A 57,671-nucleotide genomic window follows, 5' to 3' on the forward strand; every position below is an offset into this window, starting at 1 on the left:
AGTGTACCTTAGTTACCCTTGTGTACTTAGTGGTTAAGCTAGTGTACCTTAGTTACCCTTGTGTACTTAGTGGTTAAGCTAGTGTACCTTAGTTACCCTTGTGTACTTAGTGGTTAAGCTAGTGTACATTTGTTGCCTTTGTGCCCTAAGTCGAGAAAAATTATCACTCATCTTAAAGAATAAGAATACGACGCCCAATAGAAGAAACTACTAAGCGATACCCTATGATCACGCCAAAAATAGCAGCCTATTTTTCTTTTGTGACGTCCATGAGCTCTTCCGGGGGATAGTCTATCATTCCAAGAGCTGCGACGGCCCCGATTATGCCCCTGTTACCTGTCACCTCATAGACCATGACACCGGAGTCTTTCGCTGCGGATAAAGCTTCATCTACCGTGACGATCCCTTTTCTTGCCTTCTTAGTAAATTCCAGAAGTGCCGGGCATGCTTTAAGGCCTATCTTCACCGCCATGGCAGTGTTATCGGACCGGGTCTGGGACTCAAGATACTCATGGGCTGACTGTATCACCGGATCGACCAGGTCATGCATGATCCCCATCTCAATATAGCTTACTGCGTTGCCGGCGGTCTTATACGGGACATCATGGTATAAAAAGCCGACATTATGGGATACCCGGTAAACGCCCTCTATGGAGGACAAAAGGTCCAGCAGTGACAGCGTCAGTGCAAATGTCGCCCCGCCTTCCTCGCTATCGGTATCGTCGATCCCGATAGTGACATGCGTGAGAGCTTCCGTTACAATGACACCCTCCACATAGTCCGGTTTTTCATCATACGTGATATCAAGGACTCCGTCTGCCTGTTCCATCATCTCGGTAAGAGAGTATGCAGGGCCCCCGTATGTGCGTATATACTGGTAGACAAGCCCGTCTTTGACGATTACCTTTTCCAGGCCGAGAGAGATAATGTCGTCAAGATTAACGTCGCTTTCCCCGGCCTTTACTCGCTGCCGGAGTATCATACCATTCTTTCTTACTTTCGGATTGCCTTTTAAGTACATGAACTCGCAAAAAGCTATACAACCCTCGCTTCTGCACTCGTGGAATATCTCAACGAGGTCGTTGTCTACGGTGGTGAATATCCTTTTGCATGCGGATGCCGGCAGGCTGCGCATGCGCCTTCTCGCATACTTGGCGCGCTTTCTTCCGGCCCTTTCCTCGAGTACCTCCACGCATCCCTCATCTACGAACCGGTTTATCCAGTCCTGGACCGTGCTTCGCGGCAAGCCTGTGACAGATACGATGTCCTGGACGTCAAAATAACCCTTATCATGGGTGATCCTATCAATAAGTTTAATGAACTCTTTTCTCTTTTCCAGGACTTTAAGCATGATCCGTCTGACCTACAGAGTAATTAATTAAGTATTGATAATTAATATATTTATTTCCGGGCCGGATAAAGAAATATACTTTCTAGTGGCTGCTCATGAGATTTATACGATAAGATTATAATTCATCTAAAATATTTGCTTATGACAAAAAGGCTCATATTTTATTAGGTATATGTGCATTATATTCTAAAATAATTAAACAGGGATCAGGCATCATGGAATCGGAACCACCTAAGGAAAGCACAGGATCGAAGCTCATATTCATTGCGACGCTGGCAGTATTATTTTTAATAATGGTAGCGTGTGCTTTCGTAATATACGGATACATCACTCAAGGCACGGGAAATGCGACCACAGCGCCGACACTAATCCCGACAGCGACACCGGCCCCGACACCTTCCATAATGCCAACGCCGACCCCTACGCCCACACCGGAGCCTACCACTGATCCCGTACAGCAGTGCCAGGACGATGTAAGGCTGAATAAGGAACTGTCCGTTTATTATAACCCGGGTATCTGGGAGGACTATGTGGTCTATGAGAATAGCCAGAACGGCGTGAACAGGGTATATCTTTTCGATACTAAGACCTCGACTGAAATAAAGATAGCTGAAGGCAACATCATGTCCTATGGCTGTATCGGGAACGGCAAAGTCGTGTTGATCGACCGGGACAATTATAAGATGTTCGTATATGATATTGAGACGAACACTAACTCGACACTGATCCTCGAGGAAAACAAGCCTCGATTCAACCCCGATATTTATGGCAGAAGGATAGCTTTCTGTCAGGACGATGGCGGATATAACGACCATTATGGCCAGTGGATGAGCAAGTTCAGCATTTACATAACGGACTATGTCGACAGCACGACAAGCTGTATCGTCCCGGACATCTCGGAGCCCACTGACATCAGGCTATATGATAATTATGTCGTATGGACGTCATACGATGGCCAGAATAGCGACATCTACATGTTCAACATCCCTAAGGGGAGCATGACCAAAATAACTGACGGGAACGCTAAAAACGATCACCCTAGAATATATGACAATTATGTCATATACCACAGTAATGCCAAAGACGGCCAGCACATATATTCCTATAATATTGACACGGAAGAAACCAGGATGATCTCGTCTGTCGGAAAACAGTACAACGCGGACATATATGGCTCGAAGGTCGTCTATGATGATTCAAGGATAGGCAACTGGAACATTTACATATATGACCTTCGGACAGGACAGGAAAAATGGCTGACATACGAAACCCATGACCAGCTGAACCCCCACATATACGGGAATAAGGTCGTATATCTTGATAACAGGAATGGCGGCTGGGATGTCTATATGATAGATATAGAGTGATGGCCGATGCGGGATATAATAAAGGCGTGGATAAAGGAGTTCAGAGGGCTGTTTCTTTTGTTCGTAACGCTGCCGGTGATCTTAGGCAGCGTCATATCCTTCGTATTTTATCCCGAAGCGTTTAGCCTTTATTACTTTTTAATATCGGTAATAGCGATGCTATCGCTGCATGCAGGTACAGTCATCCTGAACGATTTCTTCGATTTTAAAAGCGGTACGGACGTGATCAATACCGAAAGAACTCCCTATAGCGGAGGAAGCGGGCTTCTTCCGGGTAACGTACTGAAGCCAAAACAGGTCTTCATTGCGGGGCTGTTTTGTTTCATGATATGTACAGTCCTGGGGATCTTTATAGTATTGACAAGAAGCCCAATAGTCATGGTAATAGGAGTCATAGGTGTGGTACTCGGGTTTTTTTATACTGCGCCTCCCTTTAAATTGGCTTATAGAGGTTTTGGCGAGATCGCGAGGCTTATAGCCACCCCTTTGATGGTGCTGGGCGCATTTTTTGTACAGGTGCCCGTAGGTTCCGGATGGGAAGTAATACAATATATGGAAGGTATCGCCGTAGCTACAATAGCCTCACTGCCGCTAGCGTTCCTGAATACAGGCGCCCTGTACATATTTGAGTTCCCGGACTACAATGCGGATATTAAGGTGGGAAAGAAAAACCTCGTCGTAAGGCTCGGAAGGCAAAAGGCATCATATGTATACGTCCTGTTGAACATACTCGCATACCTGTCCCTGACTATCGGTATTTATACAGGGATCCTTCCTTTAATGGCAGGGATAGTCTTCATCCTGATACCGCTTTCTGCCGCATCAATTCTCGGGCTGATGAGATATTTCGATCATGTGAAGCGTCTTGTGCCATACCTGAAGATCGCGAGCGACACGTATGTCATCGCAAGCATATTGATGATAGTAGCGTTTATGGTATGATGTCACGGCCATACCAGAAATTGAAAGAAGTGTCTTATTAAATAAATTTAGCCTGATCAGTATATCATGGCACATGACTGCGATCTTTAATTCTGTACGCAGATTTATTGCAGGTTCATCTTAAAAGCTCAAAGACTTCTTAAAGAGCTCAATGCATTTTTAGAGAAACATAGACATCTTTGAGCCTTTGAGCCTTTGAGCCTTTGAGAAAATATGATAGTATACTGATCAAGTCATAAAACAACGAATAAATAGAAAAGACGACCGGTCACAGCCATCATTTGTCCCTGGTCAGGATGTAATCGCACAGGTCTTCAAGATGTGTTTTATACTTGCTGTCCCTTATCGGCTTTAATGCGTCCCTGGCGGCATTCGCTTTATCCTGTGCCAGTTTCTCGGCCTCTTCTATGGAAGGCTTCAGTGCTTTTAACAACTCTTCCCGGGACATCTTTAGCATATCCTCGCGTTTTAGCCCGTTCTTCATAGCCAGAAGAAGCACCAGGGTCGGGCGGTTCATTTTAAGATCTATCATGATAGGCTTGCCAAGGGTTTCTTTATCGGATGTGAAATCCAGTATGTCATCCTTCATCTGGAACGCGATCCCGATATTATCCCCGTAGCGGTTCAAAGCGTCCACTTCTTTCTTTGTTCCGCCGCCGACAAGAGCCCCTACTTCCGAGGATGCCCTGAACAGAGAAGCGGTCTTTTTCTGGGCTATCTTATAATAATCATCGATGCCATAATCGCGATTTGTAAGTTCCATGGCTTCGCCTTCTGCCAGACGGAGTAAAGAGGTGGAGGCGCATTCTATGATCGCCCTGGTGACCTGAAGGTCGCTTCTTGCGGCCTGCTTTATGGTCAAAGCCAGCATCGCGTCCGCGGCTATCAACGCCATATGGTTTCCCCAGCGGGCATTGATCGTCGCCTTACCGCGCCGGGTTTCGGACGAGTCGATAATATCGTCGAGAATGAGCGAGGTGTTATGAATCATTTCCACTACAAGTGCCGGCACTAATGATTGTGCCAGGGTCCCGCCCACGGATTCGCAGGATAAGGTCAGTATAGTGGACCGCAGCCGCTTACCCCTCTGTGATAGTGCATACTTTACAACTTCGGCAAGCTCAGCAGGCTCGATCACGAACGATAATAGGTCTAGCTCCTTATCTATAAGCGCCGCCCTTGTCGATATCAATTTTTCTAATTCGCCGAACGATTGATTCATACTACCTATCTCTTTTAGAAACATCTACAAGATAAATAGTTTGCTTTTTTATCAACTCTTTTTTGGTTGAAATCTAAAAAGACCATAATGAAAATTAAAATGTAGACATATACATAATAATGGAAAAACCTACCGACCGGATAAGAGTAAGGGTTAAATATTATCAGGGAATGTGCGCCTGACATTTTTAGTCAGGCCTTCATTTTTTAGCCGTCACGATCAGGTCATAAGAATCGGAAGTGCCCATAATATCCATATTGAAATTTTCATAAAACCGCAGTCCTTTAAAGCCTGCTTTTTCCATTAATTCCCGGACCTTACCAGGGCTCACAGGATTATACTCTACGACATCGACATTGAATTCAGGCTTGCCTTTGCGCTCTATGATAGAAAGGATATTGAAAACAACACTATCCTTATGATAATCTATGGCAAATATGAAGACATCGACACATTCCCCGTCTCTTGTATAAAGCGATGGAATAAAGCGCTCTCTGTCGCGATACAATGCGTCAAAGTTCTCCAGATGCAAGATACATAGGCCGCCGGGTTTCAGGACATCATACATGTTCCGGATAGCGCAATAGAGGTTTTCATCCCCGAACTCATGCGGCAGGGAATTACCCATGGATATAACACAATCATATCTCTTTTCGATTACGGAAGAGATCTCCTTAATGTCGAGGTTGTAAATATAACAGCTCATACCATGTTTCCGGAGGTTCTTCGTGGCCATCGCGATCATATCGGGCGACAGGTCAACGCCATCGGTATCATAGCCCATGCTGGAAAGCATTACGAGGTGAAAACCGGTCCCGCAATGGCAGTCAAGGACCGACCTGACATTATTCTCCGATAATATCTTTTTAAAAAAGCCCTCTTCCTTTTTACGACGATTATCCCAGGGCATTAAAAGATCATACCGGTCAGCAATACCTGAATAAAATTCGTGGATCCTGTGCCTGTCCGACATCTTACGATTCCTAGATAGGGATTGTCTGCGCTTATATGACACCCTAAAATAAAGCGAAAATCAGGATATATGATAAAACTTGAAAGCGGGTGAAAGCACCGCCATATGATAAAACCTTATAGAACTATTAGAGATAATAACAGCGCCGAGGAGGAGACTTGAACTCCTAAGGCCTTGCGACCGCTGGTTTTCGAGACCAGTCCCTTACCGTTAGAGTACCTCGGCATCCAGTGAAAATAATATCCGCACGATAATAACGTGTGAAATTATTGGACGAATACTTTCCTCATTTTATCTATCACGACTATTTAAATTTTATGCCCACGCGATTTATATGAAAATATTTTGTTAAGACAATGGAATATTAAAAAAGTGGTTAATAGCTTATAAAAAGACACCAAAATAAGCTTCCAAATGTTTTTAACTCAACAAAGATAAATATCATAATCAGTGATCCATATGTCTGGCAAGTTTAGAAAGCGTGACATAGAAAGAAAGGGTAGCAAAAAGGAACGCGAAAAGGACATGAAACTCGTTGATGAAAACAAGGAGGATCTCGCCCACCCTGAAAAAATTGCCAGGGAGCTTGAAAAAGTCACCCCCGTGGAAGAGATTGAATAATTCTAAAAACATTTACATTTTAGGTGAACATATTGAAAATTCCTGTAAAGATTTATGCAGGTAAAGTAAGCAGCATGGATGTCGAACTTCCGGAAGGTTCCACATATATTGACCTGCTTGATACATTAAAGATAAACCCGGAAACGGTGATCGTTTTCAAGAATGGAACGCCCGTTGCAGTAGATTCAAATGTGACATCGGGCAATGTGGACATTATGAGAGTGGTATCTGGCGGATAGCCGGGTATCACGGCTTTTTTTAGATACTGTCCGGTGTTCACGGTGATTTTCTAGCAAAAACTTACAAAAATAATGGATAACCAGTCATTCATTCATCCCGAAGTCTTATAGTATATCTCAATTGTCTCGACGCTTTCTTTAGAAAAATTTGATACATAGGATCCTTGTCATCGCGTTGAGCCTTCGTTAGTATGGCACGTTATATTCATAACTGATAAGCGTTATAAAAAACTCAGAAAAGCCATGTATGATGTCTATAGTATAAGAGAAGACTTTCCAGTCCTCAGGGAAGTGATCTATCTTGACAGCGCGGCCACGAGCCAGAAGCCGGTCCAGGTAGCAGATGCAGTGAGCGAGTACTTTAAAAGATATTGCGGAAATTACGGCAGAGGAGCTCACAGGCTGTCTAAAATGACCACGGAAAAATATGAGGATGCGCGTGAAGATGTGGCTTCATTCCTCGGCTTGCCGGCAAAAAAATCAATTTTCACAAGAAATGCGACGGAAAGCATAAACATGGTAGCGCTGGGGATGGACTGGAAAAAGGGAGACAACATCATAACGGCTGTTGTGGAACATCACAGTAACCTTCTGCCGTGGATAAGATTGAGAGAGAAAGGCGTTGAAGTCACCATAGTTGATTCCGATGATAAGGGTATCGTGTCTCCGGCAAGCATTGAGGAAGCGATCACAGAAAGGACCAGGCTCATCGCGATCGGGCACGTATCTAACTTTTTTGGCTCGGTACAGGACATCAAATCTATTTCTAAGATAGCGAAAAAACATGGAGTTAAATTCCTGGTAGACGCTGCACAATCGGCAGGTGAAATGCAAATAGACTTTCGGGGTCTTGACATTGATTTTTTATGCCTGCCAGGTCATAAAGGCCTTTTAGGGCCCCAGGGGACCGGCATATTGTATATACGGGAACCTGAGCGGTTATCTCCAGTATATGTAGGCGGCGGCACTATAAAGACTGTGACACTTGACGAGTTTAGTTTTGATGAGATACCGTCGAGGTTTGAATATGGGACTCCTAACATACCGGGAGTCATAGGGCTTGGCAGGGCTGTGAACTACGTAAAGGACATAGGCGTGGAGAGCATCGAATCGCACTTAAAGGCCGTATCTGGATACTGCGTAAAGCGTCTTTCGGAGATCCCGCAGGTAGAGATATATGGCCCGGAGAACAGGGGATCCCTGGTATCTTTCAATGTAAGGAATGTAAACCCCCATGACGCGGCAATGATACTGGACGAGACTAAAAAGATATGTGTCAGGAGCGGACAGCATTGTGCTCAAACGGCTCTTGCCAGATTATGTATCAGTGGTTCCATAAGGGCGTCTTTCGGCTGCTATACGACTATGGAAGAAATAGATGCCCTCGCAGAATCGGTAGAGATGATAGCGAAGGCATTTTCCTGATCATTCCTCGAAAGAGATATTTACTGGTTTAGCGGCTATCTCTGGCGCGACACCATGTTCTATTCCCTCTACTGCCCATAAATATAGTAGAGTGTAATATGAGGTCTTAACGAACTGGTTCAGCGTCGATATCAGTGATATCCCCGTGAAAGCGACCATTATGCCTGCGATCGCGGCGACTAAGAAATTGATCCCTGCCAGCGATAGGAATATGCCGGCCCCGGCCATCAAAGATAGAACAACGCCCGCAAACCCGAACATACCTGTCAATATCCTGATCCCGATCTCCCCGACACCGATAGCCACAAGGTTATTCCCCACAATTTCAATCGACTTCTTTATCGTGTTTTGATATCCGAGGCCGGATATCACGGCAACGGGAACTAAAAGCCTGCTGGCAACGTCCCAGCCTTCTTCGACTATACCGGCAAAAATACCTCCGATAAAGTTAAAACCGGGGTTCCTGCGCTTCATCCTTGAACCTTTGAAAAGTTTGACGATGAATGATAGGATCACTCCGGTCAATGACAATAATGCCAATGTTGATGCTACCGAAGCAGATCTGTTAAAAGCATTTCTCATTGAAGACCGGCCATTTTTCACGTGCTCGTATACCGCATATGAGGATGCCCCCATAAAAAAATAGCTGACCATGTAGCTTATGAACAGTGCCGCAATTATGAAGAACCCGAGTATACTAATGCCCGCTTTGCCCATGACGTTAAAAATGATCACAGGCACTATGAGCAATATGCTTATCCCTGTGCTTACCAGCACAGATAGTAGTGACGGAAGAAGCAGTTTTGGCTCCTCTATGACCATACGGTAACACTCTATCATGTATTTAAACGCCTGGCTAATATGTTCCCAAACCATTTTAACACCTGCTTGACAGCTTAATAATGATATCATGTACATATAACCTTGTAAACGCCGCCATGGCAATATTTACAATTAAATGAGAACAAATATAAAAATATCTATAATCTGATAACAAATAACAAATAACAAGATTTATTTTTAATAAAAACAATTCATAAATGACCTTAAGATTATATAATAATCATAGGCAACCCATGTGAACCATCGATGACGGTGTAACTATGGAGATGAAAGACAAGCCCAAAGAACTAAAAAAATGCCCGCAGCATGGATATTTCCGGGGCCAGGAATGCAGTTGCGGAAACATCGGCACTTTCGTGCTTTCAGGCTATAAAGCGGAAAAGCTGGGTAAGATAATATCGGGAGCGCTCAGGCATTTCCCGGGGGAGTTAGGCCTTAAGATGGATAGTAATGGCTGGGTCGAGCTTGATGAACTGGAAAAGATCATTCAAAACAAGTACAGCTGGGCAAGTATTGACCACATAGACGCGATGTTTTCTACCGATGAAAAAGGAAGATACGAGAGGAAGGGGAATAAAGTAAGGGCGAGATACGGGCATTCGATAAATATAGATCTCGATTACCCTGAAGTAGACTCTGAGATGTTATTTTATGGCACAAGCGAAGAAGAGGCTGACAGGATACTCGAGATAGGCCTTAAACCGGTCAACCAGCATTATGTGCATCTTAGTAAGACTATCGAAGAAGCGGTGAAAGTAGCCTGTATCAGAACAGAGCATCCGGTCATTATTTCATTAGACGCAAAGAAAGCCAGAGAAAATGGAATAAAGATATTAGATGCAGGTCCTGTATGCCTGGCAGGGCCGATACCGCCGGAATACATCAGGATCTGATGCATACCGGGCCATTTTTTTCTACTGTAAACTTTTTTCCGGTGATCTCTTCGATCACCCACATGTTCGTTATTGCATGAGACGTCAGCTCCGACGTGATAATTTTTGAGCTTCCCGTTGCAAGGTGCATATATTGTATAAGCTGGTCCGAAAGATTTGAATCAACGGCAGCTCCCGAACGTATTTCTTTTAATATTTTCTTTGCCGCTTCAGAACCAACTTTTTCTGCAGGAAGTCCCCGCTCGCCCAGTGTGCTGCTACCTAAATAGCCCTTATATAGTGTAATGCTGGAGCCTGTCGACACATCGTTGCGTATATCCAGTTTTATCTCTCCGACACTTATGCCGTTTTGCTCAAGAAACTTAGTTGCGGAATTTGCCTGTCTTTCAGCTACGTGAGAAGGAAGCTTTGATGAACAGGATACGCCATTTACAACATCGCCTTCAGGACAAACGAACTCTGCGCTCTTCAATGTTCCGGGTTCGACGTGTAAGATCATTTTCCCTCCGCCGCGAGGATAAAACCCCCGGCTCACAAGAGACAGATCGGCTACATAATTAAATTTTTTTAATGCTGGTAATAGGACATTTCCCAGGTAATCATATGTGGGAGACCATTTTACGTCGGTACCGCCGATTACCTCAAAAGTGACAGGTGATGAAGCATAATAAGCCATTGCCATTACGCTTTGTAACAGCAAGGAGATGCTTCCGGCAGTTCCAATGTCCACATAATAATAACCGCCTTTTATCTTCCGGGGTATAAATTTGATTTCTGTAGACCCTATGTATAATCCATCAACAGTGGCATCAGTCATTTCCCTGGCAAGTTCGATGGATTTAATGTGCTGTATGGCAAGGCCCGGTTTAGGACGGTTTTTACGAATGTTCTTAATATTTATGCTTTTTTCTAGAATGGACGATAGGGATATTGCAGTCCTCAGTATCTGCCCTCCGCCTTCGCCATAAGAGCCGTCTATTTCAATGATGCCCATAAAAGTAAGAATGTTCCCTATCAAAAAAAATTAACGGTATAATTAACCTGAGAATACTTTGCCTATAGTGTAGACCACATTATTCAACAGGTATAAAAAGTACGTTAATGTCAGGCCTGGAGTGGCGACCATATTAATGTTGAGAGTGCTGACTTCTCCGGAAAGAACGTCGATGGTCCCAGTCTCATTATTATAACCGTCACAGGTTATAAGATAGGAATATGCCCCGCAGGTCTTGTCAGACAGGACCATTGAGCCTTCGCCTGCATACTCTCCGTTAAGATAGACAGATGCTTCGGCAGGAGTGACAATTATGAATAGATTTCCGCTATTTTGCTGCAATGTCCTGTTGATACTTGTTGTGACCTCAGGAGATATCTCCACATCGAAGCCATCATCATAGTATCCTTCTTTCTTAAGCACTATATGATGATCGCCTATACCAAGCTTGTTAAAAATATAGGGAGTTTTTTCTGAGGTATTAGATCCATCAATCCAGATATATGCCCCTTCAGGATCGGAAGTTATCTCAAGGCTGCCGGTATTAACAATGTCAAAATTAATATTGACGCTGGTAGAATGGCTTACGCCCAGAGTATTAGCATAGTAGATACGAAATACGTCCGATGTCTTTACGTATTCTTTTCCGTTTATGTCATAAATGAATCGTATACAGTAGTTATCATAGATACCCATGACGTCTATGCCATAGAATTCATAGAGACCGTTAGCGTCAGAGCTGGTGGACTTAACTTTAAATAAGTTCTTCTTATCATCAACTTTGCAGAGCTCGACATTTACTCCCGGTAACGGCATATTATTTTTTTGACTGGTAGTTCCCTTAACTACATTTACACTGGGAGATGGCTGTTCATGATAGGACACATTCTTTGTAAGCGGACAAAATACTGACACATACTTATCCTGATCGCTCTGAACATTAACATTGATCTTATCTGAAACATATGTTTTACCATTGACGTTTCTTTCTGCCCACAGAGAGTAGTTTCCTACGGGCAGCCAAAATTGCCAGGGCTGCGTAGTACGGCCATCATAAAAGGCATACATCCCGTTATCCATATAAATGGTAGCAGGTACGGAGGAAATCCATGAGCTTTGATCTGAAACTACGCCGTATATCCTGCCCATCCCTGAAGGCGGGTAATTATCAAAGACGAAATTCTGTTCCGCACATCTTAGCGGATACACTACGAACCATAAAGATGAAAGCTGTCCATAGTCTTTTCCATCTTTATCGAACGATACTTTTACCTTATAATTATCATAGCCATAGCTTGATACTATTGGCACTTTATCAAATGAGAACAAGCCACCGTTATCTGTAGATGTCGTGGCTATAAGCTTACTATAATTATCATAACATTCGACATATGCGCCGTTGACAGGATTACCGTTCTTATCGGAAACCTTACCGGAGATAGATCCGTATTGTTCCGCAAGTACGATTGGTGATATTAGGATATTCAGAAAAAGTAAAACTAATATCAATAAAACATTTCTTCGAATGTTTTTTGACATTATTACACCGAAAAAATGAAAAAGGTAAGGGGATTTTAGTCCCCTTAACAAGAACCTCTTTAGTTCTCCTTCCTTGCTATGAGGTATGCAACACCGAGTAAGCCGGCGAGCGCGAACACAGTCTCAAAGCCCGGCGTTGGGGTCGGGGTCGGAGTCGGTGTCGGTGGGACCGGGGTTGCGGTTGCTGTTGCAGTTACGACAGGAGTCGGGGTCGGAGTTACCGGTGCAACGTATACGTAGTCAGGAATAGCTACGTTCGCGGTGTAGGTACCCTTGGTGAGGTTAACCATTGCGAAGTATATGTGGCCATCCTTCTCTGCGGTTACGTTGTAGGTTCCCCAGGGGATCCTCTCGTAGGTGTATGTACCGATTGCTGCAGTCCTACCATCGTTGGAGAGCTGCGGGTTCTCGGGTACCTTGACTATACCGTTGTTTGCGGTGCCGTTCCAGTACCAGAGGGTTACGTTAGCGTTTGGTACACCGTTCCTGTTCTTGTCTGTTACCATACCGGAGATCGTACCCCAGCCGACTACCTTAACCAGGACACTGTCCTCGATGATAGTGTTGTAGGTTATGGTTGCGTTTGCGGTAACGTTAACCTCACCGAGAGTCTCGTTGGAGGTTAAGGGTATGGTTGCCTTGCCGAATGCATCCGAAAGGTTGGTTGTTACCTTCGGTAAGTATGCTACGGTGTCATTGTCCGCTGCGAAGTTGATCTTGACGCCAGGCCTCTTGTACGGTAAGCCGTTCAGGTAGAGCTGTGCGGTGATGGTCGATACGTCGCCACCTACAAGTATGGTCTCCGGGTCAGCGGTGACTCTTATCTCATCCGGCATCGGGACGTGTAAGACTATGAAGCCTGCAGAGGTCCTGGTGGTGTTGAGTGAGTAGTTGTTGGATGCACCATAGATGGTAAGGTTGTCGGTTAACGGTGCTTCAGCGGTCGCGAATGCATATGCGGTGTCCGGGGTCAGGACGATGTTGTCGAAGACGTAGGTTCCAACATATGGCTGCGCGCTGCTGGTGATCGTGGTCATGTTGTATATCTCGGTCGCATTTGCCATGCAAACGTGTAAGGTGACCTCGATTCCGCCGTAGCCAGTGTTGAATGAGTCAACAACTGATCCGAACCAGGAGGATACCAGCGGGCTGAAGTATATCTTTATTGAGTCGTTGATGTCAGCATCCTGTGCGAAGCTTGCCTCTATTATTGAGGAGTTACCGGATGCGTTGCCCCAGCCGAAGTCAACCTTTGCGTAGCCGCCCTTGGTGGTTGCTGTAAGGGTCTTGCTACCGGACGAGGTCGCGGAGTTCTCGTTGCCGAGGAATCCGTATGCGTCGGTTGCGTTTAATACCTCGAAGTTAATGGTGAAGCCATCGCCTACGGGCATGCCGAGTGCATCGGTGACATATGCTGATAAGGTTACGTGGTCAGCATTGTCAGCAAGTACGTGGTTCTTCTCAGCGGTGAGTACGATCTTTGCCGGTAACGGGAAGATGACTACACCGGTGGATGCAGTGCTGTTTGGCTCAACACCGAATGCATTGGACCAGCCCTCACCGAATAATGAGTGGTTTGCATAGACCTTGTATGCGGTCTGGAGACTGCCATCTGCGAATAAGGTGTTGTTTACGCCAGTTATCTGGTAGTAACCGTTCGCGTCTGCAGTGGTGTTGTAGTATTCCTTAGAAACGTTTGCTGCATTTACAATTGCTACATATGCATAACCGAGGCCTACGCTCGAGTTTGCAGTGGTTACTCTACCAACTACTGAGCCGGTGTTCTTGTTGTTCTCCGGCATTAATGGTGCCTTCTCCCAGAACGGGTAAGCGGCAGTAGCTGGGATTATTGCAGCGATCATAGTTATTATCATTAACGCTGCTAATGCTGCCTTAGTTGTATTCTTCATTCATTCAACCTCCCATGGTTGTGTAATATTATAAGCGGATATCACGTCTCGATAAAACGGTCTTGTTTTATCAATCCATACGTCAAATCTTCGACATATGCCGAACTTGACATCGCTACATAGTTAATCCATAGATACGGATTATTGGTCATACATTAGTCATTACATTAATAAAAGTTTTTTGGTCTTTCGCCTAAATTAAATACGATTACTATGCTATCCTGTAATTATTATATAGTATCCATTACCTTATAAAATTTTTTAACATTAGCCCTGATACAGCTAGATATAGCGTTAATATGGATAATTTAAGCGTACCCCAATATAATACGACAATTGACTAATCAAGCATTCAGTTACAACATACATCTAATAAAATTCGTCAATTGACTAATCAAGCGATTTAAAAGAACTTATATTACCGGTAAATATATTTGTCAACAACCTGTTAAGTAACTAAACTTTCATGACCATCGGGGATATAAATGAAATATGCAGTAATTCTTGGAGACGGGATGTCGGATTATCCCATAAAAGAGCTGGGCGATAAGACACCTTTGACGTACGCCAACACGCCGAACATGGATCATCTTGCGGATCATGCACTTCATTATGGGCTCGCACACACGACGTTACAGGACCTTCCCGCGGGAAGCGATGTAGCGAACCTTTCAGTTTTAGGATATGACCCTGAAAAATATTATACGGGAAGGGGCCCGCTGGAAGCAGGAAGCATGGGTGTGAAGCTAAAGCAGGACGACATTGCATTTCGATGTAACCTGATCACAATAGAGAATGAAAATATATCAGACTATAGCGCAGGCCATATCACCTCGGAAGAAGCGGCTGTACTGATGAAATATCTTGATGAGAACCTGGGCGACGAGAGAGTCAGGTTCTACCCGGGAATAAGCTACAGGCATTTACTGGTCATAAATAAATTTACCCCGGATACCCTTTGCACGCCGCCGCATGATGTGCTGGGCCAGCCTGTCGCGGACAACCTCCCTGAAGGAGAAGGTTCGGAAGAGATCATAGAGCTTATTAAAAAATCCCGGAACCTCCTGAAAGACCATCCGGTAAATAAAAAGAGGATAGCTGCCGGTAAGAACCCGGCAAACTCAATCTGGCCATGGGGACAGGGAAAAACACCGTCAATGCCATCGTTCAGAGAGAAGTATAATATTAACGGGTCGGTGATATCGGCAGTTGACTTGATCAAGGGCCTTGGTGTTTTTTCAGGTCTCGAAGTCATAAATGTCCCCGGGGCAACGGGATATCTTGACACTGATTATGAGGCTAAGGCCAGATATGCGCTGGAATCATTAAAAAGCAAAGACTTTGTTTTCATACATGTTGAAGCGGCAGACGAAGCATCACATGAAGGAAAACTAAAGGAAAAGATCATGGCTATCGAAGACCTCGATAAAAAAGTCGTAGGCACAATGCTCGAAGGCATGAAGGCGTTCGGCGAATTTAAACTGATGGTACTTCCGGACCATCCGACGCCGCTCTCGATAAAGACGCATGCGAGGGATCCAGTACCATATGTTATATATTACTCTGGACATAATAATGAAAATAACATATCATATGACGAAATGTCGATGAAGAAAGGCCTCTTGATAAAAGAAGGCTATCGTCTGATGGATCTATTTATAAAGGGCTCGTTGTAGATCGGGAGTAAATGATATTTTATGGACCATGTCAGGGTAAAGGCCTCTGCGACCTCGGCCAATCTGGGTGCAGGTTTCGATGTTTTAGGCATAGCTCTAGAAGATCCTTATGACATTATTGAGGTCAGGCCAGCAAAAGAACTGACCATAAAGGTCGAGGGAAGGGGTGCTGCATCCATACCGCAGGAACCCGAGAAAAACACGGCAGGCGTGGTTGCGCTGGAAATGGGGAAAAATGTCAGCATTAAGATAAAGAGCGGGATACGCCCCGGCAGTGGCCTGGGAAGCAGCGCTGCTCCGGCTGCCGGTACGGCCGTCGCAATAAATGAGCTTTTTTCGATGGGATACACAAAGGAAGAACTCGTGTGGATAGCCGCAAAGGGTGAAAAAGCTGCGGCAGGGTCCATTCATGCGGATAACGTCGCGCCGTGTATTTTGGGCGGTATCACGGTAGTATGCGGCAATTACGTTAATAGCATTGATGTCCCGGAGATGGGCATCGTAGCGATCCTGCCGGACATTATCGTGAGCACAAAGGTCGCCAGAGAGGTACTTCCCAAGACGGTACCGCTCGAAGAGATGATAAATAATATCGGAAAAGCCTCGATGCTAATGCTCGGGGCTGGAAAGAAAGACCCGCATATAATAGGGAGATCGCTTATGGAAACCTTTAATGAAAAATACAGGTCGAGGTTCATAAAAGGTTACTCAGACGTAAAAGACGCTGCTATGGAACTGGGAGCTTATGGCGTAGCGATAAGCGGTTCGGGACCCACTATGATAGCTCTTTCCCCTGTTGAAAAATGTTCGAGTATAGCAGATGCCATGAGGAAAAAGTTTACATTACATGGGGTTGACTCTGAAGCATATATAACCTGTACCGGTAAAGGAGTACAAATTATTTAATATAAAATAAAATAAATATTAATCAAGTGAAATCAATGTCATTAAAAGAATTAGTAATAACAGTTTTCGCAACGCTTCTGGCAATAGCGTTCATAGTCGCCGTGATCGGACTGATAATGGCCTCAGCTTTCGGTAACATATTCGGCGATCAGCCGGACACTACAAATTCACTGGAGCCTTCAGCGACCAAGCCTGCCGTAACAACTGTAAAGCCGACGATAAGCAATACACCGACTCCGACATATGATAGCGGCGGCCCATCGCCGACTTATCCCGCTGACCCGGGAACAACAGTAACACCGACGCCAGTGCCGGACGACGGGCCTAAAATAATTAGCGCAGAACTTGTCGGATATGGCACCGATAGCAGCACATATAACAGAGGTAGCACAGCGAAGGGTTACATTGATGTTAAAAACACGGGTAACACAGCAATAGACGAAGTAAAGATAGACGTGACGGTTTCGAGAAAAATACCGATCATAGGCATAGTCTCGCAAAACTTCGAATATATTGCAGAAGGCCAGAATATACAGCCTGGAGAAACAAAGAGAATTGAATTTGATGTCGATATCCCTGCGGAGTATAAAGGAATTTCGACGGCCGGAGATTACACGATCAATGGCAATGTTTTCATAGGCGATAAGTCGATCGGAACATTCTCTTTACAGATTAAGGTCGTATAACGGCTCATTTTTATTTTTTATTTTAGTATTTACAAAATCCCCGCATAAGCCATATTATAGGGATATTACCCGTATTTATCGGATAATAATTATAAATATGGCTGTTTAAGTTTTATCGGTGATTATTTTGGGAAAGACCGTAGTGATCGCCCCTACGACGCGTAACGAAGGACACGGCAAATTTGTTCTTGAAGTAGATGATGAGGGAATAGTTAAGAAAGGGCATTTTATGAGCCTTGTGCTTGTAAGGGGGTTCGAGCGGTTCCTCGTGGGAAGGGCTATGGAGTTCGCGCCTCTTGCGACCAGTCGCTATTGCGGGCTTTGTCCGCCTACACATGCCACCGCGTCATCTGAGGCCATAGAAAGGTCGCTTGAGATATCCCCTCCGGCCGCAGGACGTCTATTAAGGGAATTATGTAACATTGGAAATCATCTTCACGATCATCCGCTTCAGCAGATACTGGTATTGCCGGATTATGTTAAAGAAACCCAAAAACAGAGGGAGTGCATTATACGGATACAAAGAATGAGAAAAATCGGGCAATACATATGTGAGGTGACAGGAGGGGAAGCCATCCACTCACCGTTTATCAGGATAGGGGGCATGTTAAAAAACATAAACGAGCCTGTGAAACGAAAGCTTCTGGAGCAATTAAAAGAGTTTAAAAAAATCGCCGATGACCAGAATGAATTCATGCGTGAGGCGTACGATAAATCAGATGTGCCAAAAGGGCTGGGGGACCATGACCTTGATATGATGAGCACAGACATCATTTATGGACGGTCAGAGGTTTATGAAAATGAATATCATCCGGGATTTTCCGAGGTCTTGCCAGTTGACTACCACGGTGAAGAGATAGGAGTTGATGCGAGCACTGTCATCCCTTTGATCAACGGAAAAATAATTGAGGTGGGGCCAAGGGCCAGACTAAAAAAATATGGAAAGAAAATACCTGACGAGTACACTAAAAAAGGATGCGTTACGATAAACCGGGCTCGCCTGAAGGAGATAGAGATCAGGATAGAGCGGGGGATCGAGATATTACAACAGCTTGAGACCACAGCCCCCACCATTACGAATCCTGGCGTGACCGGTACAGGGAAGTTAGGCATTGGGGTGAATGAGGCGCCGCGCGGTACGAACGTGCATATGGCAAAAGTCCTGGACGGAAGGATAACATGGTATAAATCAATACCGGCGACGATGTGGAATATACCTGTCATAGGACGCGCGTCGGAAGGATACCACTATAAATGGGCTCAATGGGTCATGAGAGCTTACGACCCGTGCATTTCCTGCGCCACCCACATGGTAGTCATAAATGATGGTAAGATCGTCGACGAGCAGATAGTTAGACCGGGATTTGAAGGTCTATGATGAGGTCGTTAACATGGTAAAGCCAAAATTCGCATATGTGCATCTGGCAGCATGTTCCGGATGCGAGATCTCGTTCATCGATAATTTTGAGCGGCTTTTAGATATGATGGACATGGTAGACTTCGAATACATAACACTGCTGAAAGACGTGCAGGAAATGCCTGCGGTAGACATCGTGTTTATCGACGGAGCCCCCTGCCTGCAATCGGAAGAGAGCGTAAAAATGCTAAAAGAGGCCAGAAGTAAAGCCGGGTTTTTGGTCGCCTGGGGAGGATGCTCCGCGACCTCATGTATCAACAACTTTTCAAGGGGAGGGCAAATGGCACAGCCTCAGCACGAGTCATTTCCCCAGGTGTGTCGCATAGTGAAGGTCGATGCCTTTGTGCCGGGCTCGCCTCCGGGCCCGGAGATGGCGTATAATATAATTAAAGCGTTTGTGGAGGGCGATACAGAGTACCTGAGATATCTCACAACTTACGAAGTCGGCGGGTTTGCGTGCGGATGCGACCTCATGAAGAACATCATAGAAAACGCTCTCTGCATAGGCTGTGGAGCATGTGCGATGTCATGCCCGACAAGGGCGATCACAATGGTGCTCGGAAGGCCGTGCATTAACTGGGAGAGGTGCGTGAAATGCGGGGCATGCTATGCGCAGTGCCCGAGGAGCTTCTTGCCGGTGCCGGTCATGGATCGAATGATGGAGGGGCTATAATGGGATACAGAGGATTTGGCAGGTATAAAGAAGCGCTGGCCGCAAAGACCATGGACCCGAAGATCATGAGCGTCGGACAGGATGGCGGAGTTACTACGGCATTACTGTGCTACTCTATCGATAATGGCATCATCGACGGGGCAGTGCTAACAAGAAAGAGCGGCCCGAAATGGGTGCCGGAGCAGGTTATCGCCACGTCAAAAAAGGAGATCATTGAATGTACGGGAAGCATATATGCCCTGTCACCTAACATGTATAAGCTCAAAGACGCGGTGAGAGAGTACGCCCTTGAAAAAGTGGGCTATGTAGGACTTCCCTGCCAGATAGATGCGCTCAGGAAAATGCAGTTGTATCCGTTCGGGGCCAGAGGCATCGGAGAACGTATAGCTCTTGCCCTTGGCATATTCTGCAGCGAGAATTTCCATATGGAAGGGTTAAGGACGATTATCGAGGGGTATTGTAAAATGCCTATAGAGGATGTAAACAAAATGCATATCACAAAAGGCAAATTCATGGTCGAAGGAAAAAAGCATGCCGAAGTGGGCATGAAAAAAGCATCCAGATATGCCCAGGATGGCGATAGCGTATGCCCGGACCTGGTAGCGGAATATGCAGACATATCCATCGGCTCCATAGGTTCGGAGGAAGGATGGAATACTGTATTTTTAAGGACAAGAAAAGGAATAGACACGTTTTATGGAGCGGTATCGGCAGGATATATTGAAACAGATGACATCAATAAAGCTAAGCCCGGGCTTGAGCTGCTGGAAAAGTTAGCGCTGTCAAAAAAAGCTGCCGCCAAAGAGAACATTGAAAAGAGAAAAGCCATGGGGCTATTCGTTACAAGAGACCAGTATTATTGATCCGGGCTTTAACTTTTCTTCATCAGGTCATCGGCTTTCTCTAAGGCCATCTTTAAAGCCTCATCCACCGTGCGCTGATCTATCTCTTCTCCCCGGTCTGTAACAAGGGTGATGTCGATGGATATCTCATTATTATCAATCGATACGACTATATCCAGGTCATCGATCCTTTTTGCGGGGACGACTGAATTAATATGATCCAGGGCGGCTTTATATACCGCCTCTATGATCTCTTCTTCCTTCATCGGATCATTCGGCCTTGCCGCTTCCCTTGCTCAAAGACTGCTTGATCTGCTCCTGGAGCTGCTGGAACCTGGCCTGAATGCGCTCTTCCTGCCTGGCGAGGGACTTTAACCTGACATCGAGGCTGTCCTTCTTCTCTTCGAGGTCTTTTAAGACGTCTTCCTTCTTTGCCTTGATAAGAAGCTCTCCGGCCGACTTGTACACCGTTGCGTCATCCTCTACCTTGTTCAGCTCCTCGAGAGCGGTCTCTGTCTCACGGAGCAGCATCTCGACCTGGCCTTTTTGCTGTACTAAAGCCTGTGCCTGCTGCTGTACCTGCTGGAGCTGTGCCAGCTGGTTCTGGACCTGCGGTGGTAATTCGTTCATGATATCACTCTTTTAACTTAAACATGTCTTCAGAAATCTTAACCAAACGTAGCCATGTATTGATAGCGGCTCGAAGTGAAATAATATCCTCCGCGGATATAAATAAATTAAGCTGGTCTCCCACTACGTCTAGCTCTATCTTCGATCTTTCCGAGGGGATGGCCTGAAGTTCGGGTTTAAGCGACTCATAAACAAGTTTTGACCGGTCGCCGAACTCGAACTCTATCAATATGCTATGCAAACCTATCCCACTATAGGATCATACTGCCTTTACGCGCTTTATGGTAGTGGGCCTCTCTTTAACGAGAATGCGGTGCCCGCAGTATGGACACCTGACCCCGCCATATTCTTTGTCTATTTCAACTATGTGTTTACAGCTTGAACACTTATAGCTCATTTATTCTCCACCCTCTACGGCCTTCCTAATGGTCCTTGCCATAGTCTTGCCGCTCGGAGTCTGTGGTAAGTAGGTTCCGCCAGTGTAAGTATAGTTGCACTTTATGCAAGTCCATATGCCGGTACCCTCTCTCCATACAGCTATGCGGCCGCATTTCGGGCACTTGTGGGCCTGCTTCATCGATCCTTCTATGTCGGCTACAAGTGACCTGATCTTACGTCCATACCTGCATCCGAACCTGCCTGCACTACGGGTCTTCCTTCCTTTTGCTTTTCCAACTGCCATTTTTATATTCCCTCCAACTTTTCTCTCAGCACGTTAGCTCGTTCTTTAGCCAGGTGCACGATATGATTAACTTCATCCGCCGTTAGCGTACCTACGCCGCTCTTCTGCATGCCCGCGATAGCGCCTTCCTTGTTAGTGATGACCGTTAGCTTTGTCGAGGCAACGTTCTCCTCGTCGAGGCTCGGGTCGAGCATTATGACGCCAGCGACCTCTACAGCTGTGATAGCTACCGGAATGTCATTGAGCGGGAGCTTCGCGTCTTCGCCCATACCGAACTTAAAGTTCGGCACTTTCGTGTTCATGAGCGCCGCTATAGCCCCTAGTGAGGACGCGTCCATTAAGTTACCATCATGGTCCAGGACGTGAACGTCTATAAAGACCATCCAAACTTTCTGACCACTTTCAATACATAACTTATTTAAATCAATTGCGCCTGATTCTCTCACTCCGCGGTCAACTACTCTTGCGAGCTCGATCGCATCCTCCCTGGGAGGACCGCTCTCAAAACTCGGCGACGCTAGCGGAACAAGCTCTAAGTTCGTGATTATGACGCCACTGTCAGGGGTGTCCGGGAACGGCTCGCCGGGCTGCATTTTAACTCCGACGACGACCTGTGATTCTCCGATCTTGACTTTAGCGGAACCCTCCGCCTTGTCGATCACGCCTACCTCGACCGAGATAGTCCTGAACTCGTCGAACTTCCTGCCGTCAGCCCTGTCTCCCTGATTGGCCAGGCTATATATATAATCTCTCTTTATCTCTGCTATGACCTCTTCACTCATTAGCCTCGCCTCCCTGTTCCTGCTGCTCCTGTTCTTTGAATTCCTCTACATCCTCTTTGAATATTTCTTCTTTGACCTCGGCGGTCTCTGCGGCAGGTGCCTCCTGCGCAGGAGGGGAGACCATCTGACCGTACTTCTCGATCAGCGCCTGTTTCTGTAGTTGATGAATATACCTGCATCCTTCCATGGCCATTTCAAGGGCGGTCCTGAACTCGTCCTCGGTGAGGTGGCCGTCCATCTGGCATAATGTTATGTCGCCGGAAGGCGTCATCGCAATGGGAAGGTCTGCCTGACCGTAGTTATCTTCATCCTTATTAAGGTCCAGTACAAGAGTGTCATCCACCTTGCCTACAGCGCACGCGCTGACAAGGCACTTCATCGGAATGCCCGCATCGGCAAGAGCCACGGATGCCGCGTTTATTCCGGCGACCCTGGTACCTGCATCGGCCTGAAGTATCTCCACGAAAATATCGATGGCTGACCTGGGGTACATTTCCTGCAAGATTACGCATTCCAGCGATTCCCTGCTGACCTTGGATATCTCTATGCTTCTGCGGTCGGGTCCCGGTCTCTTCCTTTCTTCGACCGAGAAGGGTGCCATGTTGTACCTGTATCGCACTATTGCGCGAGATGCGTCCTGAAGGTGTCTCGGATGTACTTCCCTTGGACCGTATACAGCAGCGATAACCTTGTTGCCGCCGAACTCTAAGTAGCATGAACCGTCGGCCCTTTTCAGCACGCCGGCTTTGAACTTGATAGGCCGGAGATCCTGTGCTCCTCTTCCGTCCAGCCTTTTACCGTCAATGATCAATTTTTCTGGCTTACTCATTTATTACTCCTCAACGTTTCCAGCTCTTTTGTCAGATATTCTTTTATATTATCCGTTAATCCGGAGGTGTGGGCCTCGCGCTCGATCTTGAAGATCGTACGTATGGCCAGGTCGACCATCTTTTCGTCTCCCCGTAACCAGATCCTTCCGTTCTGTCCTACGAAGATGCTGCAATTCAACTCCTTCTTCAGCATGCTTATCATGGAACCGTTACGGCCTATAACACGGGGTATCTTTGTATGAGATATATCTATGACCCTGCCCTGGCGTAATATCTTAAGATGCTCTTCTCTTAAAGTTAACTCCACTTTCATCGTAGGATCGACATCTTTTACCTTTGCTACGATCAACTCTCCGATATGAAGATATTTGCTCATATTGGATTGGTCTACGCGCTCCGGGTATTCGGATACATGCAATAATCCCTCGTAAGGGGAATTGATGTCGATGATCCAGTTTGAGAACGTCACATCGTCAACTTTTCCAATTACAAGGTCGCCTCTGGCCGGTATATACCTGCCTGAGAGCGGTATGACCTTAATGTTACTTCTCCGGTCGACAAGCCCGTAATTTGCCGAATATACTTTTCCGCCCTCCACATACGTGCCGTGGCTGGCAAGCCGCGGGTCGTCGGATAGAAGGTCGCCCGGTACTACTATCTCTCTTTCAACCATTATCAATTCCTTCCATGATCATTATAGCGGTCATCTAAGCAGCTTGGTCTCGGCTTCGCCTTTGGATAGCTTATTGACCAGGTCATAAAATTCAGGCTGCATTCCTGCCGGCATCTGTATGACGCCTATCCAGGACCCGTCATTTTGCCATTCGTCTCTCACAAGCTTTCCGAACGACTGTAATTCGCCGTATGCCCTTGCCGCATAATTTGCCGGTACTTTGACCGCCACTTTGACCTCTTCGAATCTTATCGGTATTATCGGGCGGATCGCTTTCATTACGAGATTTACGTTTTCCTCGACCGATTTAGTGAGGTCGATATGTACTCCGGCCTCTTCCATGGCGCGCTCTATGCGCATCGGAGGATGCGGCGTCATCGTCTGAGGGTTTATAGCGTTCCTTGATATGAATGTTACTACCTGCCGCCTTTTATCCTCTATCAGGCGGTGGCGCTGCTCCGAGGTAAGGTTGATCTCGCCTTCGAGCACGATCTTGCGGGCTATGTCAAAAACATTTGTAGTCCCGAAAGCCTTGATCAGGTCTTCTTCCGGGACCCTGTCGCCCCTCGACGCGTTCTCAAATACTTCCTCGACGGCGAGAATGTCCTCCAGCCGGACACTGGCACCCTTTTTCATATCGTAAGCGCCCTCAGGATCAACAAGTATCTCGAAATGTTCACCGTGGGTCTTGAGCCTTGCCACTACAGCCTTATCGAGCGCTACCATTCAAATCACTCATCACTTTCTGATCTCGAACCCTGTTTCTCAAGGTCTGCTTTAGTAAAGCCGGCTTTAGTTATATATTCTTGTACTTCATCTTCAGTCAGCTTTCTGAATTTCCTCGTGGAAGTGTCGATCAGTCCGATCTCGATGGTCGGTTTCTCACCCTTTGCCTCCATGGACTTGAAGAGTGCCTTAATGCCGAGAGCTATGACCTCGTCCATCGTCATGTCGACCTTATACTCGTTCTCGAGCATCTCCATCACGACATTCCTGTTAGCGCCTATGGAGACCGCCTTATACTCATAAAGCGCTCCCGACGGGTCGGTCTCAAAGAGCCTGGGGCCGGTCTCGTCGACACCCGCGATAAGGAGAGCGCTGCCGTAAGGCCTTACGCCGCCATACTGCGTCAGCGTCTGGATGTGATCAGATATCTTCTTGGCCAGTACCTGCGTGTTCATAGGCTCGCCGTAGGTTATGTAGTTGATCTGCGCCTCTACTCTTGCCCTGTCCACAAGGGCCCTGCCGTCGGCTACAAGACCTGAAGCAACAGCGCCTATGTGGTCGTCAATCTTGAATATCTTCTCTATCGACTCGACCTCAAGAAGCTTTGTCGATATTCTTTTGTCGACAAGCAAGGCGATGCCTTCCCTGGATTTTAGACCCATGACCGTCGCGCCTCTTCGGACAGCCTCTTGAGCGTAGTGCACCTGGAAAAGCCTTCCGTCTGGGCTGAATACAGTGATAGCCCGGTCATATCCCATCATCTGGGGTGTCATCTGCTGCATCTTATTTTCACTCCTGTATGAATTAATTACTATTATCTAAATCAAAAGAGGTCATGCTCACATATCGCACATTAGATCTTTTAAGAACCTCTTTATTTTCCGGAACCATATCCACTTCGTCTCCTCTCTCCTTCACAATCGTTCCGGAAAATTTGCCTGTAGTAATTTGCAAAGAAAGGATATTAGTGGAAGGTATGCTTTCACACGCAATATATTTTTCTGTTGCCGCCCTGATCGTGCCTGACACTCCGAGAATGTTTATCAAAGTCCTGTATCCCTTGATCGAGCATACAGTGGATATTGCCGCTCTCGCCTTCTCGACAGCGCCGTGGTTTACTCTTATTACGCCTCTGGCACCGTCAAAGTCCATGAGACGATATCCTATCTCGCTGCTGCCCACATCGCCCATGAGCGATTGTGTAGAAAAGAATATTTCGTCGAGCAGTGATTTTCGGTCTATCGGCTCGTCTGCCTCTGTAATGACCTCGAAGGCGATGTACCGCTTCTTTTCGCGAAGCGAGGACGGTAAAATCTTCATATATTCGTAATATCGATGACAAGATACATAATATTAATGTTGATGTCCGACGGCAACATCTGACGAACCTGATGCTAAGTAACGAAGAAATAAGGATTCATCAATGCATATGTTACAGGATAGAGACTTATGATAGGTCCGGTTAACTCGTCGGTTTATATGATCACGGTCTTATCTGATGCTATGGGATATGCGGTGATATGCTGTGCCCGTATGTGATACATTCTTACCGCAAAGACTCAACTTTTCTCTTTAAAAAAATCTTTGAGAAGTCCTTTGAGTCTTTGGGATGAGAATGCATTACGGCAATGAACAGCCCGAAGTATCAATATCATTAAGATCTATCCGGCGATAGACCGTCGAATTTACCGGACGCATCATTAAAAATCTAGAATTCCTGAGGAAAACGGCGAAGCATACGAAAGCCCGCATTTTTTAGCTATTGGAACTATAAAAGATCACTGGACGAGTTCAACGCCTTCCATTATATAGCCGGTGCCGGGAAGGTTGCGCTTCAGTATCTCTGACGGGTAATAGGATAATCCCTTTATGGCATCCTCTTCGCTCATGTCGAACAACGTGCATAGAGATATCATGCTTCTGATGTCCCTCATGTCATAGAGCGATCTCGGGCTTGAGGTGATCACATAGGGAGCGCCGTATTTTTTTACCAGCCCAAGATTGGTCCTGTAATTTGATAATGCTTTTACCCTGCTGCCGCCTTTGCCGCATAGGATATAGGACAGGTCGAACTCAACGGCCACATACTTATCGGCCGCGAGCTTTGCTATCACGTGATTTATTCCGCTGGTCTTTCCCGTATGCGGATGTGAGAGGATGTCGACGCGGCTGTCTTCGCATGCCGCGCGGTTTATGGCCTCGTCGCCGCCGTGGACCAGCACGACATCAACCTTATTCCGGTACCTGTCCACCTGCCTTCTCAGCTCGTTGGCCTTATGGACTGATATCTCGACGCCGCTAAGTACGGTAAATCCCTCTTCGGCGGGGTATGAATCCTTAATGTTTTGAAAAAGATCGGAGTGATATGAGATACATATTCCCGAGTACCCGCTGTTTTTTGCGGCGTTGATAAAACGGGATATTGTAGTCGCCCCTTCAGGATAGGCGTGTACGTTCAGGTCATAATATCTTAAATCATTCTTCAGCATGGAAGTATTCCCTGATGATCTTTAGACCGTTTTCGTACTTTGCAGGATATGCTGCCAGCTTTACTCTGACGGCTATGGCGTCCTCGGCATAGGTTATGCGAACGTCGCCAAGGTATGCGTCCTGCTTTGAGAGCCTTAGATAAAAGTTACATTCATCGTCCACCCGCTCGGGAAGTTCCTTGATAAGCTCGTTCAGGTCCGCTTCGGGCAGTGACGTTCTTAAAAACTCAATATATTTTTCAGCCGCTTTTTTCTTTTCGATACGGGCTGTAAGTATCTTGATCGGGTTTCCAAAATATCCTTCAGTTTCTTCGAACTCTATCGGAGTATCTTCAGGAAGAACAGTTTCAAGGGCCTCCTGGACCCTTGAAACATCTTCTGTGGCATGTGCCTGTGTCCTGAAGAGGATATAATGGATCATTTACCCCTTCTGCCATGACTTCCTATAGAGGGCCTGGTCTTCTCGGTACCCATGCCTCTCTTGCCCATACCCCTGCCCTTCTTACCGGCGCTGGTCAGACCCCTCTCCGCCCTTCCGCGGTGGGTGCCCCTTGCGATCCAGTTAAGGTTCTTGTCGCTCAGGATCGACGGGTGGTGCGGGTCAACGAGAATTACCTCGTACCACTTGTGCTTTCCATCCTCTCCGACCCAGTATGAGTTTAATACTTCCATGTTCGGGAACCTCTTGGATACTCTCTCCTCGGCGATCCTCTGAATGCTCTTACGCCTTGTGAGTGTCCTGAGACCCATGTGCTTGGATTTGCGGCCTCTTACGTACCTGGACTTGCGGCTGCCACCACGCCTTACGTGGGTCCTGGCAACTACTATGCCCTGCTTCGCCTTATATCCGAGCTCCCTCGCCCTGTCAAGCCTTGTCGGCCTCTCGAGCCTTACGATGGTGGGCTCCCTTCTCCATTCCTGGAGCCTGCTCCAGAATAATTTTCCTACATACGTCTTGTCCGGGCGCTTCCATGCGTCGCGTATGTAGCCATACATTGACTTTACCATATAGTTTCGTCTCCTTTTGCGTGTGTTCGCGTTTCATGGTTCAGCCTTTGATATCCTTTCTGCTGTCGTTAAAGGCCACATCCCGGCGGGAACTGATCCCGCGACTGAAACTTCGTTGGTGAATAACAGGGTATTAGGATATAAACATTACGGCTTTTTATAAAAAATTTCTTGGGAAGCATCCGGCGGACCTGCCCATAAAATGGCCCCTGGGTCCTTTATTATACCTATTTAGGACCCGGTATTGGCCGGAGCCGATCATCGATCCGCCGGAACTCGCCATAAGTATTCGGGGACCTATGTGATTTGCTCATTTATTTACTGTCTTTACTATCAGGACGTGGCAGGGAGCGTTGCTTACGATCTTATCCGCTATGGAGCCAAGCAGGAACTGGTAATAAACGGGGTGCTCCGTCGCTCCCACCATCATCAGGTCATAGCCTTTCCTGGCCTCGTCAAGTATTACGGCGTCGACGGGGCCGCTTCTGTAAACCAGGAAATGTTTTACATTATCCGATTCAAAGATTTCCTTTATTTCGGACAATATCCTTTCTGCCTCAGCCTTCTGTGACTGGTCTCCGGCATATAATACAGTTACCTCGCCGCCGGATTTTTTTGCCAGGGCTTTTGTAAGTTTAGCCGCCCTGAGAGCGTGCCTCTGGCCCGACGTGGGCAGCAGGGTCTTATCGTACTTAAGAGGCCTGCCCTCGACATAGCTCAAAACGGCGGTCTCCGTATGTGATTTCCTCACGACCTCGTCGATCACGCTCCCGAACACACGTCTCTGGCCCCGTTTATAATACGGGTTTGCGAAAAAGATCAGGTCATATTCGGATGACCTGGCCTCTTCGAGTATTCCTGCTGCGACCGAACTTGAATTCCTTACCTCATAATGAGAGCTTAATCCGGCCGCTGTCGAGATAGCCGAGGCATCGGACACGACGTTCATCGCCCGCCTCCACTCTATCGCCGAACCTGGAAACTTGACAGAAGTGGATACGTACAGGAACGTTATCTCTCCTCCCGGGTTCAACACATCCTTTAGAAAGTCTAAGGCGAGCTTTACTTTTGTCGCGCCGGAGATGGGCAACAGAACACGGTCATACATAGATCGTCATCCCCTATCATCCTCTACGTTGATTCCTTTTTTCATTTCCATGATACCAATGTTCAATTCAAGGACATTGACCCTGGGCTCCCCCCATATCCCCAGGAGCTTCCCTCTTGTCTTTGATCTTATCAGGTCTTTGACAGATGCCTCGTCAATGCCGTTCTCCCCTGCTACGCGGGGAGCCTGCATCATTGCGTTCTCTATCGAAATATCCGGGTCAAGGCCCGAGCCTGACGATAATACGGCGTCAGCAGGGACTGTATCGACCCCTTCAGGCATCCTTGACAGGATCAGGCCAATAAGCTCACTGTTATCGGGCCCGAGGTTCGACGCGCCTGATGCGGATGCATTGTAATTTACAGCGGAAGGCCTTGAATGGAAATATTCAGGCCCTGAAAAATTCTGGCCGATCAATAGAGACCCTACGACCCTGCCGTCATACGATACAGGGCTACCCCGGGCGGCATCGGGGAATAAGGCCGACGATACGAGCGTGACTGACATGGGATATATAACCCCGCACACCAGCGCGACCAGCAGCGTCATATAAACTGAAAGGACAAGCAGCCTTAAGATCCTCATAGCCCCATCACCGCCGTCAATACTATGTCGATCAGCTTGATACCGATGAAAGCGCTGACCAGCCCGCCAAGGCCGTAAATAAGGATGTTCCTTTTCAGCATATCAGATGCGCCCGCCGGAGTGTATTTTACGCCGCTTAAGGCCACCGGTATCAAAATAGGTATGATCAGAGTGTTAAATATCAGGGCGGAGAATATCGCGCTTTTCGGCGAGGACAGCCCGAGTATGTTCAGTGCCGCGAGCGCAGGTATTGTCGAAGAGAAGATAGCGGGCAGGATCGCGAAATATTTTGCGAGATCGTTGGTGATGCTGAACGTGGTCAGAGCGCCCCTGGTTATTAAAAGCTGTTTAGCCACGCCGACCACCTCTATCAGTTTCGTAGGGTCGGAATCGAGATCGATGAGCTCGGCCGCTTTCTTTGCAGATGCTGTGCCCGTGTTCATCGCCATCCCGACATTAGCCTGTGCAAGGGCCGGGACGTCATTATCGCCGTCGCCGCTCATGAACACATGATTACCCTGGGCTTGCTCGCCCATGATAAGTAGCAGCTTATCCTCGGGTATGGCGTTGGCCATATACTGGTCAACGCCGACCTCGTCGGCTATCGTCGCAGCAGTGACCACGTTATCGCCTGTGCACATTATGGTCTTTATACCCATGCGCTTTAGCTCGTCGAGCCTTTCCCGTATCCCCGGCTTGATCACGTCCTTCAGGATCACAAGCCCTACGACCTCGTTGTCGACGGCCACCGCGAGCGGCGTCGAGCCAATACGGGAAGCCTGGCCGGCTTCCTCCACCAGTTTTTCTGGCAGATGCCCGGCCTGTATCTTAATGGCCTCCATCGAGCCTTTTATGTACCTCTTTCCGTCAGCCGTCTGGATGCCGCTGATACGGGCCTCAGGTGTGAACAATATCGTCTTAAACCCTTTAAGCTTCGAGTCGTCTATGTGATGCCCCAGTTTTTTTCCGAGATCTAATATCGACCTGCCCTCCGGGGTGTTATCTCTAACGGAAGCGTACATGGATGCCATTATGATGTCCTTCATACTCTTTCCGGGCGCATGTATGATACGGTTTGCCTTCCTGTTGCCTATCGTGAGCGTTCCGGTCTTATCCAGTATCAGCACGTCCACGTCACCGGTATTTTCTACAGCCCTGCTGGAGGTCGCGACAATATTGACCATGGTAACCCTGTTAACGCCCGCGATGACTATCGCAGGAAGCAAGCCGCCCATAGTGGTAGGTATCAGACACACAAAGAGCGATACCAGTACACCGGTGTCAGCCTCTATCCCGTAGTAAGTGGACATGACGGCGACGGCCACGACGACCACGAGTAAAACTATGGTCATGGATATCAGCAGCACGGTCAGCGCAACCTCATTTGGCGTCCTCTGACGCTCTGCCGCCTTTTCCAGCATCAGTATCCTGTCAAGGAAAGTGCTTCCCGGCTCCGCTGTAATACGGATCCTTGCGTACCCGGATAATATCCTGGTACCGCCTATGACCGAAGGGTCCGGGCTATCTGCCTCTTTTATTACGGGCTGCGACTCTCCGGTCATCATCGATTCGTCAAACGCTGCGGACCCTTCTGTGATCACGCCGTCGCGGGGCACTGTATCCCCTCCTTCAACGTGGACCGTGTCGCCTATCTTCAGGCTGTCGGAATCGACGAATTTGATCGTGTCGTCCGGGCCGAGTTTTTTTGCGATAATGCCTTTCCTTTTGATCTTGAGCCTGTCTATGAGCGCCAGTCGCTGTGTTTCGGCCAGCGATTCAGAAAAGAAAGAGAATAATATCGTAAGAAAGAGTGTGATCACGATGAAGAGATAGTCTGAACGGTTCATTACCGGGGACTCTATGTCCATGAACTGTGACGGGAACAGGTACACGAGTACAGTGAGCCCGAGACACATGAACAGGATGAATATTATCGGGTTTTTTATTATGTACCTTGGGTCGAACTTTGAAAAAGATGATATGAGCGAGGTGAGTATTGTCCGCCATGATAGCCATCCGTCGCCGACTGTCATATCTTCACCCCCGTAGATATCAGGTCTGCCAGCGGCCCCATCGCCAGCACGGGCAGGAAGGATAATGCGCTATCCATGATAAGTACGCAAATAAGGAGCACGGCGAATATTATGGTATCCGTAGGGAAGCTTCCTCTGGTATCCTCTATGGTCTTTTTGGTCGATAAAAGACCCGCCAGCCCTAAAAAAGCGGATATAGGGACATATCTTCCGATCAATATCAGCGTACCGGAGAGTATGTTAAAATACGGGGACGAACTCTGCAGTCCGGCCATGCCTGAGCCGTTATTGGCGGACGCGGAAAGGAACTCGTATAATATTTCGCTGAACCCCCTTGTGCCGTCATTCAGCGTGATGTCGTGGGACGGCATAAGAAGTATGGTCGAGGCCGTGGATATCAGGACTATGATCGGGAAAGTGATTATCACAAGGAATACATACTTCATTTCATCCGTGCCGATCTTTTTTCTCATGAATTCCGGTATCTTTCCCACCATCAGCCCTGCGATAAAGACGGAGACGATCGAATAGGCCAGAAGAAGCTCAAGCCCTATGCCTATCCCTCCGGGCACACAACCCAGCATCATACCGATCATCGCTCCGAGCACGCCCATCGGCATCATGGAACTGATGCTGCACGTCGTGCCGCCGCTCTGGACGTACGTGTTCGTCGCGACAAAGAAAACGCTTTCAAAAGCGGTAAACCTCTGCTCCTTTCCTTCGATATATCCTGACGGGAGGGTTATCCCCGAAGGAAGGTCGGGATTATCGGAAGTCCCTACGGCGAGCATTACCGATGCGGAAATGAATATAAAAAGTATGACAGCCAGTAATGTATATCCCTGTCTCTTATTGCCCATAATGATGCCAAATGCATAAGGCAGCGAGAGCGGTATCAGCATTGTAAGTATAAGCTGTACGACATTGGTGAGAGGCGAAGGGTTCTCGAACGGGTGGGCAGAGTTCGTGTTATAGTACCCTCCCCCGTTATTCCCGAGGAACTTTATGGACTCCATCGCCGCAGTAGGGCCGATCGGTATTGATTGTAGCCCCCCCGCTAGCGTATCCATGACCAGCTCGCCGCCCATGACCTGAGGGACGCCGCAGGCCGCGAAGATGATCGCCGAAAGCAGGGAAAACGGTATGAGTATCCGGACAAGAATGCGGACCATGTCCTCAAAATAATTGCCCAGCTTGCCCCCTGTAGTCCCGAACCCGCGTATGAAGGCGAAGGCGGATGCCAGGCCGGTAGCGGATGAAGAGAACATCAAAAAGATCACCATCATCTGGCCGTACGACGACATCTGGAGTTCGCCCGAATAATGCTGCTGGTCCGTGTTTGCCGTGAAAGACGATGCGGTATGGAATGCCAGGTCAGGGCTCATTCCCATGATAATGAAACCTGAGATGGCCAGCACCCACATCGCTGCGTTCATTAATAGCAGTGCTGCAAGGTACTCCTTCCAGTCCATGCCATATTTGCCCATCTCCCCGGTCGCAGCGAGCGCAGCCTTTTCGACCGGGCTGAAAATAAGGTCGAGGAAGGACTTTTTCCTGGAGAATACACCTGCAATGTATTTTCCCATTGGGATAGCCAATACCGTCGCTAATAATATGATAGTAAGGATCTGAAGCACACCGATTATAAGTCCCATACTGACACCATCAGAATCTCTCAGGATGAAGGAGAACGTATGCCATATAGGCAAAAGCCACTATGATAAACGCCGCTACTATAATGTCCCCTATAGCCATTAATGTAAACACCCGGGATAATTAGAGGTTAAACTACCGTATTAAAATAAAATATTATCGGAGGGAAAGATAAAATGTCCGTAACGTCTTCTTGCATAAAACCAACAAAAAATGTCGAAGGCCGATAAAAATAAAACGAGAAGTGTATCACTTCTTTAAAAAAGTTCAAAAGGACTTACTTCTTTTTCTGTCCTTTCTTTTCTTTTTCATCCTTCTTGGGCTTACTGCCGCATCCACATCCGCATCCTGCCATAAGCTCACCTCTTATTATTTTATATTTAAGAGTGAATGCTCTTTGTACAAATACTTACTCATGTAATCAGCATGTCTGCAAGCTCTTCGATGCCGACGCCCTTTTTGAGGTTGGCTTTGATTATCCTGATGTTTGAGTTGTGCCGCCTCATATCGCGTTCCATGCGTTCTACGCTCGCGCCGACCGCTTCCGCGAGGTCGACCTTATTGATTATGCCTATCTCGCATTCGCGGAACATTGCAGGGTGCTTGTTAACAACGTCGTCGCCCTCTGTCACGCTGACTATGACGACACGCTTATGGCTTCCCACGGGGAAATCCGTCGGGCACACCATATTGCCGACATTCTCTACGAGCAGGACGTCAATATCATCGAGGGGTAATTTATGAAGTGCATGGTGTACCATATGCGCATCCAGGTGGCATTCAGTACCCGTATTTAAGTTCTGTGTGGGAATGTCAAGCGCATGTATGCGCTTGTAGTCATCGTCGCCATAACAGTCGCCAACGATAGCACCGACCTTATACCCTCTTGCCTTCAATACAGGGGTTAGTTTCTCTATAAGCATCGTCTTGCCTGACCCGACAGCTCCAAGGATGTCTATCGACCTTATGCCGTGCTCATCAAGATGCTCGCGGTTCTCTTCCGCCTGCCGCCGGTTAGCCTCCGTTACGCTTACGCCAACATTAACTTCGATCTTGTGCAAATTATCACCAGATAAAAATCATTTTCATTCAAGAGGTGTCTTATAAATCAAATATTTGTCGGCAGCAGTTTCCGCCCTGCCTAAAATATCTTCAATAGCCCGGTATCACTTAATGACTGATCGCATGGATGCATATCTTGCATGGTTTCGCAGATATTCATCGCACAGGCGGCTTTCAAAAATGTAATTACAAATTTTATAGAAGAGATTTATTATCGTCGATTCATAACATATGAGCTATACGCTGGCCATATAAATTAAAAGGACATTCGACAAGCGAATAAGGACCATGGTTTTGCGGATCGGAGCAGAAAAGGCGGTGAAAAAATGATCAACATTGACAGGCAGCGGTTAGAGAAAAATATGCCGACCTTAAAGAACGTCATTATGATAGCCGCCTTTATATATGCCACAGTGTCTGCCGCATTACAGTTTTATGGCTATAATGAATATTATTATATACAGCCATTTTTTATCGTCATCATACTCGCATCTGCATGGCATTATAGAAAAGGGATATTACTAGCCATATTCTTAGGGGTCTTCCATATCGGGATAACTTATCACCACTTTGGCTTGATTCTTCCAGTGGTCGTGGCCAGAGTAATACTGTTCATTCTCGTAGCGGTCATAATAAGTGAAATATTCAGAGAGAAAAAAGATCTGGACATCAAGTTACATGAGACAAATAACAGGCTATCTAACATTATCCAGTTCTATCCTGACGCCACCTGGACAATAGATAATGACGGGAAGATCACCGCATGGAACAAGGCGATGGAAAAACTGACAGGAAAAATAGCCTCCGATATGGTAGGAAAAGGTAACTGTGAATACTCTTTGCTCTTTTACGGTTCAAGAAGCCCTATGCTGATAGATATTATCGGGATCATGGATGATAGCCTTCTACAGAAAAAGGATTTCAGGCTGGAAGCGATGACTGTCAACTCATCCTTGAACGGTAAGGATGTCACACTACATGAAAAAGCGGGAAAGCTGTATGACGTTGACGGGAATGCCATCGGAGCCATTGAATCGATAACAAACGAGACGGAATACAAAAAACTGGAAGAAACCCTGATAGAGAGCGAAAAGAGATTTCGTAACATCGTGGAGAGCAGTAACGACATAATCTGGGAGATGGATGAGAATGCCGGCTACACGTACATGAGCCCCAATGTCAAGGACATCCTGGGTTACGAGCCGGAAGATATCGTCGGGAAAAAACCTTATGATATCATGCCCCCGGACCAGATACGTATTTCGAAGGAAAGGTCCTTGAATGTCTTTTCTGATAAAAGACCGGTGATCGTAGAGGATAAATTCCTGCACAAGGACGGGCGGCAAATAATCTTTGAGGTCAGCGCAGTCCCGGTCTTAAACAGTAAAGGGGAGTTAAAAGGTTTCCGGGGCATAGCCAGAGACATATCGAAGCGTAAAAGATCCGAAGAGGAACTAAAAGAATTAACCTCAAAGGTCAATCAGCAGGCGAGCACGCTTGATGCGATATTATCTGCGTCGCCTGACATCATAATGATGATCGACAGGGATCTAAGATGCATATATGTAAATCCGGCATTCATGAGATCGACCCGGCCGGAAGATAAAAATATCATGGGTAAAAGGTTTCCGGACCTTAAGGTCGATCCTTATTTCAAGAAAAGGTTAACTGATGAGATAAACAACGTTTTTTCGAGCGTCGAACCGCTGACTAATGAATGGTCCTACGATCACTTAGGTTCTACATTTTATTACGAGTACATAATCAGCCCCATAGTGGATACTGATGGTAAAGTGAATGCGGTCGTAGTCACGGCCAGGGATATCACTGGACGTAAAAGTACCGAAGATGCGCTCATACAGAGCGAGGCCAGGTTCAAGGCCATTTTCAAGAACGCAGGCATCGGTATCAAGCTGGTGGATATGGACGGCAGTATAATAGAGAGCAATCCGGTTTACCAGAGGATGGTCGGATATACGGAGGATGAGCTTCGATATAAAAAAGTATCCGAGATAACTTATCCCGGCGATCTGGATACAAATAATGCGCGACACAGGGAACTGGTGGAAGGTAAACAGGATAGTTTCCAGATCGTGAAACGATACGTCAAAAAGGACGGGAATATCGTATGGGTCCGGCTGACAGATTCCCTGGTGTATGACATCGGCGGTAACCCGCTTTATACGATAGGCATGGTCGAGGACATCACGGAGCATAAGAAAGCAGAAGAGGCTTTGCAGGAAAGCGAATCAAAGTTCAGGATATTGATGGAGACCGTCTCTTCCGCAGTCATCATCTTACAGGACGACCTTTTAAAGTTCGCCAACCCTGCCGCTGAAGAGGTAACAGGCTACAGGAGAGAAGAGCTTTATTCTATGGACCCCGAATCTTTGCTAAAGCACATACCTCTGGATAAGCAAAAAATGCTCTTTGACTATAAGTACGCAAGATTGACCGGGGCATCGGCCCCATTGAGATATGAGATCAAGATATTCACGAAGAACATGTATGAGAAGTGGGTGGACATAACATGCGGTGTGATCAATTTTGAAGAAAAGCCTGCCATACTCGTAACAGGATTCGATGTCACTGAGCGTAAAAGATACGAGAAAAAATTGCACGACAGTGAGTCCAGCCTTCGCAGGATAACTGATAATATGATGGATATGATTAGCCAGACAGACATTAGCGGCATCTTCCAGTACGTAAGCCCTTCACACAAGGCAATACTCGGCTATGATCCGAACGACCTCTTAGGCAGGTCTGTACTGGATTTCGTACATCCTGACGACAGAGAGAAGGTCAGGCGCGACATCAGTGAGGCGATTTTCAGCGCATCCAGGGGGAAGTCATCGTTCCGATACCGTCATGCCGACGGGCATTATATATGGGACGAGACGATAGGCAACGTATTATGCAACGATAGCGGCGATAAGATCGGCGCCATATTTTGCGGAAGGGATATAACTGAACGTAAGCTGGTGGAGGACCAGATCAAAGCCTCGCTGAGAGAAAAGGATGTGCTGTTAAAAGAGGTACATCACAGAGTTAAAAATAACCTGCAGATAGTCTCAAGCCTGCTAAGCCTCCAGTCGGGATACGTAAGGGATGAGAGAGACGTCGAGCTGTTCAGGGAAAGCCAGAACAGGGTAAAATCCATGGCGTTCATACATGAGAGAATGTACCAGTCAAAGGATCTCTCAAGGATAGACTTTGAAGAATACATCCAGAGCCTGACTATGCACCTGCTCAGGTCTTACGGGGCCAGCGGGGACAGGATCGTCTTGAACATGGACGTCGATAATGTTTTACTGGGCGTGGACACTGCGATCCCGTGCGGCCTAATAGTAAACGAGCTTGTATCCAATTCATTAAAGTATGCATTCCCGGATGGTGAAAAAGGAAGCATATCGGTAGGATTGCATAATGACAACGGTAAATATATTCTAGTTGTAGGAGATAATGGTATAGGTTTGCCAGAAGACCTTGATCTCCGCAATACAACGACCCTGGGTTTACAGCTAGTCAACACGCTGGTTAACCAGCTCGAAGGCGAAATGGAGCTGGAGAGGGACAGTGGTACGTTATTCAGGATAATGTTCAAGGAAATAATTAAAGAAAAAGGGATTATCGATGACGAATGAACGGATACTTGTCGTTGAAGATGAGAGCATTGTCGCAAAAGACCTGCAAAACCGGCTAATAAAGCTGGGATATCAGGTCCCTGCGATGGCCTCGTCGGGAGAGGAAGCGATCAAGAAGGCGGAAGACCTGAAGCCGAGCCTCATCCTGATGGACATCATGTTAAAAGGAGAGATGGATGGTATACAGGCCGCGGAATATGTGCATTCCAACCTTGACATACCGGTCATATTCTTAACCGCATATGCGGATGAGAACACATTAAAGAGGGCAAAGATCACGGAGCCTTTCGGCTATATATTGAAGCCGTTCGAGGAAAGGGAACTGGTCACAGCCATCGAGATAGCCCTTTATAAGCATCAGATGGAGAAAAAGCTGAAAGAGAGCCAGGAGCTTTACAGGGACCTGGTCGAGAACCAGGGAGAAGGCATAGGCATCATAGACCAGGATGAAAAGTTCGTTTTTGCCAATCCTGCTGAGGAGGCCATTTTCGGGGTGCCCTCCGGCGGGCTTATAGGAAGGATGCTTGGTGATTTCGCAGACCGCCAAAAGGTCGCGTCCATTCTTGAGCAGACCAAAAAACGCAGTAATGGAGAGGCGGAATCTTATGAGATAGATATTACGCGCCATGATGACGAGAAGCGTAACCTCCTTATCACCAGTACCCCGAAATACGATAAAAAAGGACGATATTGCGGAGCGTTCGCGATATTCCAGGATATTACGAAACGAAAGCTCATGGAAAAAGAGCTTCGGCTGAAAAACAGGGACCTTATGATCATAAGCTCCATTGCATCCACGATAAACAGGGCGAACAACATACAGGATATGTTGAAAGATGTCCTTAAGGGGGCAATGGTGCTAACAGGCGCTGATGCAGGAGCGATATACCTGTATGAGAAGGAAGATAAGACCAAGATGACCTTGCAGACGAGCACCTATAGCACGGACGCAGGTTCCGCCCTCAGCCACAGGTCCTCCTTACCGAGGAATTTTTCGATAGACGGGAATAAGGTCGTATACGGGGAGAAAGGACGGGAACATATAAGCGGGCTGTTCGATGAGGAAGTATATTCGATATATGTGCCCATACTCGTAAAAGGCGAATCCATAGGCGTCATAGTCATGTATACGATCAATCCGGTCCCGGAGGGTGCCGATAAGTCGGCCGAATTACTCAGCATAGGATCTCAACTGGGCATTGCCATAGATAATCATCTCATGATGAAAAAGATACAGGATGACAGCCGCTACCTTTCGGACATTATCAACGAGTCCCCGGATGCGATGCTCACGGTTGACAAGAACGGAATGATACTCTCTTTCAACAAGAGCGCCTCAAGGCTTCTCGGATACCTGAAGGACGAGATGGTCGGCAAACATCTTTCATCGCTGCTCCCGGACGGTTCGATGCCGGAACTTGACGAGACAAAGAGCTATGTCAGGGAGTTCAAGTGCAGCGACGGCAGCGAGATCACGCTGAACATCTCGACTTCCAGGCTGTACAAGGATAACATTGAGTTCGGTTTTATTATAACGTTAAAGAACCTCTCTGAGATCGTGGGGCTAAAGATAGCGCCTATAAAAGAGACTGCGGTTGATACAGAGCAGCTTTATCAGTTTGACCCGGGCTTCATATATCTCTTCGACAAATCTGTGGACGGGCGGTATATGGAGATCTTTGCAGACCAGGTGAAGCATAATATACAGGGGCTTTGTATCTCGAGGAAGAACCCGAAGAACATAAGGCAGATGTATGGCCTTGAGAAGACGCCGGTCGTATGGCTCAACAGCAGTGACAGCGTCGCAGGGGAGAATTGCATCAAGCCTGATAACCTGACAGGGCTCACCGCCACGCTGCACAAATTTTTAATGGAGGCGGAAGACGGCATTATACTGCTCGACGGAATGGAATACCTCATGACCAGGAACAGCTATGAGTCGCTGTTAAAGTTCATCCATTTCATAAACGACAGGGTCATGCAAAGCCGGTGCAGAGTATTCTTCTGCATTGACACGCTGGCGCTGGATGAAAGGCAGTACCATATACTACGAAGTGAAATGCTGGAGTTCGAGGACCACAGCAATGAGAGGCCTCTCAGGACAAGGGCGGGGCAGACGTCACATTAAATGAAAGATCTTGCCCTGCATTATACTTTATTTTAAAGCTGGATCACGATATTTCGCCATAAGCATACTTAAGCATTAATGGCCGGCACAGGCAACACGAAAAATAAATAGTTCTTGAGGAGTTACGTATTAGTGATGCAAAAAGAAGAGATGAAACAAAATAAAAAAATAATCATATGGCCGATCTATCTCGACCTTAGCAGGACAAGGAATGAAGGAAGGCTAACGCCCAAAGAGTTTTCCGTTAAGTCCCCTAAAGCCTCGGAGATCGTGAAGGCGGCCGATAACTTAGGCCTCCACCCCGAGATATACCAGAATAAGGTACACCCTTCGATCTGGTGGGAAAAGACGGGTTATGTGGCCATAGATAACATAGGCCCCAAGAGTGATCTGCTGCGAAGGATCGGCAAGGAGATCATCAGGATGAGAGGGGGCAAGCAGTAGAGTAAATGCGATCTTAACGATCGGGCATGCAATTTAAGGGATCGCCATTATTGCCGCACAAAGAATAAATATTACCATAAGATAAGTCTCTAATCATGATAGATCTCCACACGCATACCACTTTTAGTGACGGGGAACTCATACCCAGCGAACTTGTAAGAAGGGCCAAAGTCATGGGCTATACGGGCATCGCTATCACTGACCATGCCGACCCGTCAAACCTGGAGTTCCTCATAGAAGCGGCAAAAAAAGCCAGATATCTTGAAAATGCTTATGAGATCACTGTAGCGACTGGCGTGGAGATCACACATGTGCCGCCCGCGTACATCCCGGCACTGGCACGCAGGGCAAAAGAGCTGGGAGCAGAGATAGTCGTGGTCCATGGCGAGACGCCGGCAGAGCCGGTGATGCCCGGAACTAACATGGCTGCCGCAGGCTGCGGCGATGTGGATATCATAGCCCATCCCGGATTCATTACAGAGGAAGAGGCGAGGAAAGCTGCTTCTAACGGGATCCATCTGGAGATCACCGCAAGAAAAGGGCATAATATGACCAACGGGCATGTGGCCCGGATAGCGGAAATAAGCGGAGTAGGGCTCGTTGTCGATACTGATTCTCACGCCCCTGACGACCTTATATCCAGCGATAGGGCTTTTAAGGTCGCGCTTGGCGCAGGTTTATCCAGGCGTGACGCGGAGCGCGCGCTAAATAATTCGAAAGATTTATTAGGCAAAATCGTTAAAAATAGATGCTAATAATATTCTGACTACAGAGCAGTAACCCGATAACAATTTAATACGCTGTTAGTGTACTATATTAAGCATTGCGTAAAGTTTATATACTATTAGGCTAGACTTTATATAGTTTTGTAGTTGGAAGTGACGTTTTTTGAAGCGACTTGGCATTGTTTCACATTTATCGGCTCATGGTTATCTTATCGTTCGTTCAGAGGATAGTTCACTTCCCCGGATAAACGCAAAGATAGTCAATAAAAAAATGGATAGGATCGGAACTGTTTATGATGTCTTCGGACCTGAAAAGTCTCCGTACATATCCATAAAGCTGGACAGGAAAATGACCCAGTCCGGCGTACAGGCCCTTATGAAAGAGCGAGTATACGTAGCATGAAGGTGTAATCGTGGCAGAGATAGAGAAGATTAGAGAGATAGAAAGACGAGAGGTCAGCAAAGAAAAGACCCTCGAAAAAATGAAAAAAGAATCAGAGAAGACCGGTGAGACTGAAGAGAGGATACTGGAATGCCCGGAATGCGGCTCGCGCCAACTGGTACACGATTATGAAAGAGCGGAACTGGTTTGTAACGAATGCGGCCTGGTCGTAGATGAAGATTTCATAGATATGGGACCCGAATGGAAAGCATTCGACCATGACCAGCGCATGAAGAGGTCAAGAGTAGGCGCGCCAATGACATTTACCATTCACGATAAGGGATTGTCGACTATGATAGACTGGAGGAACAGGGACTCCTATGGTAAGTCCATATCCTCCAAGAACAGAGCACAGTTATACCGTCTGAGAAAATGGCAGAGGCGTATCAGGGTATCCAATGCGACAGAAAGGAACCTCGCCTTCGCATTGTCCGAACTGGACAGGATGGCATCCGCACTTGGTCTGCCCCGTAACATAAGAGAGACTTCTGCGGTCGTCTATAGAAAGGCAGTATCCAAGAACCTCATACGCGGCAGAAGCATCGAAGGCGTCGCAGCGGCGGCACTGTATGCGGCATGCAGACAGAACGGCGTTCCGAGGACACTTGACGAGATTGCAGAAGTGTCGAGAGTAAGCAGAAAAGAGATCGGCCGTACATACAGGTTCATCTCCAGAGAGCTTGGATTAAAGCTAATGCCCACATCGCCCATCGACTATGTCCCGAGATTCTGCTCCGGATTATCCCTGAAGGGAGAGGTCCAGAGCAAGGCAGTGGAGATCCTCAGGCAGGCCGCGGAAAAAGAGCTTACGAGCGGCAGAGGACCGACAGGCGTGGCAGCGGCGGCGATCTACATATCCTCGATCCTTTGCGGAGAAAGAAGGACTCAGAGAGAGGTCGCTAACGTAGCCGGGGTCACTGAAGTCACCATCCGTAACAGGTATAAGGAACTTGCAGAAGAGCTGGACATTGAAATAATCCTGTAAACCGGTCTTTGAAGTATCAAGTTTGAATATATCGGGCTTGATACGTTTTTTATATTTTTATTTGCTTAATGATCGCCTATTTTTTGATCAGAGCGTTTATTTTGATAGTCAATACTATCAGGGGGCCCCATTAAAAAGCGAAGGCTTCCACTGCCGGGTAGTTTTTAATATACTGTAAATGGAAAGATAGTTTTAATGGAGCCTTTTAATATCATCCTGCTATTCCTTTCCGGCCTCATTTCAGGAGCTTTCGGTGGCATGATAGGCATCGGAGGCTCCACGCTGCTGGTGCCGATATTAACGCTTGCTATGGGCATGCCTGTGCATACCGTGATACCGATCGGTCTTTTGAATAATATAGCCGTATCCTCGTCAGCGGTGCTTAAGTATCATAAAATGGGGCTGTTGCATAAAAATACAGTGATGATAATGAACATAGGCTCGGTGCCGGGCATTATAGCGGGCACGTACATCGCTTCGATCAGCACTGACACTACGATTAAACTGATATTTGGCGGTTTTCTTCTGGTAGTACTCATGCAGGCGCTGATAAGGAAAGACGGTGGCGAGAATGTTACTATGGAAGAGCCTGAAAACATTGATAAAAAAGGATTTTCCATACTGGGCTTTTTTATGGGGCTGCTGGGAGCGCTCCTGGGCATCGGAGGAGGCGTAATAGCCGTTCCTGTTCAGGTACACCAGTTCAAGGTCCCGCTCAGGAACGCTATAGCTAATTCGCTTGGCACGATAGTGTTAGCGTCTTCACTGGGAGCCCTGATCTATATTTCAATAAATGCCGGCAGGTTATTCTCCCCGGATGATGTGATAGAGTCGATAATATTCATAGCACCGGGCTCGATAATCGGCGCGACGTTGAGCGCAAAGACGTCGAAAAGATTACCTGAGAGATATATAAAGTATATTTTCTATGCCACGGTAGCCTATATCGCCTATAGGATGATAACAAGTGGCCTGGGTATGTAACCGATAAGCTTTACGCTAATGCTTTATATATACAATACTTCATGCTATGAGATATTAATGGAGATGCTGGAAGCCTTACTTTTTCTAATGACCGGGACACTTATAGGCTCGTTCAGCGCCCTGCTGGGAATAGGCGGCGCGGTGATCCTGATACCGGTCCTGTCGTTGTTGTTCGGCCTGCCGATACAGATGGCGATGGCCATAGCACTGATCACTAATGTCGCGGTGTCTTTGTCCGCAGTGCTAAAATATGAGCGTAAGGGGCTCCTTCACAGGAATGCGGTAAAAATAATGAACATAGCAGCAGTCCCGGGCATCATCGCTGGCATTGCGATATCTACGAACAGCCCTGCATCGGCCATAATGATACTTTACGGATCCTTCCTCCTGTTCATGGTCGCGCTGGCATTCGTAAACAATAAATCTAAGGACAGAGAGCCGATAAAAGAGCCTGAACACATAGACAGGAAAGGGCACAGTATGCTGGGCTTCATCATAGGCATTCTTTGCGGCGCGCTGGGACTTGGCGGAGGGGGGCTGGCAGTCTCCGTGCAGACCAATTTTTTTAAGACGCCCATAAAGAACGCGATAGCCAACTCCATGGGCACTATTGCCATAGCTTCCACCATAGGCGCCATATTATATTTCATGTTTTCAGGCACGCTATTCGACGCAGAGGAAGCCTTGATCATAACAGCCATGACTGTCCCGGGGGCTGTGATAGGCGCCAGGATAAGCGCAGGTGCGGCTGACATGCTTAAAACTAAATATATCAGGTATGCATTTAATCTAACGTTGCTATATATCGCCTATAGCATGATAACGCGCGGCCTGGGCTGGTAAAATGATAGTGATAAAGTTAGGGGGCAGCCTTTTTGATGAGGCTCCCGGATTATTGAATAAGATAAAAGACCTCGACGCTGATATTTTAGTCGTTCCCGGGGGCGGTGAATTCGCGAATATCGTCAGGGATATTGACAGGAAATATTCGCTTTCGGATGACGCAGCACACTGGATGGCAATTCTCGCCATGAACGAGTACGCTTTTTACCTTTCCGATAAAACAGGGATACCGTTAAGGGACTCTATAAGCAGTGAGAGCGGTGTCCGGATATTGCTGCCCTATGAGATGATCAAGGAAAATGACGAACTCCCCCATTCCTGGGACGTTACGTCGGACACGATAGCCGCATGGATAGCTCACATGGCTGGCGCGCGGCTTATCAAGGCCACTGATGTGGACGGAATTTTTGTGAACGGCAAATTACTGGACAGGGCCGGGGCATCCGATATCAAAAAAATGAAAGAGACATGCGTCGACCTTGCGCTGCCGGGATACCTTATTAAATACGGGATGGACGTGACAGTGGTTAACGGACATTACCCGCAAAGGGTCATTGACGCCATTGACGGTAAAATGACCATAGGGACAGTCATAGAAGGAAAATGAATAAAAGAAGTAAAAATTTAGAAAAAGAAAAGGATCAATCGTTTTCGTCGTCGGCTTCGTCAGAGTAGTCGATGCCGCCTGCAAGCACTGCAGCTATCGAATCGATGCCGTCCACGCCTTCAGCCACGAACGACGGGGGGATCTTATCGAGGACTTTTTCACTGTCAAATGCCTTTCCTGAAAGGACCAGCGCGCCGGCCTTACCAACGAGCTCGAACGCCTTATCAAGATCTTCCTTCTCTTCTGCCTTTGCCGCTTCAAGGATCAATTTTTCAGGGTTGTCCTTTTCGTTAAAGTCTCCCTCGACAAAATATTCGGCTGCTGCGAACACGCCTACCAGGGCGGACTGGACGGACTCTACCATCATGTCCTTATCATCGTCCATCGGCTCGACTTTCTGGAGGACTATCTCCTTCATCATCTGGAGGTTTGCTGCAGCATCCTCTTTAGATATCATTCCGCGCTGCAGTTTTCCGGTGATCTTACAGATCGCAAGTATTACGTCCTCTTCCATGTCGAGGAACACTATACCCTCTCTTCCGAGACCCTCTGCGTTGGGATCTATCTTGAACTTGCTCTCCTTCACCTGGTTAATCCAGTTGTTCCACCTTTCCTCTGAGTAAAACGTGATCATTGTTATCTCCAGTGCCTAATTTGTTAGATATATCGACTAATTAAAAAGATTTTCGGTATGCCATTTAAGGGATTATGAACACTATTGTGACTTTGGCCTTAATTGTTTACCTATTTTTTGGTCCAGTATTGTTATAAATTCATCTTCTTTTCCGAAGGGTATGGTAGCCCCGGCGGCTATATCATGGCCGCCCCCGGCGCCGCCGACCTCATCTGCGGACTCCCCGATAGCTTTCGCGAGATTCAGCCCCCTCAGTATAAGGTCATGGTTACCTCTGCCGGACACCTTGATCCCTTCTTCCGAGTTTGCGAAACCTATTATCGGCATGTCCCTGCGCACGCAGTCAAGGCTCGAGCTCATCCCTGCTATGATGCCCACTATCGTTTCCCGTATTTCCTTTTTCGCATGGAAGTACTGTAAGTTCTCAAGACGCGTCACGCCTTTATCCATGACGTAGTTGAGGCCGTTCACAAGATTTCGGCGGTGCTGCTCTAAAAGGTCTCGCGCATAGTTAAATGCATCGCCCCTGTCGCCCATGCATACTGCCAGGCCTATATCCGCATGATCATATCTCGCGGTAGCGTTCAGCAGGGTAGAGTATTCCGAAGCGTCCCTTAATTCAGTTCCGGGTTCTTCCTTAAGAAGCGTATATACATCCCCTATGAGCCTTTGCACCTTATACGGCTGCATCCCGCACGACAGACAATACTGTATAAGTTTTGAGGTGACGGTCTTCTTTTCCTGCGGGCTCAGGTCTATCCATCTCCTCCATGTATCCGTCCTGACATGTACGCCCGCATTTTCCAGGAACGCTATACATGAGTCCTCGCTTCCGCTTAGCCCGGGGATGAACGGGTCCGAGCTATACTGTAAAAGTTTGAATATCGGCCTCGTCTGCCTGCCAAAGAGCTTAAGATCCTTCTCAAAAAAAAGATATCCGTGCTCTTTGCCCATTTCGAGTATCTGCCTGTTGACTCCGACCAGAGCATTATTACGCATATCCTGAAGGTCGCCGACAGCGCCCACAATGGCCAGCGACGAAAGATCGACGTTGTCGCCGAGTTTCATGGCGAGGATAAACGACATTCCCGCCCCGCATATGTCCGTGGCGCCATTAAGCCCGTGAAGGTGGGGGTTCAGATGATATTCGTACTCGACCGGCCTTGGCTGATGATGGTCTGCAATAACTGCGGGTATGCCGAGCGCTACTATCTCGTCCAGCGCTCCGCTCCCCAGGTCGGTAAATATAACGAGCTTTCCCGGGCAATTATCCGCGATGTTTTTTAAAGCGGCGCTATCGAGCTTTTTTTCGAAACGTGTGGTGTATGGCTTTCCCATCCTTTTTAGTGCGGTACACATTATGCCGGCTGACGTAAGGCCGTCCGCATCTATATGGGAGACTACGACCACTTCCTTGCTCGATCTTATCAGGTCCGCGCACTTTTCGGCGGTATTGCTAAATCGTTCCATCGTAACGCCATTGACGTTAGAGCTTAATACATATTACCTTTGCGGACGCTGAAAATATTAAAGATCTATTAAAAATTCTGGATAGAATATAGGACTAAAAGACCAATATGTTCCCACAATTAAGCTTAAAAGGGCTCGAAGGAACACCAAACTGCTAACCACAAAGCGCACAAAGGCGAACAAGGAACACAAAACTGCCAACAACAAAGCGCACAAAGGCGAACAAGGAACACAAAACTGCCAACAACAAAGCGCACAAAGGCGAACAAGGAACACAAAGGACCTTTTTAGATAAGCATATTTTAAAAAATATTAGTGTACCTTAATCGCCTTCGTGCGCTTTGTGGTTAACAACTTAGTGTACCTTAATCGCCTTCGTGCGCTTCGTGGTTAACAAAATTAAAATTAATTATTCTAGAGCCCTGCGAAGAGCGGCACAAGCACCATCACGAGCAGCGACAATACGATGCCGCTTATGAAGGCTATCACGCTCATTTCACTGCCGGCGTACTTCACGACCACGGGAAGCGTAGTATCCATCGATGTCGCGCCGCCGGGCGCTATCGCAGAGATCTTGCCCAGATATTTTACGACGACAGGCACGAGCATGAACGCGAGCACTTCCCTGAAAACGTTCGACAGCAGAGCCATCGTGCCGATGTCTGCGCCGACCAGCGACGTAAGCATGACGCCGGAAAGAGTATACCAGCCGAATCCTGCGCCAATGGCCATGGCATACGTCGGAGCAACGTTGGTGACACAGCTTATGCATAGCGCCCCGACTATGCTGCCCGCCGCGATAAATAGCGGCAGTAAGACTATCTTGATGCCCATGCGTTTGATCTCCGCGGCCACGGTCTTGTTCTGGCTCATGTCCACGCCTATCACGAACATCAGCATGCACAGCATGACAGTGAGCAGGGTATCCAGGTACGGCGTGAAAAAGCAGGGTATGAGATCAAACACTCCCAGCAATATGCCAAGCGCAAGGGCGAACAGTATGATAAGTATCATTTTGCCACGCTCCTGACGATGAACTTATCAAAAATGAACGCGAACAGTATGCTTCCCGCCACGGCGCCCAGGGTGATCAATAGCGCGTTGAGACCATATGACCCGAGGTTGGATATGACCATATCGTTCATTCCGGTCTTGATCCCCATTAGCAGTATAAGGACGAATACAAGGCCAGTCATTATTTTTGATACCCATTTCTTTTCCTTTTCCGAAAATGATCCTTTTCCCAGGCCTGCTAATATGCCCGCGATAAGGGAGATTATGAGAAGTCCGACTGAAATGAGCATCTGGTCAATCATGTAGCGGTAAACATGCACTAAAGTAGTATTTAAATTTAGCTTTTGTCCGATAAATACATGAATGTCGATGGAATAGATACCTGAGGCTTAAAAAAAGGGATTTGATGCCCTCTGTAGGGTGATTCCGGCAGGTTAAAAATAAGAAATTTATTTATAGAAGTACATTCCTACAAATAGACCAAACTATATTTTGGAGGTATGAAGTTGGCCAATCAGCAGGCTGGCGGTCAGCCAGTTTACATAATGAGAGAAGGAACAAGTCGCTCAAGAGGCAGAGAGGCTCAAGCTTATAACATCATGGCAGCCAGGGCGGTTGCAGAAGCAGTAAAATCGACCCTGGGCCCGAAGGGAATGGATAAGATGCTCGTCGACTCGATGGGCAGCACTGTTGTCACGAACGACGGTGTGACCATCCTTAAAGAGATGGACATCGATCATCCGGCAGCAAAGATGGTCATAGAAGTGGCCAAGACCCAGGATGATGAGGTCGGGGACGGTACCACTACAGCAGTGATACTTACCGGAGAGCTTTTAAGAAGGGCAGAGGAGCTCATCGACCAGGAGATCCACCCGACATCAATAGCCCACGGATACAGGCTTGCAGCGGAGAAATCCCAGGAGCTTCTTAAGACGATCGCAGTCCCCATCAAGAAGGAGGACAAGAAGTTCCTTAAGAGGATAGCGTTCACGGCATTGACCGGCAAGGGCGCGGAGGCCATCGGAGATAAGCTTTCCGACCTGGCAGTCGATGCGGTCCTGGCAGTAGAGGAAGAGGGCGTTGTCGATACCAACAATATACATGTCGTTAAGAAGGCAGGCCAGGGAGTGCTCGCTTCCGAGATGGTCGAGGGCATGATCATCAACAAGACCAGGCTTAACGAGAACATGCCAAAGCAGGTAAAGAACGCGAAGATCCTGCTACTGAACGTGCCGCTCGAGGTCAAGAAGACCGAGGTCGATGCGAGCATTAAGATAACCTCGCCGACCCAGATGAAATCTTTCCTGGAACAGGAAGAGGCTATACTTAAGAAGAAAGTGGATATCATCAAAAAGAGCGGGGCTAATGTCCTGTTCAGCCAGAAGTCCATTGAGGACATGGTAGCGCATTACCTTGGAAAGGAAGGTATCCTTGCGTTCAAGAGCGTTTCCGAGTCGGACATGAAGAAGATCAGCAAGGCAATAGGCGGTCGCATAGTCACAAAATTAGAGGAGATCGACACCAAGAAGGATCTCGGTACCGCGGGCATCGTCGAGGAGAGGCGCGTCGGCGGCGAGGACAGCATGCTGTTCATTGAGAAATGCAAGAACCCGAAGGCAGTATCCGTCCTGCTCAGGGGAGGTACGGACACGCTTCTGGACGAGCTGGAAAGAGCCCTTCATGACTCCATACGCGTCGTCGGCGTTGCCGTAGAGGATAAAATGATCGTCCCGGGCGGAGGCGCACCTGAGATAGAGCTTGGATTAAGGCTGAAGCAATATGCGGCCTCCATCGGCGGCAGGGAACAGCTGGCTGTAGAGGCTTTCGCCAACTCTCTCGACATCATCCCGAGAACACTGGCAGAGAATGCAGGCCTGGATCCCATAGATATGCTCGTTGCCTTAAGGAGCAAGCATGAATCCAAGAACGGCAAGAACTTTGGTCTGAACGTATACATCGGAAAGCCGGAGGATATGATAAAGGAAGGCGTCATCGAGCCCTTACGTGTCAAGAAGCAGGCATTAGGGTCCGCAGCAGAGGCCGCCATAATGATCCTAAGGATCGACGATGTCATAGCGTCCGCAGGGCCGAGCGAACAGGAGATAATGGAAGCCCAGGCTGCAGCGCAGGCCCAGATGAGAGCCGGCGGAATGGGTGGCATGGGCGGAATGGGCGGAATGGGATTCTGAGCCCATCCCCTTTTTAATTTTTTTCGTCTAATAATACGGTTTTTTATTGATCCAAATATGGGATACCGGCAGGTATCTATAGCGGTCACGAATTCTTTGATATTGTCCGTGATATTTTTCGTAATGAGAGATCATAGCCATATTTTTATCTCTCAAAGGACATCTCAAAGGCTATTGTTAAAAAAGGCGTTGATTCCTTGAGATGTCCTTTGAGATGAAAATGCATCATGCCCATGTACGGCATGTCAGATCACCGTCCGATCAGACGATGATCATATTGGTCTACGAAATGACGACACGCTACACCTTGCATATAAAAATGATCTTTATCCATTATGATGATGGAGATACCTATATTAGGGCTGACATTATAATTCAGGGCTGCTAAATGCCATCAATATCTTATGTTCGAAAATATAATCGATCTTGGATACGAAGGCCCTAACAGAGGGAACATATGCGCAAATTCGATCTTCATATGCACTCAAAATACTCCAGGGACGGGATACTTGATCCGGAAACGATCGTCAAGATCGCGCTGAAGAGAGGCCTTGACGGGCTTGCGGTCACTGACCATGATACCATAAGGGGCGGACTTGCGGCAAAAAAGGTCGCGCCAAAAGGTCTCGAGGTCATTTGTGGCTGCGAAGTGAGTACGGACAGGGGGGACGTCATTGGGCTGTTCCTTAGCGAGGAGATAAGGTCCAGATGTCACATTGATGTCATAGAGGAGATACGATCCCAGGGCGGCGTGGCTATTGTCCCGCACCCGTTCGACAGTATGCGCGGCTCGGCTTTCTGGCTCAGGGAAGATGACTCGAGAAAGATCGACGGCGTGGAAGTGATGAACGCCCGCTGCATATTCAGGAGATCCAATAATGCCGCAGTAGATTATGCCGATAGGTATAGCCTGGCAAAAGTGGGCGGCAGCGATGCCCATTTTGGCGCAGAGATCGGAAATGCGGGCACTCTGATACCTGAAGATTCTGATGTCAGGGAGTCGATATTGAAAAACCGTACTATGGCATATGGAAACATCTCATCGCCGTTCTTCAACTTCAGGACCACCGCGCTGCTAATGAGAAGGCGCATATATAAAACGCGTAAAGATAGCTGACGATACCTTAAAAAATCAAAAAATAGATATACCAAAAACGTTATGTTGTAGCTGGAAATATTTATTATTTGCATAAGGCGGCTATGGTCTAGTGGCTATGACATGAGCTTCCCAAGCTCGAAGTCCGGGTTCAATTCCCGGTAGCCGCATCGAACTTTTTTATGATGTCAATTGTTTGGATGGTCTTTATTCTTAAAATTCGAAATAATCCATTTTTACCGGACATATACCTGTACAGCAATCACATGCGGATTAATCACACATTATAATCAATAAAATATACTAATATTTAATATATTTATTTTATTCGAAATTTCGTGAATTTTCGACGTACGTAACGATTATTTCCAAAAATATAACATATTATCATACAGGCTTGCCTTAAAGAAAGAGTTAAATATTTTTATGCCATATTCTAAAATAATTAGTGGGGTTGTCAAATAGAACAAGAGGGATGGGGATGCAATCGATGGATTTTGTGGTAAATGAAATAACAAAAAGATTGTACGATTATTTGGCGACAGATACGAGCGGCATCAGGAGAGTCGTTCTCCAGGTGTTCGTCAAGCTCAAGACGCTTACTGCCGATACACTGCACAGGATACTGGTCGAGCGTAACTTTACCATTACTTTAAAGCAGGTAACGGCAATGTTAGGAGTAATACACTCCAAGCTCGGCATACTGCATGCTCACAAGAACTCGTATGATGCAAAATATGAGTACAGTATAAAAGAGAAATACTCTCACATCGTAGAGAAAGCTCTTGTAAGCACGGCCGCATAAGTTGCTTTATCAGGCCTGTCACAAAAATTTTCATATTGTTCAGTCATGGCCATCTATCGCCATGACGGTTAAATTTATTGATTCTTAGCGTTCATTACTATCAGATGAGCGACGTCAGGTATACTTACGTTATTGCCTTCCGCGATGACAGCTTTTTAATGGTCCGTCACGCACGAAGAGCGTGGGAGATGCCCGGAGGTAAGATGGAGCCGGGAGAAGACCCGGAATCGGCTGCGATAAGAGAGTTCAGGGAAGAGACAGGATACGACGTGAGTTCCCTGCAGGTAATAGAAAAAGAGGAGGGCGGACTCGTGTACATGGGAGAGCTTGGCAAAAAGCTTGAGATAACGCCCAATAAAAATGAGATACTTGGCATAGGATTTTTCGAAAAGCTGCCTGATGAGCTTTCATTCCCGCTGGTCGAATACCGGCGAATGATAGATGCCGCATATAATGCCAGAGGGAAGAGGGCAAGAAGTTCTTGAAAACCTGAATCAAAAAGAAAGTGTAAAAGGCAAACAAAGACACCATAATTAATTTTTGATGACATTAGTATAAAAACAGAATAAAAACCCGTTCTGTCCTTCGTACATTCGTTTATGTCCTAATCAGCCCCGTTTTAACATTTATCCAGGGCTTATCAGGAAATTTTGATACTTATTACATTAGCTCCGTTAAATCGCCGCCTAACGTATAAAACCTGAAAAAATAAACTGGTTTTGCCATGTAAGATCGCTCGACACCTGCCGGTATCGGGCATATGACACTGGCAGCGGGGCGCTGAGAATTGTACCATCCTGGAGGAGTCTACCCGGCCATTCCGGTACCTTTCAAAAAGAACGGTGACCTGGACGGCGAATCGTTGATCGGCCTTATACAGCATTTTGAAGACACGGACATCAACGGCATACTTATTATGGGCACCTCCGGCGAGTTCGCAATGATGAATGACAATGAACGCAGGAAGGTTGTTGATATTGCCGTCGGGTCGGTGAACCGGCTGGAGACGATAATCAACGCCGGATACGCTTCGACGCGGGAGACAGTGTCACTGGCAAAATACATAAAAGACGCTGGCGGTGATGCCGCCATAGTGGTCGCGCCCTATTTTTATCATCCGTCACAAAAAGGAATGGCGGACCATTTTGTAACTGTGGCCGAAAAGGCGGATATTCCTGTCCTGGCCTATAACATACCATCATTTTCCGGCAACACATTGTCCCCGGACATAATGACGGATTTCGCGCTTGAAGAGCGCATAGTGGGAATAAAGGACAGCGGAGGAGATCCCGCCGCGTTACAGGAGTTCATACACAGGTCATACGAAGGGTTCTCCGTCATGGTGGGATCGGACAGCCTCGCATGTTTCGGGTTATGCATGGGAGCCGCGGGAATGATAATAGGAAGCGCCGCGATCGCCCCGTGGATATGCACGGAGATGTACGATGCACTGCGGAAGACTGATTTTAAAAGAGCGTTGAGCATGCAGCTCGCTTTGAACCACGTCATCAAGGCCATGAGCGTCGGCACCTTCCCCGTATCCATAAAATATTGCCTCAGGGCACAGGGGCTCCCGGCGGGCTATGTAAGGAAGCCCCTGGAAGAGTTAAGCGCCGCACAAAAAAAGGAAGTTGAGGTCCATCTTAAAGCGGCCAATATTTTGAAATGATTCGGAGCGTTGAAGTGATGAAAGGATTGTGGGGAAAGATAATAAGAGTGAATCTTGCCGGCGGTAGTGTAAAGGTAGAGGATGTCCCGGAGCATATCGCCAGGTCGTGCCCGGGAGGAAAAGCACTTGCCGCTCATTATGCCATAAGGGAGATACCGAAAGGTGTCGATCCTTTAGGCCCTGAAAATAACCTGTATCTTTTTACAGGAGTTCTTACAGGGACGGCGACACCCACCGGCAACAGGTTCGTCGCCGCGACAAAATCGCCTCTGACAGGTACATTTACCGACTCTTATGGCGGAGGCTACTGGGGGCCCGAGCTAAGGTTCGCGGGATATGATGGCATGATACTGGAAGGGATATCGGAAAGCCCGGTGCGCATACACATACAGGACGATGACATCGGCATACTTGATGCTTCGGACATATGGGGTACCGACACATGGACGGCCACAGAGAGGATAAAAAACGCATATGGCACTCTTAAAAAGCCTCTTAAAGTATTGAGCATAGGCCAGGCAGGAGAAAGGCAGGATGTGCTCTCTGCGATCATAGCTGACGCCAGAGCTGCCGCACGCGGAGGGGTGGGGGCGGTGATGGGAAGCAAAAACCTTAAAGCCATCTCTATCATCGGAAGTAAGAGACCGCCAGTAGATGACCATAAAGGTATGATGGCACTTGTCAAAGAGCAAAATATGCGCCTGAACAAAAACCCTGTTACCGCTGAATCTTTGAGATATAGAGGCACGCCGAATATACTTATGGGCGTCAACGAGGTGGGTGCTTTGCCCACAAGGAACTTCCAGGACGGGCAGTTCGAAGGGGCGGAGAATATAAGCGGGGAGTCTATGCGGAAAGTCCTCTGGAATGGCGGAAAGAACTGGCACCCGTGCTGGAACTGCGTAATAAAATGCACACATTTTACCGTGCTCGAGCAGCCGGGCTATGAAGGAAAGATAGATGACGGCCCGGAATATGAAACGACGGCGCTTCTGGGCTCATGTTGCGGGATAGATGACCCTAAGGCCATTGCGCTTGCCGACTATATTTTAGACGGATATGGCATGGATACGATATCCGTGGGGAATACCATAGCATTCCTGATGGAATGTTATGAAAAAGGCATTATAGGGAAGGACATTACGAACGGCCTTGACCTGAGGTTTGGAAATAAGGACGCATGGCTGGCGGCAATTCATGCGGCGGGCAAGAGCGAAGGCATACTGGGAAGGCTGGTGGCGAACGGCACTAAAAAGGCGTCGGAAGAGATAGGAAAGGGCACGGATAAGTTCGCCGCGAACGTGAAAGGCCAGGAGATCCCTGCCTATGACCCAAGATGCGGCCAGGGAACGGCGCTATCATATGCCAGGTGCGAACGAGGGGCCGATCATCTTAAGCCATGGGTCTTTAACAAAGAGTATCTTACTTCTGAGGAACGTACCGACCCGTTCGACACTTCGGACAAGCCCGGACTGATCAAGAGGGAGAACGAAGCATCCGCCCTGTTAGACTGCATATGCGTCTGCAGGTTCGTAGCCAATGAGCTGACACTGCAGAACGATTTCCTCATGCTTGTCAACGCCGCCACAGGCTTCGATTATAGCTGGCCTGAATTTTGGGAGATAGGTGAGAGGGCTGTCAATCTCGTCAGGTCTTTCACATCGAGAGAAGGTTTCGGGCGTAAGGATGACTCCCTCCCGGAAAGGTTCGTGAAGGTGCCCCTGAGCTCCGGCCTGGCAAAGGGTAACGTCGCCAGGGTCGACGAGATGCTTCCAAAATATTATGAGATATGCGGCTGGGACTCTAACGGCATGCCCACTAAAGAAAAATTAAGGTCTCTAGGCCTGGAGTTCGTGATAGAGGAGCTTTACGGTGCTGCTGAAACCGCGGCAGCTGCCAGAGCTGCGTGAAAATGGGCAAAGTGATCGTGAGAGCGATAGGGCAGATGGCGGGATCGCTGGATAAGAATAAGTATGAGATAGACATGAGCCCGGGGCTCACGGTCAGAGAATTGTTAAAAGAGCTGTCCTATCTTGCAGGCCCGGGATTTGCCGACTCTGTGTATGATCCGGCCGGAAGGCGCTTGAACGAGTATATCACCATATTTATCAACTCAAAGGAAATAAGGTCGCTGGCAGGGCTTGACACCAGGCTAAAAGCGGGAGACGTGGTCACCATATTGCCGCCCATGGCAGGAGGTCTGGATTAGAGAGTAAGCGTATTAAAATAATGGCCATTCGCCTGAATGACAATATTAAGCAACACTGTAAAAAAAATTGGCGCTTTTAGGTTTTACTGTTAATAATTTTGGTTAGGTATAAAAAAATCAAGAACAATCTGTCTTTGGTTGATCCGATGAAAATAGGCGTTTTACACTGGGCATTTCCTCCGGTAGTCGGTGGTGTCGAATCACATCTCATATATCTATATGGTGAACTTGCACAGAAGGGACATGATATATCGATACTAACTGCCCCTCACCCAGAGAGGGATGACTCATCAGTAAAATGGTGTAAGATAGTATCAGACGACCTTATGAACCTTGACTCGCTTCAAAACAGTATCCCGAAGGAAGGCAGATACGAGAAAGTCTATGATATGATAGAGAACTTCATCCTTGATGAGACCCCGGACGTGGTCCACGCTCACAATTTTCATTACTTCATACCAGATCATGCGGAATGCCTGGATGAGGTCTGTAAAAAATACGGTATACCCATGGTCCTGACTATCCATAATTATTGGGAGGACGATCTTTGCAGGCACCTGATGAAGGACATAGGCTGGGATAAGATCGTCGCCGTTAGCTACCATATGAAAAACCCGTCCTTGTTCGACTCAAAAGTGCCCCTGGATAAAGTGGAAGTCCATTATCATGGGGTAGATCTTGATAAATACAGGGTCATCGAAGACAGGGACTCAGTAAGGTCTAAGCTGAACCTTGACGGGAGAGAAGTCGTATTTCATCCCGCAAGGGCATGCAGGTCAAAGGGCACTATGCATAGCATCGAGGCGGTCGCCAGGCTCAGAGAGAGATACCCCAACATATGCCTGATAGTCAGCGGTAACGGGGATTCCGTGGACTTTGAGCAGGAAAGGCCCCAGTTCAGGTCGGAGGTAGCTAGTCTGGTCGACGAGCTAAAAATGCGGGACAACATCCTCTTCGTAAGCCCCTCGGGCGACGAGATGCCGCTTTACATGAATGCCTCTGA

59 protein-coding genes and 2 tRNA genes (1 of these 61 running past the window's edge) are annotated in these 57,671 nt (G+C 47.3%); 30 read left to right on the plus strand and 31 right to left on the minus strand.

Annotated elements, in window-relative coordinates; genetic code table 11:
* Positions 1 to 247 precede the first annotated feature (247 nt).
* On the minus strand, positions 248 to 1,351 hold the full coding sequence (locus tag CUJ83_RS14165; RefSeq protein WP_230743021.1) for a hypothetical protein: 1,104 nt from the start codon (positions 1,349 to 1,351) through the stop codon (positions 248 to 250).
* A 215-nt stretch (positions 1,352 to 1,566) separates the two neighbouring features.
* Here CUJ83_RS14165 and CUJ83_RS14170 point away from each other — a divergent pair, with 215 nt between their 5' ends.
* Positions 1,567 to 2,718, plus strand: coding sequence for a TolB family protein (locus CUJ83_RS14170; protein WP_230743022.1), 1,152 nt, complete (start codon positions 1,567 to 1,569; stop codon positions 2,716 to 2,718).
* A 6-nt stretch (positions 2,719 to 2,724) separates the two neighbouring features.
* A complete protein-coding gene (locus tag CUJ83_RS14175; RefSeq protein ID WP_230743024.1) occupies positions 2,725 to 3,660 on the plus strand; it encodes a prenyltransferase in 936 nt (311 codons plus the stop codon).
* 277 nt (positions 3,661 to 3,937) lie between these two features.
* Here the strand turns inward: CUJ83_RS14175 and CUJ83_RS14180 are convergent, their stop codons facing one another.
* The 3 genes from CUJ83_RS14180 to CUJ83_RS14190 all read right to left on the minus strand — a co-directional run bounded on the left by CUJ83_RS14180 (position 3,938) and on the right by CUJ83_RS14190 (position 6,080).
* Positions 3,938 to 4,882, minus strand: coding sequence for a polyprenyl synthetase family protein (locus CUJ83_RS14180; RefSeq protein ID WP_230743026.1), 945 nt, complete (start codon positions 4,880 to 4,882; stop codon positions 3,938 to 3,940).
* 199 nt (positions 4,883 to 5,081) lie between these two features.
* Positions 5,082 to 5,855, minus strand: coding sequence for a class I SAM-dependent DNA methyltransferase (locus CUJ83_RS14185; protein WP_230743028.1), 774 nt, complete (start codon positions 5,853 to 5,855; stop codon positions 5,082 to 5,084).
* Between the two features lie 143 nt (positions 5,856 to 5,998).
* Positions 5,999 to 6,080: transfer RNA gene (locus CUJ83_RS14190), tRNA-Ser, on the minus strand.
* A gap of 234 nt (positions 6,081 to 6,314) precedes the next feature.
* Here CUJ83_RS14190 and CUJ83_RS14195 point away from each other — a divergent pair.
* The 3 genes from CUJ83_RS14195 to CUJ83_RS14205 all read left to right on the plus strand — a co-directional run bounded on the left by CUJ83_RS14195 (position 6,315) and on the right by CUJ83_RS14205 (position 8,140).
* On the plus strand, positions 6,315 to 6,476 hold the full coding sequence (locus tag CUJ83_RS14195; protein WP_230743029.1) for a hypothetical protein: 162 nt from the start codon (positions 6,315 to 6,317) through the stop codon (positions 6,474 to 6,476).
* 23 nt (positions 6,477 to 6,499) lie between these two features.
* Entirely contained in the window at positions 6,500 to 6,715 is a 216-nt protein-coding gene (locus tag CUJ83_RS14200; RefSeq protein ID WP_230743031.1) for a MoaD/ThiS family protein, read from the plus strand.
* A 243-nt stretch (positions 6,716 to 6,958) separates the two neighbouring features.
* Positions 6,959 to 8,140 carry a cysteine desulfurase gene (locus CUJ83_RS14205; protein ID WP_230743033.1) on the plus strand — a complete coding sequence of 394 codons (1,182 nt, stop codon included), beginning with the start codon at positions 6,959 to 6,961 and terminating at the stop codon, positions 8,138 to 8,140.
* Here CUJ83_RS14205 and CUJ83_RS14210 read toward each other — a convergent pair whose 3' ends face one another.
* Complete coding sequence (locus CUJ83_RS14210; protein ID WP_230743035.1) at positions 8,141 to 8,980, minus strand: hypothetical protein; 840 nt, start codon at positions 8,978 to 8,980, stop codon at positions 8,141 to 8,143. It abuts the gene before it with no gap.
* A gap of 263 nt (positions 8,981 to 9,243) precedes the next feature.
* Between CUJ83_RS14210 and CUJ83_RS14215 the strand changes: the two genes are divergently transcribed.
* Positions 9,244 to 9,876, plus strand: a complete 633-nt coding sequence (locus CUJ83_RS14215) for an RNA 2'-phosphotransferase (RefSeq protein WP_230743037.1) — start codon at positions 9,244 to 9,246, stop codon at positions 9,874 to 9,876.
* On the opposite strand, the gene rtcA is transcribed toward CUJ83_RS14215, so the two are convergent.
* Genes rtcA through CUJ83_RS14230 form a run of 3 tightly spaced genes read right to left on the minus strand, consistent with a single transcriptional unit; the run spans position 9,866 to position 14,319 of the window.
* Positions 9,866 to 10,870 (minus strand): RNA 3'-terminal phosphate cyclase, encoded by a 1,005-nt coding sequence (rtcA, locus tag CUJ83_RS14220; protein ID WP_230743038.1) that lies wholly within the window; start codon positions 10,868 to 10,870, stop codon positions 9,866 to 9,868. The genes CUJ83_RS14215 and rtcA overlap by 11 nt on opposite strands.
* A 42-nt stretch (positions 10,871 to 10,912) precedes the next feature.
* Complete coding sequence (locus CUJ83_RS14225) at positions 10,913 to 12,409, minus strand: carboxypeptidase regulatory-like domain-containing protein (RefSeq protein ID WP_230743040.1); 1,497 nt, start codon at positions 12,407 to 12,409, stop codon at positions 10,913 to 10,915.
* Positions 12,410 to 12,468: 59 nt separating this feature from the next.
* A complete protein-coding gene (locus CUJ83_RS14230; protein ID WP_230743042.1) occupies positions 12,469 to 14,319 on the minus strand; it encodes a PGF-CTERM sorting domain-containing protein in 1,851 nt (616 codons plus the stop codon).
* Between the two features lie 485 nt (positions 14,320 to 14,804).
* On the opposite strand from CUJ83_RS14230, the gene CUJ83_RS14235 reads away from it, so the two are divergent.
* The 6 genes from CUJ83_RS14235 (at position 14,805) to CUJ83_RS14260 (ending at position 20,540) form a co-directional block, all read left to right on the plus strand.
* Positions 14,805 to 15,995 (plus strand): cofactor-independent phosphoglycerate mutase, encoded by a 1,191-nt coding sequence (locus tag CUJ83_RS14235; protein ID WP_230743044.1) that lies wholly within the window; start codon positions 14,805 to 14,807, stop codon positions 15,993 to 15,995.
* A 21-nt stretch (positions 15,996 to 16,016) separates the two neighbouring features.
* Entirely contained in the window at positions 16,017 to 16,901 is an 885-nt protein-coding gene (locus CUJ83_RS14240; RefSeq protein ID WP_230743046.1) for a homoserine kinase, read from the plus strand.
* Between the two features lie 35 nt (positions 16,902 to 16,936).
* Complete coding sequence (locus CUJ83_RS14245) at positions 16,937 to 17,587, plus strand: hypothetical protein (protein ID WP_230743047.1); 651 nt, start codon at positions 16,937 to 16,939, stop codon at positions 17,585 to 17,587.
* A 118-nt stretch (positions 17,588 to 17,705) separates the two neighbouring features.
* Positions 17,706 to 18,965: a coenzyme F420 hydrogenase subunit alpha gene (gene frhA, locus CUJ83_RS14250; RefSeq protein WP_369424435.1), complete on the plus strand. Its 1,260-nt coding sequence runs from the start codon at positions 17,706 to 17,708 to the stop codon at positions 18,963 to 18,965.
* Entirely contained in the window at positions 18,952 to 19,677 is a 726-nt protein-coding gene (gene frhG, locus CUJ83_RS14255) for a coenzyme F420 hydrogenase subunit gamma (RefSeq protein WP_230743050.1), read from the plus strand. The genes frhA and frhG overlap by 14 nt, the downstream gene beginning before the upstream one ends.
* The gene (locus CUJ83_RS14260; RefSeq protein WP_369424436.1) at positions 19,599 to 20,540 is read left to right on the plus strand and encodes a Coenzyme F420 hydrogenase/dehydrogenase, beta subunit C-terminal domain; all 942 of its coding nucleotides are present in this window, start codon (positions 19,599 to 19,601) and stop codon (positions 20,538 to 20,540) included. The genes frhG and CUJ83_RS14260 overlap by 79 nt, the downstream gene beginning before the upstream one ends.
* 8 nt (positions 20,541 to 20,548) lie before the next feature.
* Here the strand turns inward: CUJ83_RS14260 and CUJ83_RS14265 are convergent, their stop codons facing one another.
* The 19 genes from CUJ83_RS14265 to hypB all read right to left on the minus strand — a co-directional run bounded on the left by CUJ83_RS14265 (position 20,549) and on the right by hypB (position 34,779).
* On the minus strand, positions 20,549 to 20,785 hold the full coding sequence (locus tag CUJ83_RS14265) for a DUF3194 domain-containing protein (RefSeq protein WP_230743051.1): 237 nt from the start codon (positions 20,783 to 20,785) through the stop codon (positions 20,549 to 20,551).
* A 4-nt stretch (positions 20,786 to 20,789) separates the two neighbouring features.
* Positions 20,790 to 21,149 carry a prefoldin subunit beta gene (locus CUJ83_RS14270; RefSeq protein ID WP_230743052.1) on the minus strand — a complete coding sequence of 120 codons (360 nt, stop codon included), beginning with the start codon at positions 21,147 to 21,149 and terminating at the stop codon, positions 20,790 to 20,792.
* Positions 21,150 to 21,153: 4 nt separating this feature from the next.
* Positions 21,154 to 21,390 carry a KEOPS complex subunit Pcc1 gene (locus tag CUJ83_RS14275; RefSeq protein ID WP_230743054.1) on the minus strand — a complete coding sequence of 79 codons (237 nt, stop codon included), beginning with the start codon at positions 21,388 to 21,390 and terminating at the stop codon, positions 21,154 to 21,156.
* Positions 21,391 to 21,408: 18 nt separating this feature from the next.
* Positions 21,409 to 21,546, minus strand: coding sequence for a DNA-directed RNA polymerase subunit P (locus tag CUJ83_RS14280; protein WP_230743056.1), 138 nt, complete (start codon positions 21,544 to 21,546; stop codon positions 21,409 to 21,411).
* A complete protein-coding gene (locus CUJ83_RS14285) occupies positions 21,547 to 21,831 on the minus strand; it encodes a 50S ribosomal protein L37ae (protein ID WP_230743058.1) in 285 nt (94 codons plus the stop codon). It abuts the gene before it with no gap.
* A 2-nt stretch (positions 21,832 to 21,833) separates the two neighbouring features.
* Positions 21,834 to 22,613, minus strand: a complete 780-nt coding sequence (rrp42, locus tag CUJ83_RS14290; protein WP_230743059.1) for an exosome complex protein Rrp42 — start codon at positions 22,611 to 22,613, stop codon at positions 21,834 to 21,836.
* The gene (gene rrp41 / locus CUJ83_RS14295; RefSeq protein WP_230743061.1) at positions 22,606 to 23,442 is read right to left on the minus strand and encodes an exosome complex exonuclease Rrp41; all 837 of its coding nucleotides are present in this window, start codon (positions 23,440 to 23,442) and stop codon (positions 22,606 to 22,608) included. The genes rrp42 and rrp41 overlap by 8 nt, the downstream gene beginning before the upstream one ends.
* Complete coding sequence (rrp4, locus tag CUJ83_RS14300; protein WP_230743063.1) at positions 23,439 to 24,116, minus strand: exosome complex RNA-binding protein Rrp4; 678 nt, start codon at positions 24,114 to 24,116, stop codon at positions 23,439 to 23,441. Before rrp4 ends, rrp41 begins: the two co-directional genes overlap by 4 nt.
* Positions 24,117 to 24,146: 30 nt before the next feature.
* The gene (locus tag CUJ83_RS14305) at positions 24,147 to 24,842 is read right to left on the minus strand and encodes a ribosome assembly factor SBDS (protein ID WP_230743064.1); all 696 of its coding nucleotides are present in this window, start codon (positions 24,840 to 24,842) and stop codon (positions 24,147 to 24,149) included.
* Between the two features lie 5 nt (positions 24,843 to 24,847).
* Positions 24,848 to 25,624, minus strand: a complete 777-nt coding sequence (gene psmA, locus CUJ83_RS14310; protein ID WP_230743066.1) for an archaeal proteasome endopeptidase complex subunit alpha — start codon at positions 25,622 to 25,624, stop codon at positions 24,848 to 24,850.
* Positions 25,625 to 25,646: 22 nt separating this feature from the next.
* Positions 25,647 to 26,162: an Rpp14/Pop5 family protein gene (locus tag CUJ83_RS14315; RefSeq protein WP_230743068.1), complete on the minus strand. Its 516-nt coding sequence runs from the start codon at positions 26,160 to 26,162 to the stop codon at positions 25,647 to 25,649.
* 458 nt (positions 26,163 to 26,620) lie between these two features.
* Entirely contained in the window at positions 26,621 to 27,331 is a 711-nt protein-coding gene (gene rnp3 / locus CUJ83_RS14320) for a ribonuclease P protein component 3 (RefSeq protein ID WP_230743069.1), read from the minus strand.
* Positions 27,318 to 27,752 (minus strand): RNA-binding domain-containing protein, encoded by a 435-nt coding sequence (locus tag CUJ83_RS14325; RefSeq protein WP_230743071.1) that lies wholly within the window; start codon positions 27,750 to 27,752, stop codon positions 27,318 to 27,320. Before CUJ83_RS14325 ends, rnp3 begins: the two co-directional genes overlap by 14 nt.
* The gene (locus CUJ83_RS14330; RefSeq protein ID WP_230743073.1) at positions 27,749 to 28,339 is read right to left on the minus strand and encodes a 50S ribosomal protein L15e; all 591 of its coding nucleotides are present in this window, start codon (positions 28,337 to 28,339) and stop codon (positions 27,749 to 27,751) included. Before CUJ83_RS14330 ends, CUJ83_RS14325 begins: the two co-directional genes overlap by 4 nt.
* A 310-nt stretch (positions 28,340 to 28,649) precedes the next feature.
* The gene (locus tag CUJ83_RS14335) at positions 28,650 to 29,447 is read right to left on the minus strand and encodes a universal stress protein (RefSeq protein WP_230743075.1); all 798 of its coding nucleotides are present in this window, start codon (positions 29,445 to 29,447) and stop codon (positions 28,650 to 28,652) included.
* A 6-nt stretch (positions 29,448 to 29,453) separates the two neighbouring features.
* Positions 29,454 to 30,032, minus strand: coding sequence for a potassium-transporting ATPase subunit KdpC (gene kdpC / locus CUJ83_RS14340; RefSeq protein WP_230743077.1), 579 nt, complete (start codon positions 30,030 to 30,032; stop codon positions 29,454 to 29,456).
* A complete protein-coding gene (kdpB, locus tag CUJ83_RS14345; protein ID WP_230743078.1) occupies positions 30,029 to 32,065 on the minus strand; it encodes a potassium-transporting ATPase subunit KdpB in 2,037 nt (678 codons plus the stop codon). The genes kdpC and kdpB overlap by 4 nt, the downstream gene beginning before the upstream one ends.
* A complete protein-coding gene (gene kdpA, locus CUJ83_RS14350; RefSeq protein WP_230743080.1) occupies positions 32,062 to 33,720 on the minus strand; it encodes a potassium-transporting ATPase subunit KdpA in 1,659 nt (552 codons plus the stop codon). The genes kdpB and kdpA overlap by 4 nt, the downstream gene beginning before the upstream one ends.
* Before the next feature lie 411 nt (positions 33,721 to 34,131).
* A complete protein-coding gene (gene hypB / locus CUJ83_RS14355; RefSeq protein ID WP_230743082.1) occupies positions 34,132 to 34,779 on the minus strand; it encodes a hydrogenase nickel incorporation protein HypB in 648 nt (215 codons plus the stop codon).
* A 327-nt stretch (positions 34,780 to 35,106) separates the two neighbouring features.
* Here hypB and CUJ83_RS14360 point away from each other — a divergent pair, with 327 nt between their 5' ends.
* The 9 genes from CUJ83_RS14360 (at position 35,107) to CUJ83_RS14400 (ending at position 45,582) form a co-directional block, all read left to right on the plus strand.
* Positions 35,107 to 38,424, plus strand: a complete 3,318-nt coding sequence (locus CUJ83_RS14360; protein ID WP_230743083.1) for a PAS domain S-box protein — start codon at positions 35,107 to 35,109, stop codon at positions 38,422 to 38,424.
* On the plus strand, positions 38,414 to 40,552 hold the full coding sequence (locus CUJ83_RS14365) for a DUF835 domain-containing protein (protein WP_230743085.1): 2,139 nt from the start codon (positions 38,414 to 38,416) through the stop codon (positions 40,550 to 40,552). Before CUJ83_RS14360 ends, CUJ83_RS14365 begins: the two co-directional genes overlap by 11 nt.
* 135 nt (positions 40,553 to 40,687) lie before the next feature.
* Positions 40,688 to 40,996 (plus strand): signal recognition particle subunit SRP19/SEC65 family protein, encoded by a 309-nt coding sequence (locus tag CUJ83_RS14370; RefSeq protein ID WP_230743087.1) that lies wholly within the window; start codon positions 40,688 to 40,690, stop codon positions 40,994 to 40,996.
* Positions 40,997 to 41,091: 95 nt separating this feature from the next.
* On the plus strand, positions 41,092 to 41,751 hold the full coding sequence (locus CUJ83_RS14375) for a histidinol phosphate phosphatase domain-containing protein (RefSeq protein WP_230743089.1): 660 nt from the start codon (positions 41,092 to 41,094) through the stop codon (positions 41,749 to 41,751).
* 133 nt (positions 41,752 to 41,884) lie between these two features.
* A complete protein-coding gene (locus CUJ83_RS14380; protein WP_230743090.1) occupies positions 41,885 to 42,124 on the plus strand; it encodes an H/ACA ribonucleoprotein complex subunit GAR1 in 240 nt (79 codons plus the stop codon).
* A 19-nt stretch (positions 42,125 to 42,143) separates the two neighbouring features.
* A complete protein-coding gene (locus tag CUJ83_RS14385) occupies positions 42,144 to 43,148 on the plus strand; it encodes a transcription initiation factor IIB (RefSeq protein ID WP_439651973.1) in 1,005 nt (334 codons plus the stop codon).
* A 195-nt stretch (positions 43,149 to 43,343) separates the two neighbouring features.
* On the plus strand, positions 43,344 to 44,132 hold the full coding sequence (locus CUJ83_RS14390; protein WP_230743094.1) for a sulfite exporter TauE/SafE family protein: 789 nt from the start codon (positions 43,344 to 43,346) through the stop codon (positions 44,130 to 44,132).
* Positions 44,133 to 44,189: 57 nt separating this feature from the next.
* Positions 44,190 to 44,975, plus strand: a complete 786-nt coding sequence (locus tag CUJ83_RS14395; RefSeq protein ID WP_230743095.1) for a sulfite exporter TauE/SafE family protein — start codon at positions 44,190 to 44,192, stop codon at positions 44,973 to 44,975.
* A 1-nt stretch (position 44,976) separates the two neighbouring features.
* Positions 44,977 to 45,582, plus strand: a complete 606-nt coding sequence (locus CUJ83_RS14400; RefSeq protein WP_230743097.1) for an amino acid kinase family protein — start codon at positions 44,977 to 44,979, stop codon at positions 45,580 to 45,582.
* A 34-nt stretch (positions 45,583 to 45,616) separates the two neighbouring features.
* On the opposite strand, the gene CUJ83_RS14405 is transcribed toward CUJ83_RS14400, so the two are convergent.
* The 4 genes from CUJ83_RS14405 to CUJ83_RS14420 form a co-directional block, all read right to left on the minus strand.
* A complete protein-coding gene (locus CUJ83_RS14405; protein ID WP_230743099.1) occupies positions 45,617 to 46,216 on the minus strand; it encodes a DUF2150 family protein in 600 nt (199 codons plus the stop codon).
* A gap of 81 nt (positions 46,217 to 46,297) precedes the next feature.
* The gene (gene recJ / locus CUJ83_RS14410) at positions 46,298 to 47,686 is read right to left on the minus strand and encodes a RecJ family nuclease (RefSeq protein ID WP_230743100.1); all 1,389 of its coding nucleotides are present in this window, start codon (positions 47,684 to 47,686) and stop codon (positions 46,298 to 46,300) included.
* Positions 47,687 to 48,100: 414 nt separating this feature from the next.
* Positions 48,101 to 48,700: a LysO family transporter gene (locus CUJ83_RS14415; RefSeq protein WP_230743102.1), complete on the minus strand. Its 600-nt coding sequence runs from the start codon at positions 48,698 to 48,700 to the stop codon at positions 48,101 to 48,103.
* On the minus strand, positions 48,697 to 49,002 hold the full coding sequence (locus CUJ83_RS14420) for a LysO family transporter (RefSeq protein ID WP_230743104.1): 306 nt from the start codon (positions 49,000 to 49,002) through the stop codon (positions 48,697 to 48,699). The genes CUJ83_RS14415 and CUJ83_RS14420 overlap by 4 nt, the downstream gene beginning before the upstream one ends.
* A gap of 198 nt (positions 49,003 to 49,200) precedes the next feature.
* Here CUJ83_RS14420 and thsA point away from each other — a divergent pair, with 198 nt between their 5' ends.
* The 9 genes from thsA to CUJ83_RS14465 all read left to right on the plus strand — a co-directional run.
* Positions 49,201 to 50,889, plus strand: a complete 1,689-nt coding sequence (gene thsA / locus CUJ83_RS14425; protein ID WP_230743106.1) for a thermosome subunit alpha — start codon at positions 49,201 to 49,203, stop codon at positions 50,887 to 50,889.
* Between the two features lie 457 nt (positions 50,890 to 51,346).
* Positions 51,347 to 52,006, plus strand: a complete 660-nt coding sequence (locus CUJ83_RS14430; RefSeq protein WP_230743108.1) for a PHP-associated domain-containing protein — start codon at positions 51,347 to 51,349, stop codon at positions 52,004 to 52,006.
* 77 nt (positions 52,007 to 52,083) lie between these two features.
* Positions 52,084 to 52,155: transfer RNA gene (locus CUJ83_RS14435), tRNA-Gly, on the plus strand.
* A gap of 320 nt (positions 52,156 to 52,475) precedes the next feature.
* Complete coding sequence (locus CUJ83_RS14440) at positions 52,476 to 52,790, plus strand: DUF2551 domain-containing protein (RefSeq protein ID WP_230743110.1); 315 nt, start codon at positions 52,476 to 52,478, stop codon at positions 52,788 to 52,790.
* Positions 52,791 to 52,894: 104 nt separating this feature from the next.
* Positions 52,895 to 53,275 (plus strand): NUDIX domain-containing protein, encoded by a 381-nt coding sequence (locus tag CUJ83_RS14445; protein WP_230743112.1) that lies wholly within the window; start codon positions 52,895 to 52,897, stop codon positions 53,273 to 53,275.
* 302 nt (positions 53,276 to 53,577) lie between these two features.
* Positions 53,578 to 54,459: a 4-hydroxy-tetrahydrodipicolinate synthase gene (gene dapA / locus CUJ83_RS14450; protein WP_230743113.1), complete on the plus strand. Its 882-nt coding sequence runs from the start codon at positions 53,578 to 53,580 to the stop codon at positions 54,457 to 54,459.
* Between the two features lie 17 nt (positions 54,460 to 54,476).
* The gene (locus tag CUJ83_RS14455; RefSeq protein WP_230743115.1) at positions 54,477 to 56,369 is read left to right on the plus strand and encodes an aldehyde ferredoxin oxidoreductase family protein; all 1,893 of its coding nucleotides are present in this window, start codon (positions 54,477 to 54,479) and stop codon (positions 56,367 to 56,369) included.
* Positions 56,370 to 56,371: 2 nt separating this feature from the next.
* Positions 56,372 to 56,668: a MoaD/ThiS family protein gene (locus tag CUJ83_RS14460; protein WP_230743117.1), complete on the plus strand. Its 297-nt coding sequence runs from the start codon at positions 56,372 to 56,374 to the stop codon at positions 56,666 to 56,668.
* Positions 56,669 to 56,814: 146 nt separating this feature from the next.
* Positions 56,815 to 57,671: the 5' portion of a glycosyltransferase family 4 protein gene (locus CUJ83_RS14465; protein ID WP_230743119.1), read on the plus strand. Its footprint extends 433 nt past the window's final position; 857 of the gene's 1,290 nt are visible here — the first part of the coding sequence; it begins with the start codon at positions 56,815 to 56,817; its stop codon lies off the right edge, out of view.

Source organism: Methanooceanicella nereidis (assembly GCF_021023085.1).
Lineage (GTDB): Archaea > Halobacteriota > Methanocellia > Methanocellales > Methanocellaceae > Methanooceanicella > Methanooceanicella nereidis.

Coding starts and splice junctions, on each gene's coding strand:
- CUJ83_RS14420 (WP_230743104.1), bottom strand. CDS start 49,002: ATGATTGACCAGATGCTCATTTCAGTCGGACTTCTCATAATCTCCCTT.
- CUJ83_RS14215 (WP_230743037.1), top strand. CDS start 9,244: ATGGAGATGAAAGACAAGCCCAAAGAACTAAAAAAATGCCCGCAGCAT.
- CUJ83_RS14375 (WP_230743089.1), top strand. CDS start 41,092: ATGATAGATCTCCACACGCATACCACTTTTAGTGACGGGGAACTCATA.
- CUJ83_RS14240 (WP_230743046.1), top strand. CDS start 16,017: ATGGACCATGTCAGGGTAAAGGCCTCTGCGACCTCGGCCAATCTGGGT.
- CUJ83_RS14245 (WP_230743047.1), top strand. CDS start 16,937: ATGTCATTAAAAGAATTAGTAATAACAGTTTTCGCAACGCTTCTGGCA.
- rrp4 (WP_230743063.1), bottom strand. CDS start 24,116: ATGGTTGAAAGAGAGATAGTAGTACCGGGCGACCTTCTATCCGACGAC.
- rrp42 (WP_230743059.1), bottom strand. CDS start 22,613: ATGAGTGAAGAGGTCATAGCAGAGATAAAGAGAGATTATATATATAGC.
- kdpB (WP_230743078.1), bottom strand. CDS start 32,065: ATGACAGTCGGCGACGGATGGCTATCATGGCGGACAATACTCACCTCG.
- kdpC (WP_230743077.1), bottom strand. CDS start 30,032: ATGAGGATCTTAAGGCTGCTTGTCCTTTCAGTTTATATGACGCTGCTG.
- CUJ83_RS14265 (WP_230743051.1), bottom strand. CDS start 20,785: ATGAAGGAAGAAGAGATCATAGAGGCGGTATATAAAGCCGCCCTGGAT.
- CUJ83_RS14405 (WP_230743099.1), bottom strand. CDS start 46,216: ATGATCACGTTTTACTCAGAGGAAAGGTGGAACAACTGGATTAACCAG.
- CUJ83_RS14370 (WP_230743087.1), top strand. CDS start 40,688: ATGCAAAAAGAAGAGATGAAACAAAATAAAAAAATAATCATATGGCCG.
- CUJ83_RS14280 (WP_230743056.1), bottom strand. CDS start 21,546: ATGAGCTATAAGTGTTCAAGCTGTAAACACATAGTTGAAATAGACAAA.
- CUJ83_RS14180 (WP_230743026.1), bottom strand. CDS start 4,882: ATGAATCAATCGTTCGGCGAATTAGAAAAATTGATATCGACAAGGGCG.
- CUJ83_RS14165 (WP_230743021.1), bottom strand. CDS start 1,351: ATGCTTAAAGTCCTGGAAAAGAGAAAAGAGTTCATTAAACTTATTGAT.
- rtcA (WP_230743038.1), bottom strand. CDS start 10,870: ATGGGCATCATTGAAATAGACGGCTCTTATGGCGAAGGCGGAGGGCAG.
- CUJ83_RS14230 (WP_230743042.1), bottom strand. CDS start 14,319: ATGAAGAATACAACTAAGGCAGCATTAGCAGCGTTAATGATAATAACT.
- CUJ83_RS14305 (WP_230743064.1), bottom strand. CDS start 24,842: ATGGTAGCGCTCGATAAGGCTGTAGTGGCAAGGCTCAAGACCCACGGT.
- CUJ83_RS14260 (WP_369424436.1), top strand. CDS start 19,599: ATGCGGGGCATGCTATGCGCAGTGCCCGAGGAGCTTCTTGCCGGTGCC.
- CUJ83_RS14360 (WP_230743083.1), top strand. CDS start 35,107: ATGATCAACATTGACAGGCAGCGGTTAGAGAAAAATATGCCGACCTTA.
- CUJ83_RS14365 (WP_230743085.1), top strand. CDS start 38,414: ATGACGAATGAACGGATACTTGTCGTTGAAGATGAGAGCATTGTCGCA.
- CUJ83_RS14445 (WP_230743112.1), top strand. CDS start 52,895: ATGAGCGACGTCAGGTATACTTACGTTATTGCCTTCCGCGATGACAGC.
- CUJ83_RS14325 (WP_230743071.1), bottom strand. CDS start 27,752: ATGATCCATTATATCCTCTTCAGGACACAGGCACATGCCACAGAAGAT.
- CUJ83_RS14330 (WP_230743073.1), bottom strand. CDS start 28,339: ATGGTAAAGTCAATGTATGGCTACATACGCGACGCATGGAAGCGCCCG.
- CUJ83_RS14455 (WP_230743115.1), top strand. CDS start 54,477: ATGAAAGGATTGTGGGGAAAGATAATAAGAGTGAATCTTGCCGGCGGT.
- CUJ83_RS14285 (WP_230743058.1), bottom strand. CDS start 21,831: ATGGCAGTTGGAAAAGCAAAAGGAAGGAAGACCCGTAGTGCAGGCAGG.
- CUJ83_RS14315 (WP_230743068.1), bottom strand. CDS start 26,162: ATGAAGATTTTACCGTCCTCGCTTCGCGAAAAGAAGCGGTACATCGCC.
- CUJ83_RS14390 (WP_230743094.1), top strand. CDS start 43,344: ATGGAGCCTTTTAATATCATCCTGCTATTCCTTTCCGGCCTCATTTCA.
- CUJ83_RS14175 (WP_230743024.1), top strand. CDS start 2,725: ATGCGGGATATAATAAAGGCGTGGATAAAGGAGTTCAGAGGGCTGTTT.
- CUJ83_RS14395 (WP_230743095.1), top strand. CDS start 44,190: ATGGAGATGCTGGAAGCCTTACTTTTTCTAATGACCGGGACACTTATA.
- kdpA (WP_230743080.1), bottom strand. CDS start 33,720: ATGGGACTTATAATCGGTGTGCTTCAGATCCTTACTATCATATTATTA.
- recJ (WP_230743100.1), bottom strand. CDS start 47,686: ATGGAACGATTTAGCAATACCGCCGAAAAGTGCGCGGACCTGATAAGA.
- CUJ83_RS14205 (WP_230743033.1), top strand. CDS start 6,959: ATGTATGATGTCTATAGTATAAGAGAAGACTTTCCAGTCCTCAGGGAA.
- CUJ83_RS14440 (WP_230743110.1), top strand. CDS start 52,476: ATGGATTTTGTGGTAAATGAAATAACAAAAAGATTGTACGATTATTTG.
- CUJ83_RS14335 (WP_230743075.1), bottom strand. CDS start 29,447: ATGTATGACCGTGTTCTGTTGCCCATCTCCGGCGCGACAAAAGTAAAG.
- CUJ83_RS14185 (WP_230743028.1), bottom strand. CDS start 5,855: ATGTCGGACAGGCACAGGATCCACGAATTTTATTCAGGTATTGCTGAC.
- CUJ83_RS14225 (WP_230743040.1), bottom strand. CDS start 12,409: ATGTCAAAAAACATTCGAAGAAATGTTTTATTGATATTAGTTTTACTT.
- CUJ83_RS14460 (WP_230743117.1), top strand. CDS start 56,372: ATGGGCAAAGTGATCGTGAGAGCGATAGGGCAGATGGCGGGATCGCTG.
- CUJ83_RS14170 (WP_230743022.1), top strand. CDS start 1,567: ATGGAATCGGAACCACCTAAGGAAAGCACAGGATCGAAGCTCATATTC.
- CUJ83_RS14210 (WP_230743035.1), bottom strand. CDS start 8,980: ATGATAGAGTGTTACCGTATGGTCATAGAGGAGCCAAAACTGCTTCTT.
- CUJ83_RS14235 (WP_230743044.1), top strand. CDS start 14,805: ATGAAATATGCAGTAATTCTTGGAGACGGGATGTCGGATTATCCCATA.
- CUJ83_RS14400 (WP_230743097.1), top strand. CDS start 44,977: ATGATAGTGATAAAGTTAGGGGGCAGCCTTTTTGATGAGGCTCCCGGA.
- CUJ83_RS14430 (WP_230743108.1), top strand. CDS start 51,347: ATGCGCAAATTCGATCTTCATATGCACTCAAAATACTCCAGGGACGGG.
- rrp41 (WP_230743061.1), bottom strand. CDS start 23,442: ATGAGTAAGCCAGAAAAATTGATCATTGACGGTAAAAGGCTGGACGGA.
- CUJ83_RS14195 (WP_230743029.1), top strand. CDS start 6,315: ATGTCTGGCAAGTTTAGAAAGCGTGACATAGAAAGAAAGGGTAGCAAA.
- CUJ83_RS14270 (WP_230743052.1), bottom strand. CDS start 21,149: ATGAACGAATTACCACCGCAGGTCCAGAACCAGCTGGCACAGCTCCAG.
- psmA (WP_230743066.1), bottom strand. CDS start 25,624: ATGCAGCAGATGACACCCCAGATGATGGGATATGACCGGGCTATCACT.
- CUJ83_RS14415 (WP_230743102.1), bottom strand. CDS start 48,700: ATGATACTTATCATACTGTTCGCCCTTGCGCTTGGCATATTGCTGGGA.
- thsA (WP_230743106.1), top strand. CDS start 49,201: ATGAAGTTGGCCAATCAGCAGGCTGGCGGTCAGCCAGTTTACATAATG.
- rnp3 (WP_230743069.1), bottom strand. CDS start 27,331: ATGCTGAAGAATGATTTAAGATATTATGACCTGAACGTACACGCCTAT.